Source organism: Rhizobium sp. AG855 (assembly GCF_003610655.1).
Lineage (GTDB): Bacteria > Pseudomonadota > Alphaproteobacteria > Rhizobiales > Rhizobiaceae > Allorhizobium > Allorhizobium wuzhouense.
This window is the reverse complement of the sequence record NZ_RAQG01000006.1, coordinates 1-56,905: the sequence shown is the minus strand read 5'-3', so window position 1 is coordinate 56,905 and position 56,905 is coordinate 1. Positions and strand designations below refer to the sequence as shown.

The 56,905-nt window shown below is 59.7% G+C and carries 54 protein-coding genes and 2 tRNA genes (1 of these 56 cut by a window edge); 30 read left to right on the top strand and 26 right to left on the bottom strand.

The annotated features are described in order from the left end of the window. The 4 genes from DFO46_RS21475 to DFO46_RS21460 all read right to left on the bottom strand — a co-directional run. On the bottom strand, positions 1–728 hold the 5' portion of the coding sequence (locus DFO46_RS21475; RefSeq protein WP_120279022.1) for a nitrilase family protein. Its footprint begins 118 nt before the window's first position; 728 of the gene's 846 nt are visible here — the first part of the coding sequence; its start codon is at positions 726–728; its stop codon lies off the left edge, out of view. Positions 729–948: 220 nt separating this feature from the next. After that, positions 949–1,587 carry an ANTAR domain-containing protein gene (locus DFO46_RS21470; RefSeq protein WP_120279021.1) on the bottom strand — a complete coding sequence of 213 codons (639 nt, stop codon included), beginning with the start codon at positions 1,585–1,587 and terminating at the stop codon, positions 949–951. Between the two features lies 1 nt (position 1,588). Further along, positions 1,589–2,722 carry a transporter substrate-binding domain-containing protein gene (locus DFO46_RS21465; protein WP_120279020.1) on the bottom strand — a complete coding sequence of 378 codons (1,134 nt, stop codon included), beginning with the start codon at positions 2,720–2,722 and terminating at the stop codon, positions 1,589–1,591. A gap of 659 nt (positions 2,723–3,381) precedes the next feature. Continuing rightward, positions 3,382–3,471: transfer RNA gene (locus DFO46_RS21460), tRNA-Ser, on the bottom strand. A 238-nt stretch (positions 3,472–3,709) separates the two neighbouring features. Between DFO46_RS21460 and DFO46_RS21455 the strand changes: the two genes are divergently transcribed. The 10 genes from DFO46_RS21455 (at position 3,710) to deoA (ending at position 12,975) form a co-directional block, all read left to right on the top strand. Further along, complete coding sequence (locus DFO46_RS21455) at positions 3,710–3,964, top strand: hypothetical protein (RefSeq protein ID WP_245422682.1); 255 nt, start codon at positions 3,710–3,712, stop codon at positions 3,962–3,964. A gap of 142 nt (positions 3,965–4,106) precedes the next feature. Continuing rightward, on the top strand, positions 4,107–4,766 hold the full coding sequence (gene msrA, locus DFO46_RS21450) for a peptide-methionine (S)-S-oxide reductase MsrA (RefSeq protein WP_110793745.1): 660 nt from the start codon (positions 4,107–4,109) through the stop codon (positions 4,764–4,766). Between the two features lie 256 nt (positions 4,767–5,022). Continuing rightward, positions 5,023–6,015, top strand: a complete 993-nt coding sequence (locus tag DFO46_RS21445; RefSeq protein WP_110793819.1) for a BMP family ABC transporter substrate-binding protein — start codon at positions 5,023–5,025, stop codon at positions 6,013–6,015. Positions 6,016–6,081: 66 nt separating this feature from the next. Then, complete coding sequence (locus tag DFO46_RS21440) at positions 6,082–7,602, top strand: ABC transporter ATP-binding protein (protein ID WP_120279019.1); 1,521 nt, start codon at positions 6,082–6,084, stop codon at positions 7,600–7,602. A 7-nt stretch (positions 7,603–7,609) separates the two neighbouring features. Continuing rightward, positions 7,610–8,713, top strand: a complete 1,104-nt coding sequence (locus tag DFO46_RS21435) for an ABC transporter permease (RefSeq protein WP_110793747.1) — start codon at positions 7,610–7,612, stop codon at positions 8,711–8,713. A gap of 10 nt (positions 8,714–8,723) precedes the next feature. Next, positions 8,724–9,695, top strand: coding sequence for an ABC transporter permease (locus DFO46_RS21430; RefSeq protein ID WP_110793748.1), 972 nt, complete (start codon positions 8,724–8,726; stop codon positions 9,693–9,695). 2 nt (positions 9,696–9,697) lie between these two features. Beyond that, positions 9,698–10,090, top strand: a complete 393-nt coding sequence (locus DFO46_RS21425) for a cytidine deaminase (protein WP_110793749.1) — start codon at positions 9,698–9,700, stop codon at positions 10,088–10,090. Further along, complete coding sequence (locus tag DFO46_RS21420) at positions 10,087–10,893, top strand: purine-nucleoside phosphorylase (protein ID WP_120279018.1); 807 nt, start codon at positions 10,087–10,089, stop codon at positions 10,891–10,893. Before DFO46_RS21425 ends, DFO46_RS21420 begins: the two co-directional genes overlap by 4 nt. Further along, the gene (deoC, locus tag DFO46_RS21415) at positions 10,886–11,656 is read left to right on the top strand and encodes a deoxyribose-phosphate aldolase (RefSeq protein ID WP_120279017.1); all 771 of its coding nucleotides are present in this window, start codon (positions 10,886–10,888) and stop codon (positions 11,654–11,656) included. The genes DFO46_RS21420 and deoC overlap by 8 nt, the downstream gene beginning before the upstream one ends. A 2-nt stretch (positions 11,657–11,658) precedes the next feature. Further along, positions 11,659–12,975, top strand: coding sequence for a thymidine phosphorylase (gene deoA, locus DFO46_RS21410; RefSeq protein WP_120279016.1), 1,317 nt, complete (start codon positions 11,659–11,661; stop codon positions 12,973–12,975). 13 nt (positions 12,976–12,988) lie between these two features. On the opposite strand, the gene DFO46_RS21405 is transcribed toward deoA, so the two are convergent. From DFO46_RS21405 to DFO46_RS21375, 7 genes are all read right to left on the bottom strand, one after another. Further along, positions 12,989–13,510: a TIGR02281 family clan AA aspartic protease gene (locus tag DFO46_RS21405; protein ID WP_120279015.1), complete on the bottom strand. Its 522-nt coding sequence runs from the start codon at positions 13,508–13,510 to the stop codon at positions 12,989–12,991. A gap of 125 nt (positions 13,511–13,635) precedes the next feature. Further along, positions 13,636–14,265 (bottom strand): uracil phosphoribosyltransferase, encoded by a 630-nt coding sequence (gene upp, locus DFO46_RS21400; RefSeq protein ID WP_062277615.1) that lies wholly within the window; start codon positions 14,263–14,265, stop codon positions 13,636–13,638. 108 nt (positions 14,266–14,373) lie between these two features. Continuing rightward, positions 14,374–15,342: an adenosine deaminase gene (locus DFO46_RS21395; RefSeq protein ID WP_110793754.1), complete on the bottom strand. Its 969-nt coding sequence runs from the start codon at positions 15,340–15,342 to the stop codon at positions 14,374–14,376. Beyond that, positions 15,339–16,559: a phosphopentomutase gene (locus tag DFO46_RS21390; RefSeq protein WP_120279114.1), complete on the bottom strand. Its 1,221-nt coding sequence runs from the start codon at positions 16,557–16,559 to the stop codon at positions 15,339–15,341. The genes DFO46_RS21395 and DFO46_RS21390 overlap by 4 nt, the downstream gene beginning before the upstream one ends. A gap of 89 nt (positions 16,560–16,648) precedes the next feature. Then, a complete protein-coding gene (locus tag DFO46_RS21385; RefSeq protein WP_120279014.1) occupies positions 16,649–17,266 on the bottom strand; it encodes a TadE/TadG family type IV pilus assembly protein in 618 nt (205 codons plus the stop codon). Further along, positions 17,263–17,853, bottom strand: coding sequence for a TadE/TadG family type IV pilus assembly protein (locus DFO46_RS21380; RefSeq protein ID WP_245422681.1), 591 nt, complete (start codon positions 17,851–17,853; stop codon positions 17,263–17,265). Before DFO46_RS21380 ends, DFO46_RS21385 begins: the two co-directional genes overlap by 4 nt. A gap of 154 nt (positions 17,854–18,007) precedes the next feature. Next, entirely contained in the window at positions 18,008–18,355 is a 348-nt protein-coding gene (locus tag DFO46_RS21375) for a pilus assembly protein N-terminal domain-containing protein (protein WP_120279113.1), read from the bottom strand. A 530-nt stretch (positions 18,356–18,885) separates the two neighbouring features. Here DFO46_RS21375 and DFO46_RS21365 point away from each other — a divergent pair. The 9 genes from DFO46_RS21365 (at position 18,886) to DFO46_RS21325 (ending at position 27,794) form a co-directional block, all read left to right on the top strand. After that, entirely contained in the window at positions 18,886–19,068 is a 183-nt protein-coding gene (locus tag DFO46_RS21365; RefSeq protein WP_110793758.1) for a Flp family type IVb pilin, read from the top strand. 128 nt (positions 19,069–19,196) lie between these two features. Continuing rightward, positions 19,197–19,709 (top strand): prepilin peptidase, encoded by a 513-nt coding sequence (locus DFO46_RS21360; protein ID WP_120279011.1) that lies wholly within the window; start codon positions 19,197–19,199, stop codon positions 19,707–19,709. Positions 19,710–19,822: 113 nt separating this feature from the next. Next, positions 19,823–20,638, top strand: coding sequence for a Flp pilus assembly protein CpaB (cpaB, locus tag DFO46_RS21355; RefSeq protein ID WP_110793760.1), 816 nt, complete (start codon positions 19,823–19,825; stop codon positions 20,636–20,638). A gap of 71 nt (positions 20,639–20,709) precedes the next feature. Next, positions 20,710–22,209 (top strand): type II and III secretion system protein family protein, encoded by a 1,500-nt coding sequence (locus DFO46_RS21350; protein ID WP_110793822.1) that lies wholly within the window; start codon positions 20,710–20,712, stop codon positions 22,207–22,209. A gap of 19 nt (positions 22,210–22,228) precedes the next feature. Continuing rightward, on the top strand, positions 22,229–22,951 hold the full coding sequence (locus DFO46_RS21345) for a CpaD family pilus assembly protein (RefSeq protein WP_120279010.1): 723 nt from the start codon (positions 22,229–22,231) through the stop codon (positions 22,949–22,951). Between the two features lie 34 nt (positions 22,952–22,985). After that, the gene (locus DFO46_RS21340) at positions 22,986–24,275 is read left to right on the top strand and encodes a CpaE family protein (protein ID WP_120279009.1); all 1,290 of its coding nucleotides are present in this window, start codon (positions 22,986–22,988) and stop codon (positions 24,273–24,275) included. A 26-nt stretch (positions 24,276–24,301) separates the two neighbouring features. Beyond that, entirely contained in the window at positions 24,302–25,786 is a 1,485-nt protein-coding gene (locus DFO46_RS21335) for a CpaF family protein (RefSeq protein WP_110793763.1), read from the top strand. A 4-nt stretch (positions 25,787–25,790) separates the two neighbouring features. Continuing rightward, positions 25,791–26,795, top strand: coding sequence for a type II secretion system F family protein (locus DFO46_RS21330; protein WP_110793764.1), 1,005 nt, complete (start codon positions 25,791–25,793; stop codon positions 26,793–26,795). Positions 26,796–26,807: 12 nt separating this feature from the next. After that, positions 26,808–27,794 (top strand): type II secretion system F family protein, encoded by a 987-nt coding sequence (locus tag DFO46_RS21325; protein ID WP_120279008.1) that lies wholly within the window; start codon positions 26,808–26,810, stop codon positions 27,792–27,794. 18 nt (positions 27,795–27,812) lie between these two features. On the opposite strand, the gene DFO46_RS23995 is transcribed toward DFO46_RS21325, so the two are convergent. The 9 genes from DFO46_RS23995 to DFO46_RS21285 form a co-directional block, all read right to left on the bottom strand. Next, positions 27,813–27,974, bottom strand: a complete 162-nt coding sequence (locus DFO46_RS23995; RefSeq protein ID WP_183041995.1) for a hypothetical protein — start codon at positions 27,972–27,974, stop codon at positions 27,813–27,815. 87 nt (positions 27,975–28,061) lie between these two features. Further along, entirely contained in the window at positions 28,062–28,532 is a 471-nt protein-coding gene (locus DFO46_RS21320; protein WP_165826417.1) for a carbon monoxide dehydrogenase subunit G, read from the bottom strand. A 93-nt stretch (positions 28,533–28,625) separates the two neighbouring features. Further along, positions 28,626–29,930 (bottom strand): nicotinate phosphoribosyltransferase, encoded by a 1,305-nt coding sequence (gene pncB, locus DFO46_RS21315; RefSeq protein ID WP_120279007.1) that lies wholly within the window; start codon positions 29,928–29,930, stop codon positions 28,626–28,628. Positions 29,931–30,046: 116 nt separating this feature from the next. Then, positions 30,047–30,343 (bottom strand): hypothetical protein, encoded by a 297-nt coding sequence (locus DFO46_RS21310; RefSeq protein ID WP_110793768.1) that lies wholly within the window; start codon positions 30,341–30,343, stop codon positions 30,047–30,049. Positions 30,344–30,438: 95 nt separating this feature from the next. After that, positions 30,439–31,401, bottom strand: coding sequence for a glyoxylate/hydroxypyruvate reductase A (locus tag DFO46_RS21305; protein ID WP_120279006.1), 963 nt, complete (start codon positions 31,399–31,401; stop codon positions 30,439–30,441). A gap of 12 nt (positions 31,402–31,413) precedes the next feature. Beyond that, positions 31,414–33,051: an ABC transporter ATP-binding protein gene (locus DFO46_RS21300; RefSeq protein WP_120279005.1), complete on the bottom strand. Its 1,638-nt coding sequence runs from the start codon at positions 33,049–33,051 to the stop codon at positions 31,414–31,416. Further along, the gene (locus tag DFO46_RS21295; protein WP_120279004.1) at positions 33,048–34,184 is read right to left on the bottom strand and encodes an ABC transporter permease; all 1,137 of its coding nucleotides are present in this window, start codon (positions 34,182–34,184) and stop codon (positions 33,048–33,050) included. The genes DFO46_RS21300 and DFO46_RS21295 overlap by 4 nt, the downstream gene beginning before the upstream one ends. After that, positions 34,184–35,278 (bottom strand): microcin C ABC transporter permease YejB, encoded by a 1,095-nt coding sequence (locus tag DFO46_RS21290; protein WP_120279003.1) that lies wholly within the window; start codon positions 35,276–35,278, stop codon positions 34,184–34,186. The genes DFO46_RS21295 and DFO46_RS21290 overlap by 1 nt, the downstream gene beginning before the upstream one ends. 133 nt (positions 35,279–35,411) lie before the next feature. Next, entirely contained in the window at positions 35,412–37,262 is a 1,851-nt protein-coding gene (locus DFO46_RS21285; protein WP_120279002.1) for an extracellular solute-binding protein, read from the bottom strand. A gap of 219 nt (positions 37,263–37,481) precedes the next feature. Between DFO46_RS21285 and mepA the strand changes: the two genes are divergently transcribed. From mepA to DFO46_RS21255, 6 genes are all read left to right on the top strand, one after another. Then, positions 37,482–38,501, top strand: a complete 1,020-nt coding sequence (gene mepA, locus DFO46_RS21280) for a penicillin-insensitive murein endopeptidase (RefSeq protein WP_245422693.1) — start codon at positions 37,482–37,484, stop codon at positions 38,499–38,501. Between the two features lie 85 nt (positions 38,502–38,586). Then, positions 38,587–38,967, top strand: coding sequence for a methylglyoxal synthase (locus DFO46_RS21275; protein ID WP_110793775.1), 381 nt, complete (start codon positions 38,587–38,589; stop codon positions 38,965–38,967). Between the two features lie 27 nt (positions 38,968–38,994). Beyond that, complete coding sequence (locus DFO46_RS21270; protein ID WP_110793776.1) at positions 38,995–40,038, top strand: glucokinase; 1,044 nt, start codon at positions 38,995–38,997, stop codon at positions 40,036–40,038. A 98-nt stretch (positions 40,039–40,136) separates the two neighbouring features. Continuing rightward, entirely contained in the window at positions 40,137–41,933 is a 1,797-nt protein-coding gene (locus tag DFO46_RS21265) for an ABC transporter ATP-binding protein (protein ID WP_120279000.1), read from the top strand. Continuing rightward, entirely contained in the window at positions 41,933–42,760 is an 828-nt protein-coding gene (dapB, locus tag DFO46_RS21260; RefSeq protein WP_120279112.1) for a 4-hydroxy-tetrahydrodipicolinate reductase, read from the top strand. Before DFO46_RS21265 ends, dapB begins: the two co-directional genes overlap by 1 nt. Before the next feature lie 21 nt (positions 42,761–42,781). Further along, positions 42,782–43,417, top strand: a complete 636-nt coding sequence (locus DFO46_RS21255; protein ID WP_120278999.1) for a 2,3-bisphosphoglycerate-dependent phosphoglycerate mutase — start codon at positions 42,782–42,784, stop codon at positions 43,415–43,417. 163 nt (positions 43,418–43,580) lie between these two features. On the opposite strand, the gene DFO46_RS21250 is transcribed toward DFO46_RS21255, so the two are convergent. Continuing rightward, the gene (locus DFO46_RS21250) at positions 43,581–44,492 is read right to left on the bottom strand and encodes a LysR family transcriptional regulator (RefSeq protein ID WP_120278998.1); all 912 of its coding nucleotides are present in this window, start codon (positions 44,490–44,492) and stop codon (positions 43,581–43,583) included. A 137-nt stretch (positions 44,493–44,629) separates the two neighbouring features. On the opposite strand from DFO46_RS21250, the gene DFO46_RS21245 reads away from it, so the two are divergent. The 3 genes from DFO46_RS21245 to DFO46_RS21235 all read left to right on the top strand — a co-directional run bounded on the left by DFO46_RS21245 (position 44,630) and on the right by DFO46_RS21235 (position 49,987). Then, entirely contained in the window at positions 44,630–45,427 is a 798-nt protein-coding gene (locus tag DFO46_RS21245; RefSeq protein WP_120278997.1) for an alpha/beta hydrolase, read from the top strand. A 50-nt stretch (positions 45,428–45,477) separates the two neighbouring features. Then, on the top strand, positions 45,478–46,671 hold the full coding sequence (locus DFO46_RS21240; RefSeq protein WP_120278996.1) for an efflux RND transporter periplasmic adaptor subunit: 1,194 nt from the start codon (positions 45,478–45,480) through the stop codon (positions 46,669–46,671). Positions 46,672–46,795: 124 nt separating this feature from the next. Further along, positions 46,796–49,987, top strand: a complete 3,192-nt coding sequence (locus DFO46_RS21235) for a multidrug efflux RND transporter permease subunit (RefSeq protein ID WP_120278995.1) — start codon at positions 46,796–46,798, stop codon at positions 49,985–49,987. 199 nt (positions 49,988–50,186) lie between these two features. Here the strand turns inward: DFO46_RS21235 and DFO46_RS21230 are convergent, their stop codons facing one another. The 4 genes from DFO46_RS21230 to DFO46_RS21215 are packed head-to-tail and all read right to left on the bottom strand — an operon-like array spanning position 50,187 to position 54,332. Further along, a complete protein-coding gene (locus tag DFO46_RS21230; protein ID WP_120278994.1) occupies positions 50,187–51,692 on the bottom strand; it encodes a tripartite tricarboxylate transporter permease in 1,506 nt (501 codons plus the stop codon). 1 nt (position 51,693) lies between these two features. Further along, positions 51,694–52,215 carry a tripartite tricarboxylate transporter TctB family protein gene (locus DFO46_RS21225; protein WP_110793784.1) on the bottom strand — a complete coding sequence of 174 codons (522 nt, stop codon included), beginning with the start codon at positions 52,213–52,215 and terminating at the stop codon, positions 51,694–51,696. Between the two features lies 1 nt (position 52,216). Further along, the gene (locus DFO46_RS21220) at positions 52,217–53,197 is read right to left on the bottom strand and encodes a tripartite tricarboxylate transporter substrate binding protein (RefSeq protein ID WP_120278993.1); all 981 of its coding nucleotides are present in this window, start codon (positions 53,195–53,197) and stop codon (positions 52,217–52,219) included. Between the two features lie 31 nt (positions 53,198–53,228). After that, positions 53,229–54,332, bottom strand: coding sequence for a 4-oxalomesaconate tautomerase (locus DFO46_RS21215; RefSeq protein ID WP_110793786.1), 1,104 nt, complete (start codon positions 54,330–54,332; stop codon positions 53,229–53,231). A 100-nt stretch (positions 54,333–54,432) separates the two neighbouring features. Between DFO46_RS21215 and DFO46_RS21210 the strand changes: the two genes are divergently transcribed. Then, positions 54,433–55,332: a LysR family transcriptional regulator gene (locus DFO46_RS21210; RefSeq protein ID WP_110793787.1), complete on the top strand. Its 900-nt coding sequence runs from the start codon at positions 54,433–54,435 to the stop codon at positions 55,330–55,332. Positions 55,333–55,458: 126 nt separating this feature from the next. Continuing rightward, a protein-coding gene (locus tag DFO46_RS21205; protein ID WP_120278992.1) for an IS3 family transposase occupies positions 55,459–56,648 on the top strand; the annotation gives its coding sequence in 2 pieces (ribosomal slippage) (positions 55,459–55,708 and positions 55,708–56,648; 1,191 coding nt in all). Positions 56,649–56,810: 162 nt separating this feature from the next. On the opposite strand, the gene DFO46_RS21200 is transcribed toward DFO46_RS21205, so the two are convergent. Continuing rightward, positions 56,811–56,887, bottom strand: a tRNA-Met gene (locus DFO46_RS21200). Between the last annotated feature and the right edge of the window lie 18 nt (positions 56,888–56,905).

The following is a 56,905-nucleotide window of genomic DNA, read 5'->3' as shown; positions in this document are numbered from 1 at the left end:
CTGGCGGGCCCGGCAAGCGGCCAGCCTTCGGGACCGACGATCAAGCTGCGACCAACGAAGGGTTGGCCCCGTTCGGTGCCGATCCGGTCGGCGCAGACAATGTGCACGCCGTTGGAATGCGCTGCCGCCTTGGTCAGGATGTTCGACATCGTATCGGCCTGGCTTTCCGATCCGGGCATAGGTACCCAGTTGGTGGGCACGCAAATGAGCTCGGCGCCGTCGAGGGCGAGTTGGCGAAACACTTCCGGGAACCAACCGTCGTAGCAGATCGCGATACCGATCTTGCCGGTGCCAATGTCGAAGACCGGCAGCCCCAGATTGCCCGGGGCGAAGTGGCGGTTCTCCTCGTTCCACAGATGGAGCTTACGATATTTGCCCAGATAGCCTTCCGGCCCGCAGAGGATGGCGGAATTGTAGAAGATGCCGTCGTCACTCTCTGCGACGCCACAAACCACGTGGATCGAAAGTTCATGGCAAAGAGCGGCAAGAAGACGCGTGCTTTCGCCATCCGGGACCGGCTGGGCCAGGCTGGACAGCTCGGTCGTATCGCGAAACACGTAACCTGAATCGGCGAGTTCTGGCAGCACAACGATATCGGCACCTTCTGCTGCCGCCTGCCGAACCAGCCTCTCGATGGCGGCGAGATTGGAGGCGCGATCGCCTATGCGTGGCTCGAATTGAGCTGCTGCAACCGTGAGATTTCGTGACGTCAGAACCGGATCGGTCAAGTCATTCTCCAAACGCAAAAAACCTCCGGCACGGAATTCAATCCGTGAACCAGAGGCTGCATAGCCATGATGTGAAAGCGGCAACCTTGCCGCAGAGCAATCCTGCTCGACGGCAAAGCTTCCATGGAACCTAACTCAAGTCAAGTCGCAAAATTGAGCAAATTTCAGCGCCGTCCAAAACTTGGGCAAAAGGGCCCTACGGGCCCTGAGTGCGACCGGGTTAAGTCTCGGTCGCCTTCTGCGCCGCCGAACCCGGCAAAGACAGGCCAAAGCTGCGCATGGTTTCATGGGCCGCAACAATCGATTCGGCGACTTGGGCCATCGGAACCCGCTTCGCCGTCGCCTGATCACGCAACAACTTGTAGGCGGTATCCTCATCAAGGCCGTTCATCGCGCGCAAGGCTGCAACGGCCTTCTCCACGAGCCGACGCCCCTTCAATGTCTCCTCGAGTTTCTGCACCTTTCCGACCAAGCGCTTTTCATAGCTGTGACGATAGCGGGCCAGAGCAAATTGGGTGAGGATACCTAGGGGTCGAAGAGGCTTGGAGATAACGCCATGGGCGTCCAGATCAATGATCGCCTGCAATGCTGTGGGACTTTCATAGGTCAGGATCGCGATGATGGCTGGCTGCTGGGCCTCGCTGATTTGGACCGCATGTTCGACAGACGTATCCTCTATGTGCAGGAACAGGGTATCGATGTCAGGCGGCAAGCTTGCGGGCAAGGGCCAGATTGCCCGCACCTCGCAACCGAGGCGGCGCAGATGCGACACCAAAACATCGCCGTCTTCATCACGCGGGTGAACAACCAGAACGCGAGCTCGCCGAAGGTCTTGAATGATCCTGTTTGGGCCTGCCATCTCAAGCCTCCAGCCATGCATCTTCGTAACGGGATGCCGTGAGATAAGGATCCGGCCTGATCGGTCCGGGTGCCTGCCAGGCGATATCGAACAAGCCGTCATCGCGGGCAATACCGATCCGAGGGTGGAGCCAGAGGTGACGCGTATCGCTGTCGAACGTCACCCGACCTTCAGGCGCCATGAAATCCTCCATCAGCACCTCTTCGGAAATACGGTGAGTCTCGAGCGAGCCGGCGCGTTCGAGCGCCCGCGCAAAAAGATGGACCTGCGTATAAGCCGGTTGGGACCAAACGCTGGTGGTCACGTCATTACCGAAGCGGCTCTTGTAGGCCTCGACAAATCGACTGTTCGCCGCACCTTCCACCGTCTGGAAGTAGGTCGCGGACAAAATGTGTCCGGAGCAGAGATTTGGACCAATTTCCCGGATTTCGGTTTCGGCCATGGTCAGACTGGCGATCGGTTTCCGACGACGGTCGAAGCCTGCTTCGGCATACATCCGGTAGAATTGCTGTGCCGGGCGGCCGATCGCGGTCGAAAAGATCGCATCCGGCTTCAGTCGGGTGATGTCCGAAAGCACCTGCTGCAGAACGTCGTCGCCGGCATGCAGCGGAATGTAGCGCTCGCCAACGACCTGCCCGCCCTTGGACTCGACGATGTCGCGCATCACCCGGTTGGATTCGCGCGGGTAGATGTAGTCGACACCGACGAAGTAGATGCGCGGGCCGTAATTACGCAAAAGGAATTCCGCGAGCGCGAAGGTATTCTGGTTCAATGTGGCGCCGGTGTAGATGACGTTTTCCGAATATTCGAAGCCCTCATACATCGAGGGATAGAAGAGCAGACCGTTATGACGTTCAACGATCGGGAGCACCGCCTTGCGGCTTGCCGAGGTTGAACAACCAAAGATGATGTTAACATCGTCCTCAGCCAAAAGGCGGCGAGCAAGACTTCGATAGGAACCGCTATCACCGCCGGGGTCATAGACGGTGGGCTGTATCGGCCGTCCCAGCACGCCCCCCGCAGCATTGATCTCCTCCACCGCCAAGGCAGTTCCCAGGAAATGCTCCGTCTCCGTCACCGTTGTGACGCCGCTGCGGGAAAAGAGAACGCCCACGCGCCATTCGCTGTTCGACATGTCCAAGCCCTGTTCTATCCACTGGTCGGGGCACCTATAGAGCGGAGCGCTCTCTCGATTTCAAGCAGCGGTATTGCTTCGGCGCGTTCGTAGGTCCTGCGAAGGTATTTCTCGCCTCAGAACCCTGGCCTCAGGTCGTGGATGCCGGACGGCGTCAACGTCTTGCGGGGCCATAACGCTGAGTACAGAACGAATACTGGATCGAAGGCCCTGCGAAACTGGCGCGGCACCGGAGCTGTGTCCGCTTTCGGGCGAAGGCGATAACCAATCTATGGCTGAGATTGGGGCGCGACGCGGTCATAGCTACGCCTTGAAAGGATACCAACCTAAGACCCTTAGTCTCGGCTTCGTGAAGATTACTTATCTATATGATTTTTATGAAGCAAAATTGTCTTTTCGCCTCTCACGCGGGAGTTGATGAAGCTTGACCATCAACTACACTGTTTCGCGTAGAGTGAGCCACTCCATCTACGAGTTGCTTACCTCAGCGACTCGTTCGCCCGCGAACAGTTCCACACAACCGCCGCGGCAACTTCTGCGGTGAATTTCCAGAGAGATTCAATTTTATGCTTCAAGTATATGGTTTGGCGGGCTGACTGGCGGGCCAGACGCAGATACTCAAAAATTCAACAACAACATCAGATAGTTATCTCAGGGAATGGCGGACAGGGTGGGATTCGAACCCACGGTACGCTTTCACGCACACACGCGTTCCAGGCGTGCGCCTTAAACCACTCGGCCACCTGTCCAGGGGGAACGCGGGAAAAACACCGCGGTTGGTCGGGCGCGATATATACCCATGAAATTCTGCCGATCAACCGAAATCTATCATTATTTTGACATTGGCCTGCAAATCCCTATCTATAACGCCAGACGGCAGTGGGACTGGAGACTGCCGGTCGAGTTCAGCCGGGGATGTTTATGGTGCGGCTTGCGTTGAGAATGATGAGTTTGCTCCTGCTATGCGCTGGGGTGGTTGCGGCGACTGTGGATACGATTGCGTCGGTCTCGGCCTCCCGCATGATCCTGACGCCGCTGTCATCGGTTTGGGCCGATGTCAGCCCGACATCGCTCTACAAACTGCAAGAAATCCTCGAAGTGCGTTTCGGCATGGGCACCTGGACTGCATTTCACGACACGCTTCTGCCCCAGCCTGCATTTGTCGTTCTGTTCGCGCTGTCGCTGGTCTTCTGGATGCTGGGATACAAGAAGCCATCGCTGGCAGGGCGATTTGCGGCCTGAGCGCTCGCTCACGCGTTGGCACCCATTGAATAGATCGCGGCGGCCGATACATCGGTCAAGAAACCCGGTCGCCGAATACAACATATATCCGAGCTTCCGCGTCCCGACGGCGGCATTCCACCTTTCCAGAAGGAGTATCGAGATGTTCCTGATCGACATGTTCAACAAGAAGACCGTGATGCCGACGTCCGAAAATGCGCTTCCCGGGCGAGCCGAGCCGCTGTCGACGGCCGAGACGCATTTCGTCTCCGGCCTGCCGCTCAAGGGTCCCTATCCCGAACAGATGCGGACGATCTATCTCGGGATGGGATGCTTCTGGGGCGCCGAGCGGCTTCTGTGGCAGACACCGGGTGTCTATGTGACCGCCGCCGGCTATCAGGGCGGGATCACGCCCAATCCGACCTATCAGGAAACCGTCACCGGGCTTACCGGCCACACGGAAGTGGTCAAGGTGGTCTATGATCCCGCAAAGATCGGCCTGGAGGAAATCCTCAAGATCTTCTTCGAGGCGCACGACCCGACCCAGGGCATGCGGCAGGGTAACGACATCGGCACCACCTATCGCTCGGCAATCTATGTCGAAACCGAAGAGGACATGGCGCTTGCGATTGCGGTGCGCGACAGGTTCCAACAGGCGCTGGTGGAGGCCGGGCGCAACAGCCGCGTGACGACCGAAATTGCTCATGCCGGCCCCTTCTACTATGCCGAGGACTATCACCAGCAGTATCTGGCCAAGAATCCGAACGGCTATTGCGGCCTGCGCGGGACGGGCGTTTCCTGCCCCATCTCCCCGGCTGCGTGAGGCGTGCTGCCCAAAGGGGCGGCACAAATCTCCTTGATCCGACTAGATTTTCACACACGGCGCTGAATTTTCGGCACACGTGTGAATCTTTACCAGATGAAAAAAATCTGGTGAATTTTTGCAAAAGCCATGCAAGGATGCGGGCCAGCCAGGACCTCTGGAAAAGGGGAGCGGCGGTTCCGCAGACATGTCTTTCCCAACGGAAAGGCTTGCGGGAGGACCCAACAAGATCAATAGCAACAAACAGGGCTGCACAATGAAGAAAACCCTCCTCAGTCTCTTTGCCTTGGCCGCGATGTCGGCAACCGCGCTTGCGGCCGACGTCAAGCCGGCGCTGGTGTATGGCACGGGCGGCAAATTCGACAAGTCGTTCAACGAAGCGGCCTATGGTGGCGCCGAGAAGTTCAAGGCCGAAACCGGCGTTGACTATCGTGACTTCGAACCGACCAGCGACACCCAGGGCGAACAGGCGATCCGCAACTTCGCCTCGAAGGGCTTCAACCCGATCGTTGCCGTTTCCTTCGCCTGGACGTCTGCCGTCGAAAAGGTTGCCGCAGAATTCCCTGACACCCAGTTCGTGATCGTCGATTCCGTCGTCGACAAGCCGAATGTCCGTTCGGTCGTCTACAAGGAAGAAGAAGGATCCTACCTCGTCGGCCTGCTCGCCGGCATGGCATCGACCACTGGCAAGGTCGGCTTCGTCGGCGGCATGGATATTCCGCTGATCCGCAAGTTCGAATGTGGCTACGAGCAGGGCGCGCGCGCTGCCAAGGCTGACATCGAAGTTCTGCAGAACATGATCGGCACCACCGGTGCTGCCTGGAACGACCCGGTCCGGGGCGGCGAGCTGGCCAAGAACCAGATCGACCAGGGTGCAGACGTGATCTACGCGGCAGCCGGCGCTTCCGGCCTCGGCGTTCTGCAGACGGCAGCCGACAACAAGAAGTTCTCGATCGGCGTCGATTCCAACCAGAACCACCTGCAGCCGGGCTCCGTTCTGACCTCGATGGTCAAGCGCGTCGACCTCGCCGTCTACAACGCCTATTCAGACGCGAAGAACGACAAGTTCACCCCGGGTCTGCTCGCGCTGGGCGTCAAGGAAGACGGCGTCGGCTATGCGCTCGATGACAACAATGCCAAGCTTATCACCGACGACATGAAGGCCGCCGTCGAAAAGGCGAAGGCCGACATCATCGCAGGGACCGTGAAGATCCACGACTACATGTCGGACAATTCCTGCCCGAAGTGATCTGAAATCCGGGCGCAGGACGGCTCCTATGTCGTCCTGCGCCCTTTTTATGTCTGGGGGACCGGAATGACTGCAACCAGCCAGGTACCGGCGATCGAACTGATCGGCATCGACAAGAAGTTCGGTGCGGTGCACGCCAACAAGAACATCAATCTCACGGTCGCCAAGGGGTCCATCCACGGCATCATCGGTGAGAATGGCGCAGGCAAGTCGACGCTGATGTCGATTCTCTACGGCTTCTACCAGGCCGACCAGGGATCCATCCAGATCGACGGCAAACCGATCACGATCCGCGACAGCCAGGCCGCCATCACCGCCGGCATCGGCATGGTGCATCAGCATTTCATGCTGGTCGAAAATTTTACGGTGCTCGAAAACCTGATGCTCGGCGCAGAAGGCGGCGCGACCTTGTCAAAGGGCGTCGACAGAGCGCGCTCAGCACTGAAGAAGCTGGAAGAGGATTACGAGCTTGAGGTCGATCCCGACGCCGTGGTCGAAGAACTTCCGGTCGGCCTGCAGCAGCGCGTGGAAATTCTGAAAGCGCTCTATCGTGGGGCCGAAATCCTGATCCTGGACGAGCCGACGGGCGTGTTGACGCCGGCCGAAGCCGATCACCTGTTCAAGATCCTCGGCGTGCTGCGCGACCAGGGCAAGACCGTCATCCTGATCACCCACAAGCTGCGCGAGATCATGGCGATCACCGACACGGTCTCGGTCATGCGGCGCGGCGAGATCGTTGCGACGCGCAAGACGGCTGAGACGACCGTCGAGGAGCTCGCAGAGCTGATGGTTGGCCGTCGCGTGCTGCTGCATGTCGACAAGCAGCCGGCCAATCCCGGCGACATCTACCTCTCGGTGCGCAACCTGACTGTCAAGGACAGCCGCGGCGTGGTCATGGTCGACAATGTTTCCTTCGACGTGCGCTCCGGCGAAATCGTCGGGATTGCCGGCGTCGCCGGCAACGGCCAGAGCGAACTGCTGGAAGCGATCACCGGCATCCGCAAGCCGACCTCTGGAGAGATCTGGATCGGTGGCCGCAACGTCGCCGGGCTTGATCCGGCCGAATTGCGCGGCATCGGCGTTGCGCATATTCCCGAAGACCGCCATCACATGGGTCTTGTTCTGCCCTTCGAGGAAAGCCAGAACGCCATTCTGGGCTATCATCGCGATGAGCGCTACGGAAAAGGCTTCTTTCTCGACCCGGATGCAATCCGCAAGGCCGCCGTGGCCGAGATCGAGAAATACGACATCCGACCGCCAAACCCGCGCCTCAAGACGGCGAACTTCTCCGGCGGCAATCAGCAGAAGATCGTTGTTGCCCGCGAAATCGAGCGTGATCCGAAGCTCCTGATCGTCGGCCAACCGACCCGCGGGGTCGATATCGGCGCGATCGAATTCATCCACAAGCGGATCGTCGAGACGCGCGATACGGGCAAGGCCGTGCTGCTCGTATCCGTCGAACTCGACGAGATCCGTTCGTTGTCCGACCGTATCCTGGTGATGTTCGCCGGCAAGGTGGTTGGCGAGAAGACACCGGATGCCGGTGAACAGACACTCGGCCTTATGATGGCCGGTATTGCCGCTTGAGGATTTGATGAGCACTGCATCCGTACCCCTTCCAAACTGGATCAATTATGCGCTGCTGCCGCTGATCAACCTGACGCTGGCCTTTCTGGTGTCCGGTCTCGTGGTCTGGATCATCGGGGAAAACCCGTGGGAGGCATTGAAGCTAATGCTGCAAGGCGCGCTTGGGCGCGGCGAGGGCATCGGCTTTACGCTGTTTTATGCGACTAACTTCATCTTTACCGGCCTATCGGTGGCGGTGGCCTACCATGCCGGGCTGTTCAACATCGGCTCTGAAGGCCAGGCCTATGTCGGCGGACTTGGGGCCGCACTGGCGGCGCTGGCTCTGGACCATTATGTGCCATGGTATGTGACGATGCCGTTCGCAATCATCGGCGCTGCTCTTTTTGGCGCCGCCTGGGCGCTGATCCCGGCTTTGCTGCAGGCCAAGCGTGGCAGCCACATCGTCATCACCACGATCATGTTCAACTTCATCGGCGCGGCGCTGATGGTTTATCTGCTCGTGAATGTGTTCATCGTGCCCGGCAAGATGGCGCCGGAAACGCGCACCTTCCTCGAAGGCGGCCAATTGCCCAAGCTCGACTGGCTGATCGCCATGTTCGGCGGCAAGCTGGGCCCTGCCCCGTTCAACGTCTCTTTCCTCATCGCACTCGCGATGTGCTTCGTGGTGTGGGTGTTGATCTGGCGGACGAAGCTCGGCTTCGAAATGCGGACCATGGGTCTCAGCCGGTCGGCTGCCGACTATGCCGGCATATCCTACACCAAGATCGTGGTCATCACGATGCTGATTTCCGGTGGTCTTGCGGGTATGATGGCTCTCAACCCCGTGCTCGGCGCCTCGGCCCGCCTGCAAGTCGAGTTCGTGGGCGGCGCAGGTTTCGTCGGCATCGCAGTCTCGCTGATGGGACGCAACCATCCGCTCGGCATCATCATCGCCGCCATCCTGTTCGGCGTACTTTATCAGGGCGGCGCCGAACTCTCCTTCGACATGCCGAACATCACCCGCGACATGATCGTGGTCATCCAGGGCCTCGTCATCCTGTTTGCCGGCGCGCTTGAATTCATGTGCAGGCCGATGATCGTTCGAGCTTACCAGACGTTCGTGAAGGGTTGAGGATCAGACCATGGATACTTTCGACATCCTCATCAGCATTCTCGGGTCGACCATCCGCCTGTCGATCCCGTTGATCTTCACGGCGCTCGCCGGGCTTTTTTCAGAACGCGCCGGTATTTTCGATATCGGGCTCGAGGGGAAGATGCTGGCTGCCGCCTTTGCAGCTGCCTGCACGGCCCATCTGACGGGTTCGGCCTGGGCAGGACTTGCCGCCGGGATCGGCATCTCGCTGTTTTTCTCGCTCATCCATGGGTTTGCCTCGATCACCAATCGTGGCAACCAGATCGTCTCGGGCGTGGCGCTGAATTTTGTTGCCGCCGGCCTCACAGTCGTGCTCGGGCAGGCCTGGTTCGGCCAGGGTGGGCGCACGCCACAGGTGACCAATGACGGACGCTTTTCGCCGATCATCCTGCCGGGTGCCGACGCGATGCGAGATGTGCCCTTTATTGGACCGATCTATGCGAACGTGATCTCGGGCAACAACATTCTTACCTATCTCGCCTTCCTCGCCGTTCCGCTGTCGTGGTGGGTGCTCTACCGCACACGCTTCGGCCTGCGTTTGCGCGCTGTGGGTGAGAACCCGGGCGCTGTGGATACGGCCGGCATCTCGGTGACTTATCTGCGCTACCGGGCCGTGCTGGTTGCCGGCTTCCTCTGCGGCTTTGCCGGCACTTATCTCGCGATCGCGCAGTCAGCGGCCTTCATCAAGGACATGTCAGCGGGCAAGGGCTATATCGCGCTGGCGGCGCTCATCTTCGCCAAGTGGAAGCCTGTGCCTGTCATGTTCGCCTGCCTTCTTTTCGGATTCCTCGACGCACTCGCCAACTTCATGCAGGGCAAGGCTGTTCCGGGAATCGGCGAAGTGCCGGTCCAGATCTTCCAGGCGCTGCCCTATATCCTGACCTGCGTTTTGCTGGCCGGTTTCATCGGTGCCGCCAACCCGCCCAAGGCCGGTGGCGTGCCCTACACAAAGGAGCGTTGATCATGGCTCACGATCTCTTCGAGGCCGCACGCGGCGCGATGGCGTTTGCGCATGCGCCCTACTCGAAATTCCCCGTGGGTGCTGCGATCCGCGCCGATGACGGGAAGATCTATACCGGCGCCAATATCGAGAACCTTTCGTTCCCGCAGGGATGGTGCGCGGAACCAACGGCCATCGGCTGCATGATCATGGGCGGAGGCAAGAAGATCGTCGAGATGGCCGTCATTGCCGAAAAGCTCGCGCTTTGCCCGCCCTGCGGCGGTTGCCGCCAGAAGATCTCGGAATTCGCCAGCGCCGAGACCAAGATCTATCTCTGCGACGAGGTTGGCGTGCAAAAGACCGTGACGATGGATGAGCTGTTGCCGCTGAGCTTCAAGACCGAGATCCTCGGATGAAGGCCGCGGTCGATCTTCTGGTCGAACGTCTGAACGGCCTCATGCCGCGTTATGGCATCGTTCTGGGTTCCGGCCTCGGTTCCCTGGTCGGTGAAGTCCGCGATGCCGTCCGCATCCCCTACTCCGAGCTGCCGGGCTTCCCCGTCAGCGCTGTTTCCGGCCATGCCGGTGAACTGGTAGCCGGTTATCTCGGCAAGACGCCTGTCATCATGCTGGCAGGCCGCGTTCACTATTACGAGCACGGCGACGCAAACGCGATGCGTGGGCCAATCGAAGTGCTGATGGGGCTCGGCGTCAGGTCGCTGATCCTGACCAATGCCGCCGGTTCGTTGCGCGAAGATATGCCGCCGGGCTCGGTGATGCAGATCAGCGATCACATCAATTATTCCGGCATGAACCCGCTGATTGGCGAGCCGAGCGATGGACGCTTCGTCGGCATGACGTCCGCCTACGACGCCGACCTGTCGGCCGCGATGCGCGAGGCCGCCGCCGCCGAGGCCATCGATCTCTCGCAGGGCGTCTACATGTGGTTTTCCGGGCCGAGCTTCGAGACGCCCGCAGAGATCCGGATGGCGCGCGTGCTGGGTGCTGACGCGGTCGGCATGTCGACGGTGCCGGAAGTGATCCTGGCACGTTTCTTTGGCCTTAGGGTTGCGGCAGCCTCCGTGATCACCAATTATGGGGCCGGCATGACCGGTGGCGAACTGAGCCACGAGGAAACCAAAGACATGGCGCCGATCGGCGGCAAACGTCTGGCCCGCATCCTGACGCGGATGATCGGCGGAGGAAACGATATTGGATAACCAGGAACTGCGCTTTGTCGCATCGCGAGCGCTTTCGCTGCTCGATCTCACAAACCTGAAGGACGACTGCACCCCGGAACAGATCGTGACGCTGTGCGGCAAAGCGCAGACCGCCTTTGGTCCGACGGCTGCGATCTGCATCTGGCCGCGCTTTGTCATGCAGGCTCGCACGCTTCTTGGTCCTGACAGTCCGATCCGGATCGCCACTGTTGTGAACTTTCCCTCTGGCGCGATGAAGATCGAGGACGTGCTGGCCGAGACGCGGGACGCGGTTGCGGACGGCGCAGACGATATCGATCTCGTCATTCCCTATCGCGCCTTGGCCAACGGCGACGAGAAGGCGGTCACGGACATGGTGACGGCGGTGAAGGCCGCCTGCGGCACCGCCATCCTGAAGACCATCCTGGAGACTGGCGAGCTCAAGGATATTTCGCTGATCCGCAAGGCGGCGGATCTGGCGATCGCGGCCGGTGCCGACTTCATCAAAACCTCGACCGGCAAGGTCGGCGTCAATGCGACGCTCGAAGCGGCGGACATCATGTTGCAGGCGATCCGCGACAGCCGCAAGAAGGTCGGTTTCAAGCCGGCCGGTGGAATTTCGACTGTCGCTGACGCCGCCCACTATCTGAAGCTCGCAGACACCATAATGGGCGAAGACTGGGTCATGCCATCAACATTCCGCTTTGGCGCATCCGGGTTGCTCGACAGCATTGTCGCTGTTCTCTCCGGCCAGCAGGCATCGGCCCCAACGTCAGGGTATTGACCATGCTTCCTCAGGAGATCATCCGGCGCAAGCGCGATGGCGGGACGCTGAGCGGGGAAGAAATCGCCGGCTTTATTGAGGGGCTGTCGAAGGAAACGATCTCAGAGGGGCAAGTTGCTGCCTTTGCCATGGCAGTCTTCTTCAAGGGTATGACGCCGGATGAAATCGTAGCGCTGACGCTTGCCATGCGCGATTCCGGCGACGTGCTCTCGTGGGCCGATGTTGGTAAGCCAGTTGCCGACAAGCATTCGACGGGCGGCGTGGGTGACAATGTGTCCCTGATGCTGGCACCGATCGTTGCCGCCTGCGGGCTTGCTGTGCCGATGATATCAGGGCGTGGACTTGGTCATACCGGCGGCACGCTGGACAAGCTACAGTCGATCCCCGGCTACAATGTGATGCCCGACAATGCTATTTTTCGCCGGACCGTGGATCGCGCCGGCTGTGCGATTATCGGCCAAACGGGAAATCTGGCACCGGCTGACAAGCGGCTCTATGCAATCCGCGACGTGACGGCAACGGTCGAATCCATTCCGCTGATCACCGCATCGATCCTGTCGAAGAAGCTTGCGGCCGGGCTTGAAAGCCTGGTTCTCGACGTGAAAGTCGGCAATGGCGCATTCATGGCGAAGGCAGAAGACGCCGAGGCCCTGGCACGTTCGCTGGTGCGGGTCGCCAACGGTGCAGGTGTAAAGACCACGGCGCTGTTGACCGACATGAACGAACCGCTGGCCGACTGCGCCGGGAACGCGATTGAAGTGCAGAACGCGGTCGATTTTCTAAAAGGCCGCAAAAGCGGCACGCGGCTCGAACAGGTAACTCTAGCACTGGCTGCAGAAATGCTGGTGAATGCCAGAGTCGAGAGCGATCAGGCAGCGGCCTTGGCGCGTTGCAGCGAGATGCTGACTTCCGGACGAGCCGCAGAGATCTTCGGGCAGATGGTGCACGAACTTGGCGGCCCCTTGGACTTCATGGAAAAGGCAGAGAATTATCTACCCCGCGGCAAGGTCGAGGTGGCCGTGCTCGCCGAGCGGGACGGTTATCTGAATGCCTGCGATACGCGTGAACTCGGCCTCGCGGTGGTATCGCTCGGCGGCGGTCGCCAACGTCCGAGTGACACGATCGACCATGGTGTCGGTCTTTCCGGCTTCAGCCCCTTGGGAACACGGATCACTAAAGGTGAACCGATCGCCTTCGTTCAAGCGAACGACGAGGCAGCCGCCGCTCAAGCCGCCAAGACTGTAGCAAAGTGTTATCAAATTTCCGAAACGAAGCCGATTGCCGTTCCGGCAATTGGGCTGAGGATCGGCCAAGAATGAAGGCAAAAGGATTCTATTGAAGCATCCGCAGGGCGCGGTTCTCGGCGGTATATGATCGGAGTTTTGTCAGGAAGCTCATGCCGACAAGTGTCGATGATAGTGCCTGATCGGAGAGAACAAAGGCATCGACCGCCCTTACCCTGATGGTGTCGATCTCGATGCGATCGAGAATGACATGGGCAGCTTTGATAGAGCCGTTGGCAGTGTTCACCTCGTAGCGAAAATCGAGCGCCGCCGGGCTGAAGCCCAGGCGACGGGCGGTTGATACATTGATCGCGACCGTTGAAGCACCGGTATCGACCATCGCCTCTATCGGCTTGCCGTTCATCTTGAAAGTGCCGATATAGTGGCCGCCCGGCCCCATAGGCAGCACCGTCTGGCCGGAAGGCCCCGTAGTGGCAGGCTTGGCTGCGACGTTATCGAGGGAGGCCGCCTTGCGATCGGCCAGCATGGCTTCGACCTTTACCGCGATCGTCGGCCACTGGCTGGCAGAGAGCGCGAGCATCATGACCGTGAACAACGTTCGAACAAACATCGGCTTGAACCCTTGAGCGATGTGTAGATCGTAGCAGCCAAGGCCAAGAGGCGGGATAACGCGCGAGACAAAACGGCCCGAAACCGGAGTTTCGGGCCGTCATAGTTTGCAATCTGGTTAAAAAGTCACTTCGTTCCGTACATGCGGTCGCCGGCGTCGCCCAAGCCCGGCATGATATAGCCCTTCTCGTTGAGGTGGCTGTCGATCGAAGCGGTGAAAATCGGCACGTCGGGATGGACGGCGTGGAAGTTCTTGATGCCTTCCGGTGCGGCCAGCAGGCAGAGGAAGCGGATGTTCTTGGCGCCGCGTTCCTTGAGTTTGTCGATGGCGGCGATCGAGGAATTGCCGGTGGCAAGCATCGGATCGACGACGATGATCAGACGCTCCGACAGAGCCTCCGGCGCCTTGAAGTAGTATTCGACAGCCTGCAGCGTTTCGTGATCCCGGTAGACGCCGACATGGGCGACGCGGGCGGCCGGCACGAGTTCCAGCATGCCTTCCAGGAGACCATTTCCGGCGCGCAGGATCGAGGCAAAGACCAGCTTCTTGCCCTCGAGGATCGGCGACTGCATTTCGGTCAGCGGTGTCTCGATCGTCTCCATGGTCAGTTCGAGATCGCGGGTGACCTCGTAGCAGAGCAGGGTCGAGATCTCGCGCAGCAGCCGGCGAAAGCTGGAGGTCGAGGTTTCCTTACGGCGCATGATCGTCAGCTTGTGCTGGACGAGGGGGTGGTTGATGACTGTTACGCCGTCCATGGATCGAGCCTTCTTTTCTTCTTTGTTTTCGGATGGGTCTATTTTCACGTTCTCTGGCAGGGCTGCAAGAGCGGGCGCAGAATTTGCCTAATCTTCAACAGGGCGGCGTCAGAGTTTTGCCAAAAGAGCTGCCCGTGTTTCCTCGTCGACGAAGGCGGCTTCGATAGCCGTGCGCGTCATGGCGTCGATCTCGGCATCGGAGAACCCGAATTCGGTTGCGGCAAGCTCGTATTCACGGGCCAGCGACGTGCGGAAGAAGGGCGGGTCGTCGGAGCTGATGCAGACGCGCACGCCGGCATCGCGGAGCTTGCGCAAGGGGTGGCTCTGGAAATCCGGATAGACCGAAAGCGCGATGTTCGATCCGGGGCAGACTTCGAGGACCGTGCCGAGATCGGCGAGGCGGCGGACGAGTTCCGCATCCTCGATGGCGCGCACGCCGTGGCCAATTCGAGCCGGCTTCACGAGATCAAGCGCATCGGCGACACTGAAGGCGCCGCAGACTTCTCCGGCATGGATGGTGAGCCCGAGACCCGCTTCGCGGGCGATATCGAACGCACGGGCATAGTCCGCAACGCGGCCCATACGCTCTTCACCGGCCATATTGAAGCCGGTGATCAGGGGATTGGAACTGCGGGCGGCATATTGCGCGGCGGCGATGACGCTTTCCGGACCGAAATGGCGCTCTCCCGTCACAATAATACGGGCTTCAATGCCTGTGGCGACCTTGGCCGCCTTGATGCCTGCCGTGACGCCGGCGAGATAATTATCGGCACCGAGGCCGATGCGATCCCCGTGATCGGGCGAGACGATCAACTCGCTGTAGATGGTGCCGACAGACGCCAGTTCGCGCAGATATGTCTCAGCCAGCAGTGCATAGTCCTCCTCCGTACGGAAGAGGCTCGCAACCTTGTCGTAGGCCTTGATGAATTCGGCGAAATCCGTCCAAGCGTAGCGGTCACCATCCATGAAGGTGGCAGGATCGACGCCATATTTGTGCGCCTGATCAAGGGTGAGTACCGGAGGCGCTGCACCCTCAAGATGGCAGTGCAGCTCTGCCTTTTTCAGCTTTGTTGTCACAGGAAACTCCGTCCGTGGCGGCCAGGGGTGATACCCAGATGTGCCGCAATGGTTTCGCCGATATCGGCATACGTGGAGCGAAGCCCGATGTTGCGCGAACGTATGCCTGGGCCGAAACACATGATCGGGACCCGTTCGCGCGTATGGTCGGTGCCGCGCCAGGTTGGATCGCAGCCATGGTCGGCTGTCATTAGCACCATATCGCCGGGCTTCAGCTTGCGATGCACCTCGGGTAGACGGCGATCGAAGGCTTCGAGCGCTGCGGCATAACCAGGCACGTCGCGGCGGTGACCATAAAGCATGTCGAAATCGACAAAATTGGTGAAGACGAGATCTCCGTCTGCGGCTTCGTCGATGGTTTTCAATGTCGCATCCATCAGCGCAGCGTTGCCGTTTGCCTTGATCATGCGAGTGACACCCTGATGGGCAAAGATGTCAGCGATCTTACCCACTGCATGCACTTTCCGTCCTTGGTCGATCAGTCGATCGAGCAGGGTGGGTTCTGGTGGCAGCACGGAATAGTCACGCCGGTTGCCGGTGCGCTCGAAGCTATGGACGGTTTCGCCGATGAAAGGACGCGCGATAACGCGGCCAATATTCAGCGGGTCGAGCAACTTGCGCACGATCTGACACAGCGACAAGAGGCGCTCAAGCCCGAAATGGGTCTCGTGGGCGGCGATCTGGAAGACGGAATCCGAGGAGGTATAGCAGATGGGCTTTCCGGTGCGGATATGCTCCTCACCGAAACGGGCGATGACTTCGGTGCCGGAGGCATGGCAGTTGCCGAGAATGCCCGGCAGGTTTGCCTCACGACAGATCGCTTCGACGAGAGTGGCCGGAAATGCTTCCTCCCCCGCAGGAAAATAACCCCAATCGAACATGACTGGGGTGCCGGCGATTTCCCAATGACCGGAGGGAGTGTCCTTGCCGTGAGACACCTCGCTTGCGGCGCCGTGCAGGCCAAAGACGCGATCGGGGATAGGCATGCCCGCCGGCAGGCGGCCCGTGGCCAGTTTGGCGGCCGTCAGGAGGCCGAGCGCCGACATGTTGGGCAGAACGAGAGGTCCCTGACGCAGACCCTTTCGATCACCGGCTCCTGCCGCACAGAATTCGGCTATATGCCCCAAGGTATCGGAACCATCGTCGCCATATCCGGGTGCGTCCGGTGCACCGCCAATGCCGAAGGAATCGAGAACGAATAGAAATGCGCGTGCCATGCCAAACCCAAGGCCGGTCCAGATGATGCGATGCCCGGCGTCAGCCTGCATCATTAGCGGCTGGGCTCAGGCTTGGCAAATGGGCGAGGTCAGCAGTCGCTGCAGGTAATTTGCGCGCCCAGTCGCTGGCGATAGTAGAATTCGCGGTACAGAGTGAGGCTTTTTGTGCCGCCACTGACCATACCCGGAAGATAGGTCATCATTTCGTGGGAAACGCTGAGCTCGCTGCGGATCAAGAAGGTATCCGCAATCAGGAGATTTGCCGGGACGGGAGCGGAGGTACCAACGGCATAAGGGGCGACACCGGTAGACGACCATGACCAGGCGACCTTGGCTGTCTTCGTACCGTCTATCTTGATCGCCGTGACCTTAATGAGGAGATCCGTTGGTGGATAAGGCACGAAAATCGCCTTTGCCACGTCGGACATCGTAACCAGATAGGCTTTGGTCACCTTTTCTTCGCGCGCGACGATGTCCGCGACCGCACTGCTGGCCATTGACGCCTTCTTGGCGGCACTGAAGCCCATCGTGAGCTCGAACGACATCAGATAGAGAACCAGAAGCATCGGGGCAACGAGAGCAAATTCGACACCACCCACACCCTGCTTGTCCGCTAAAATAGCACGCAGGCGAAGGATGATCCCTCGGTAGCGAGGGACGCCACGTGACGATGCGGGAGAAGCATTTTCGAGAATGGTCCTGTTCATGGATATTTCTCGTTCTTGAAAGCGGTCGTCGCCACGATCAGGAAGTCGCTTGGCATTGAACCGTCTGCCGGCCGTATGGTGGTGATGTACGGACGAATAAGATCGGTGATGACTTGCCAGCGGTAATAGGCGCGCAGCATGTTGATCGAGTCCGGACCGCCGGGCGTGAAGGCAAAACTCGCAGGATTGATATCGGAATAGTCCGCATTGCTCATGCGCGGGATCGTCTTGGGGATCGCTGCAAAGCTCGAGAATGTTCGGGCGTCGATATAGAGCTTTGCGGCCGTCGCAACTTCCGTTGCAGAACAGGTGATGAGAATACTGATCTCGTCACAGAACAACTGCCTGAACTCTTCCTTGGTCTTGTCCGTCGAACGGTTCAGACCATAGGTAATATGTCCCGTACGGATGTCCCGCCCGAGCTTGTTGACCGCATTCGTCACCAACTGCTCAGCCGAAAATGCAAGAAAGGTCTCAATGATTGCGAAGATGATGAGGAAGTACGGGACCGAGAGAATGGCGAACTCGATTGCAGCGGCTCCATCGCGCGAACGCGCCAGACGCTTCCAAAGGCGGCCCATCCGCATCCTGGGTGATCTCGCACCGCGCTGATCTTTTTCTTGGCCGCTCATAGCCCTACCCGTTCCAGACGTTGGTCAGAAGCTAAGCGGCAAGTATTGATTTTCCGTTTCCGAACTCTTTACACTTGATCCAATTGCAGAAACGCAAATTCATTTCCGACTATTGCGGCGAACCTGTCTGGGCATGCTGCTCGCAATTTGGCGTGCAAGACAGCACCGTGCGGTCTGTGGCCTTATAGACTCGCACTGTATTGGACTCATCGATCGAGACCAGGATCCGTTCATCGACGATCGCGTTGCCATCCGCATCAAGCAGAACGAGGTTCGTCGTGCCATAAGCGCGGCCGGTCAGCACTATCGTCTTCGAATCTGCCACCGTCGCATCCGCGACTTCGGAGTTGCCGACAATCACCTTGCTAACAGGGCGGTCAAGCTTCAGGATTCGCGCACTGTTCATATAGACACGAAGAATATCATCGGCCGCAGCAGCCGGCGCGGACACGACCATTGCCACGAGCAGGGCCAGCAAGGCAGCAAGGGCAGTGAAACGACGGTCGAACTTGGACATGCGTTATGTTCCGCGCGTGAGAGGGCTTGAGCGCGGAGTATGGAACGCCTTGGTGAATGAAGCGTTAAGCCGCAAAACCTGCCCCAGCTCTCTTATTTGGTCTGCAATTCTTGCGACACTTCGGCGGGGCCCAGAACGTGCGCTCCAATTTGATACAGATGACCGTGTTCGCGGCCTCTCGAGCTGGCACTTAACCACCCAATCCGACATCCAGATACCCGGAACCGAGGCGGAAAACTTGATCGCGATCACGCAGATGCCCCTATTCGCGCCCCAACGAGCCGTCATCGAACGCATTCAACTGAAAGCGCGAGACCTTTGTTTACCAAACTTCTTGCAAAGCCTCGTTCATGAGATGGTAACCGTCTTTCTTAAGTCGATGGCAAGGGGGTCGATTTAGGTTGAGGGCATCCGAGCAACGGAAACAGTTGCCGGCAGTGCTGATCAACCTCGCGGAGTAGGAGAATAACATGACCAAGCTTTTCGCACGTTTCGTCAAGGACGAGTCCGGCGCAACTGCCATCGAATACGGCCTCATCGCCGCCCTGATTTCTGTCGCCCTGATCACCGGCGCGACGACCCTCGGCAACGCTCTGAACACGCAGTTCCAGTCGCTGTCGACCAAGATGACCACCGCAAATTCCAAGAACTAATCGTTCTTTCACCTGCCTAAGAAAGCCGCCTCCGGGCGGCTTTCGTGTTCCACAGTACGAAGAGACAGGCGTGTTTCCGATTTCGCAAGGCTTGCGGGATAGTTTGTTTGGACACAGGAGATTTCAGGTTGATTACTGCAATTATCTTCGTCGTCCCGCCCCTCTGCTTGGCTATTGCGGCGCTGACTGACTTCTTGGAGATGACGATACCCAACCGCGTGTCGGCCGCGCTGCTCGGGTCGTTTTTGCTTGTTGCGCCGTTCTGCGGACTGACATTAACCGAGTTCGGCTTGCACTTGCTCGCATCTGTTGTTGTGTTCTGTGTTTGCTTCGCATTGTTCGCATTGAATGTCATGGGCGGAGGGGATGCAAAGCTATTGACCGCTGCTTCGCTCTGGTTTGGGTTCAACATATCCTTGTTCGAATTCTTAGCATTCACTGGCTATCTCGGTGGTCTCGTGACGTTAGCAATCGTACTGATGCGTTCGAATTGGGATAAGTTAGCTACACTGGGTGTTAGGTTGCCTCAGACACTCATGCACGAGAAGAAGGTTCCCTACGGAATCGCCATTGGAGCCGCCGGGCTGATGGCCTACCCCGATTCCCCGTTAATGGTTGCAGCGATCGCGAGTATCCGCTGACGCCAGCAGAAACTCTCCGTTAACCACAAAAGTAAGCAGCTCATTAACCATAAGTACACCAATTCCTGATCATTCTCTGGCCCAGAACCTATTGCGTCGCCCGAGGATCGATCATGAAACCCGCCCGTCTCATCATACTCGCTGTCGCCGTCGTGGCCGCCGGTATGGCCGGTCTCCTCGCCATGCGGCTGAGCGGCAACCAAACCGTGATCGTTCAGGACAATGCTGCGGTGGAGAAACAGCCCACCGTTGATGTTCTCGTCTCTGCGAAAAATCTCCCCGTCGGCGCCCGTCTCGACGAAAGCGCCATGCGTTGGATGCCTTGGCCCGCCGATAGCGTCGTTGATGGTTTCATCACCTCGTCGACCCGCGCCGATGCGATGACCGAACTGCAAGGCGCCGTGGTGCGCCTCCCCTTGTTCGAGGGCGAGCCGTTGCGGCGGGAAAAAATCGCCGATTCATCATCGCGAATCCTCTCTGCTCTTCTGCCTTCCGGCAAACGGGCCGTTTCGACCGAGATTTCGGTTGCCACGGGCGCCGGCGGCTTCATCCTGCCCAATGACCGGGTGGATGTGATCATGGTTCGCAAGGGTGACGAGAACAACTTCCTGACCGAAACCGTCCTGTCGAACGTCCGCGTGCTCGCCGTCGACCAGCAGATCGAAGAAGCGCCCGATGGCTCCAAGTCGGTTATCGGCACGACCGCAACGCTCGAACTGACCCCGGACCAGACAAAGGTGATGGCGGTTGCACAGCAGATGGCCGATCGTCTGTCGCTCGCCCTGCGCTCGGTCGCCGACGCGCAGGAAGAAGATACGAGCGCTGCCGACTATCTGCTGAGTGGCGGTGACGGCCAACCGACGATTCAGGTCATCAAGTCCGGCGAGGTGGTGAAATCGTCCGCCCCTGCCGCCGATTCCATGAAGTGAGTGGGGGACACATCGTGAAAATCTCGACCAACAAACTTCGTGTTTCCTTGACCGGGGGATTGGCCCTGGCCATGACCGTTTCCGGCATTCCATCGCCTCTCGGCTCCCAGATCCTAGGCATAGGCACCGTCAATGCGGCTCAGCAAAGCGTTCTGCGGATCACCGATGCCGGCCCTGGTACACGCCGCACCGTCAAGCTCGGTCTGAACAAGGCTCTCGTGGTTGATCTGCCGGCCGACGCACATGATATCCTGGTGGCGGATCCCAGCATGGCGGACGCAGTCACCCGTTCGTCGCGGCGCATCTATCTGTTCGGCAAGACCGTCGGACAGACCAATATCTTCATCTTCGGCGACAACGGCCAGGAAATCGTCAGCCTCGATATCGAAATCGAACGTGATATTGCGGGCCTTGAGGCCAATCTGCGCCGCTTCATTCCAGAATCCGACATCAAGGTCGAGATCGTATCCGACAACATCGTGTTGACCGGCAGTGTTCGCACGCCGCAGGACGCAGCTCGGGCACAGAGCCTCGCCAAGGCCTTCCTTCAAGGCGGTGAAGCAACGACGCGCAACACGACTGCTTCCAGCAGCCAGGAAGGTGGCGACGTCGCCATCTATGCAGAAGAGCGCCAGCAGTCACAGATCGTCAACCTGCTGCAAATCGAGGGTGAGGATCAGGTAACCCTGAAGGTCACGGTCGCCGAAGTCAGCCGCCAGGTGCTGAAGCAGCTCGGATTCTCCGGCAGCATTTCGGATGGAGCAAATGGCATCAGCTATGCCAATCCGTCGAACCTCGGCAACGCGATCGACCCGACGGGCACCGCCAAGATATCGAGCACGATCGGCAATGTCGGCATCAGTGCCTATGTGAACGCAATGGAACAGGCTGGTGTCATGCGCACCCTTGCCGAGCCCAGTCTGACCGCGATCTCCGGCGAACCGGCGAAATTCTATGTTGGCGGCGAATATCGTCTGGCGGCAGCTCAGGAAATCAATGTCGACGACAAGGGCCAGGCGACGTTGAGCCGCACGACCGACACTGTCGATTACGGGATTGCACTCAACTTCCGTCCCGTGGTTCTCGCTCCCGGCCGCATCAGCCTCAAGATCGAGACCAATGTTTCAGAACCGACCTGGGAAGGGAATGTGGTGACCGGGAACACGGCTCCGAGCATTCCCGGCTCCACCTATATGTCGATCCGCAAGCGCGAGGCTTCGACCACCGTGGAATTGCCCTCCGGCGGCTCCATCGTGATTGCGGGCCTGGTACAAGACAATATTCGACAGGCGATGAGCGGCTTGCCAGGTATCTCGAAGGTGCCGATCCTTGGCGCACTCTTCCGCAGCAAGGATTTCCAGCGCAACGAGACCGAACTCGTCATCATTGCCACACCCTATCTGGTGCGCCCGGTTGCCCGCAGCGCCCTGTCGCGACCCGACGACAACTTCAACCCCGAAGGGGATGGCGCAACCTTCTTCCTGAACAAGGTGAACAAGGTCTACGGCCGCCGTGAAAGCAATGCTCCTGCCGGCCAGTATCATGGCGCGGTCGGCTTCATCTACAAGTGAGCGAGGTTCAACGAGACACATGAAGACTCCGACGCTCAAGTCCACGGAAAGCCAGGAAACCATGGCCGCCTTCACCAGCACCCTGCCGCGTCTCGCTCTGGCAGCCGTGATCCTCGGCACGTCTTTCGTGCTTGCCGGATGCGGCAACCTCAACAAGGACGGGATGTCGACATCCGCCATTCCAGACGATTATCGGACCCGTCACCCCATCATGCTCAGCGAAGTCGAGCATTCGCTCGACGTGCCGGTTGCCAGCGGCGACCGAAAGCTGACCAACGGCCTTCGCGATTCGATCGGCGGCTTCGCCAACGAGTATCTGTCAACGTCCTCTGGCACGATCCAGATCATGCTGCCGCAAGGCTCTCCCAACGCGGGTGCAGCGTCGGTGCTTCGTAAGCAGATCCGCGACGTGTTGACCACGCGTGGCGTTGCATCGAGCAAAATCATCGAGACAAGCTACCAGGCGCAGGCCGGCGGTGACGTGGCACCCATTCGCCTGAGCTACGTGGCGATGACCGCGATGACAAATCCCTGCGGCGAATGGCCGGAAGACCTGACCAACAACACCATGGCCAACAAGAATTATCACAACTTCGGCTGCGCCACGCAAAGCAATCTCGCAGCGCAAATCGCCAATCCGATGGATCTGATGTCACCTCGCGCCATGGCCCCGATCGATGCGACTCGCCGGTCCACGGTAATCGGTCTCTATCGTCAAGGTAGCGACACGTCGACCAAGTGAGCGGCAACGCGTCCCTGAAGGACAGGAAAGCAGAATGAACGCGATCGACTACGAATTCGAGGATACCGCCAGCGGAGGCCACGCCACTGCCGAGCGATCTATCGCGGGCGATGTCGAGGCCCTTCGTCCCCTGCCCCGCATATCCGTTCACGCGTTCTGCATCACGGAGGGCGTGCATGAGGTGATGCAGCAATGCGCGGGCGACCGCCGCATGGCACGCGTGAGCCTGCGGGTCACCCGCGGCAACATCGCCGCAGCAGCGGTCATGTTCGCCTCAACGCCGACGCCGAACCTGATCATTCTCGAAACCGAGGCAGGCCCGCGCGAATTGATGGCCGAACTGGCACCGCTTGCCGAAGTCTGCGACCCGAGTTCCCGCGTCATTGTGATCGGCCGGCATAACGATATCTCGCTCTACCGCGAACTCATCCGGAGCGGCATCTCGGAATATATCGTCTCCCCGTTCTCCATGGCGGATATCATGGGCGCCATTTCCTCGATCTTCGTCGATCCAGAAGCAGAACCGCTTGGCCGCACCATCGCGTTCATCGGAGCCAAAGGCGGCGTCGGCTCTTCGACGATCGCTCACAACTGCGCATTCGACATTGCCTCCCTGTTCTCAACGGAAACCGTTCTGGCAGACCTCGACCTCCCCTTTGGCACGGCGAATATCGACTTCGATCAGGATCCGGCCCAGGGCATGGCGGAAGCCGTGTTTTCGCCAGAGCGGCTGGACGAAGTCTTCCTCGACCGCCTGCTGACCAATTGCGGACAAAACCTTTCGCTCCTGGCGGCACCATCGCTGCTGGACCGAGGCTACGACTACGAGCGCGGCGCCTTCCAGCCGATCCTCGACCTCCTTCAGCGCAGCGCGCCGATCAGCGTTCTCGACCTCCCGCATACCTGGGCCGACTGGACCCGGGCCGTGCTTGCGGATGTCGATGAAGTGGTGATCACCTGCGCGCCTGACCTCGCCAATCTTCGCAACATGAAGAACATGCTGGATGCGCTGAAAAAGCTTCGCCCGAACGACAAGCCGCCGCATCTGGTGCTGAACCAAGTCGGAATGCCCAAGCGTCCAGAGATCTCTCCGCAGGACTTCTTCGAACCGCTTGAGCTCCAACCGGTGGCCATCATCCCCTTTGATGCACAGCTGTTCGGCGGTGCCGCAAACAGCGGCCGCATGATCCCGGAAATGGATTCCAAATCGCCAACTGCGGAGACATTCAGCCAGCTTGCACATCTCGTCACGGGACGAGCTGCGATCAAGAAGCCAAAGCGGCCCGGCCTCGGATCGCTGCTTGAAAAGCTGCGGAAGAAATAGACCTCGGACAGGAATAGGTAGCGCTCATGTTTGGCAAACGCGGAAACGACGGTTTCGGCAAGGGAGGCTCGGTTACCGGTACGATACCGGCGCCTGCGGCTGCCGCGCCTGCGGCACGCTCAAACACGAGCCTGATCGAACCCGGTAGCCCCGAGGCCAGCACCCGTTTGCAGGTGACACCCCCGTCGATGCCGGGTGCTGCCCGCAAGAAGGCGCCCCGGACTGACGATTATTACGACACGAAGAGCAAGGTCTTCTCCGCGCTCATCGATACCATCGACCTGTCGCAGCTGGCAAAGCTCGACGGCGAAAGTGCGCGCGAAGAAATTCGCGACATCGTCAACGACATCATCACGATCAAGAACTTCGCGATGTCGATCTCCGAGCAGGAAGAGCTGCTCGATGATATCTGCAACGACGTTCTCGGCTATGGCCCGCTCGAGCCGTTGCTGGCGCGCGACGACATCGCCGACATCATGGTCAACGGTGCCGGCCAGACCTTCATCGAAGTCGGCGGCAAGACGATCGAGTCGGAAATCCGGTTTCGCGACAATTCCCAGCTTCTGTCGATCTGCCAGCGTATCGTCAGCCAGGTCGGCCGCCGCGTCGACGAATCCAGCCCGATCTGCGACGCTCGTCTGCCCGACGGCTCGCGTGTCAACGTCATCGCACCGCCGCTGGCGATCGACGGGCCAGCGCTCACCATCCGCAAGTTCAAGAAGGACAAGCTGAACCTCGCGCAGCTCGTCAAGTTCGGTGCGATTACGCCAGAGGGCGCGGAAGTCCTGCAGATCATCGGCCGCGTCCGCTGCAACGTCGTCATCTCCGGCGGTACCGGTTCGGGTAAGACGACGCTCCTCAACTGCCTGACAGGATTCATCGATTCAGACGAGCGCATCATCACCTGCGAAGATACGGCCGAACTGCAGCTGCAGCAGCCGCATGTGGTGCGTCTGGAAACACGCCCGCCGAACATCGAAGGTGAAGGCGAGATCACGATGCGCGATCTCGTCAAGAACTGCCTGCGTATGCGACCCGAACGCATCATCGTTGGTGAAGTGCGTGGACCGGAGGTTTTCGACCTTCTCCAGGCGATGAACACCGGTCACGACGGATCCATGGGCACGATCCACGCCAATACGCCACGCGAATGCCTGAGCCGTATGGAATCCATGATCGCCATGGGCGGCTTCTCGCTTCCGGCCAAGACCGTGCGTGAAATCATCTCCGGCTCGATCGACGTCATCATCCAGGCCGCCCGCCTGCGCGATGGTTCACGCCGCATCACCCACATCACCGAGGTGATCGGAATGGAAGGCGACGTGATCATCACGCAGGATCTGATGCGTTACGAAATGGACGGCGAAGACGCCAACGGCAAGATTATCGGCCGCCACATGTCGACCGGTATCGGCAAGCCACATTTCTGGGACCGCGCCCGTTATTACAACGAGGATCGTCGTCTGGCTGCCGCTCTTGACACCATGGAACAGAAGTCGAAGGGAATCTGAGCCAATGAACGCGACCATACTCGGCATCGTTCTGCTGGTCGCGGTTTCCACGGCAGCGGTCGCCTATGGTCTCCTCTACAACCGCATGGAGACCGAAAAGAAGACGGCAAACCGGATCAATCGGGTCAAGTCAGCCGAGACCGACATGGGTCAGATCAAGGCCGCCAGAGACCGGGTCCAGGAAATCTCGAAGCGCCGCAAGTCGGTCCAGGATTCGCTCAAGGAGCTCGAAAAGAAGCAGCAGGAGAAATCGAAGAAGGCAAACGAGACGAGCCTGAAATCGCGGATTGCCCAGACTGGACTGTCGATCACTCCGGTCCAGTTCTACATGTTCAGTGCAGCGCTCGGCGTCGTGGTGCTTTTGATGACCCTGATTGCGGGCATGCCACCTCTCGTCATGCTCGGACTGACCTTCGTGTCGGCGCTGGGCCTGCCCAGATGGATCATCAATTTCCTGGTCAAACGTCGCCAGAAGCAATTTCTGGAGGAGTTTCCAAACTCGCTCGACGTGATGGTCCGATCCATCCGATCGGGTCTTCCCCTCAATGATGCAATTCGCATGATTGCTTCGGATGGACAGGAACCGGTCAAGACCGAGTTCCGGCGCGTCGTCGAATCTCAGCAGCTCGGTTTGAGCGTGCCCGATTCGATCGCTCGCATGCACATGACCATGCCTTTGTCCGAAATCAGCTTCTTTGCGATCGTCATCGCGATCCAAGGACAAGCCGGCGGCAACCTGTCGGAGGCCCTGTCGAATCTGTCTCGCGTGTTGCGTGATCGCAAGAAGATGAAGGCCAAGGTGCAGGCGCTGTCCATGGAGGCAAAGGCCTCTGCGGCGATCATCGGCGCATTGCCCTTCATCGTCGCCTTTCTGGTTTATCTCACATCACCACAATACATCATGATCCTCTTCACCGACACCCGGGGACATCTGATCCTCGGCTGCTCGGCAGTCTGGATGAGCATCGGCCTCGTGGTGATGCGCAACATGATCAACTTCGACATTTAGGGACGGAACGGTATGACCGAAGACTGGGCTGCCCAATTCGTCAATCCCGCGCTGATCGTGGCGCTGCTGGTGGCGCTCGCCGTATTCGGCACCTTCTACACGCTGGTCATGCCCTATTTCGAGAAGGGCGACCTGAACAAGCGCATGCGCGCCGTATCAACCGAACGCGATCTGATCCGGGCACGCGAGCGCGCCAAAATGAACTCCGAGGCCGCTCAGAGCCGAACGAGCCTTCGAGCCAACAACAACCAGTCCGTTCGCCAGATCGTAGAGCGCTTCAACCTGCGAAAGGCACTGGTCGACGACAAGACAGTCGACAAGCTGAAAGCCGCCGGCCTGCGCTCACAGAATGCCTTGAACATCTTTCTCGTTGCCCGGTTCCTATTGCCCTTCGCAACGCTGCTCCTCACGGCATTCTGGATCTTCGTGCTCGGAAATCTTGCGGACAAGGGTTTGCCGATCCGGCTCTTCGCCACCATTGTCGGTGGCTATGTCGGCTTCTACCTACCGAATATCTACGTGTCGAACCGGATCTCGAAACGCCAGCACTCGATACGCCGGGCCTGGCCGGACGCACTGGACCTGATGCTCATCTGCGTCGAATCGGGGATTTCTCTCGAGGCGGCCATGCGCCGTGTGTCGGAAGAAATCGGCGATCAATCGCCGGAACTGGCTGAAGAAATGGTGCTGACGACCGCCGAGTTGTCATTCCTGCCGGATCGCCGACAGGCTCTGGAAAATCTCGGTACGCGAACACAGCTGGACAGCGTGAAGAATGTCGTGCAGGCCCTGATCCAGGCAGACCGTTACGGCACGCCGGTCGCGCAGGCTCTGCGTGTACTCGCCCAGGAAGGCCGCGACGAGCGCATGAACGAGGCTGAGAAAAAGGCCGCCGCACTGCCGCCGAAGCTGACTGTGCCAATGATCCTGTTCTTCCTGCCCGTGCTCGTAGCCGTCATCCTCGGCCCAGCCGGCATCCAGGTGTCCGACCGGTTCTGATAAACCGGTCGACAAAGATCAGTGGACGGTGGAGAATTCCTCGTCCAGCAGCTTGAGCGCATCCTGAAGTGCTTCCACCAGAATGTCGGTCAGTTCGTCGGACTTGTTCTCGATGAGCATCAGCTTCACGGCCATGTCCTGCTGATCAAAATATTGATCCGGTCCCTCGTTCATCATCATGTCCCCTTCTGGCCGAATCATTTCGGCTGGAACCAGAGTGAGGTGACATGCTTGCGCAAAACTGTCACGCGATGCCTGCAGCACGCATTATGCCGAGGCTTGTGAATTCTCTGCGCCGACTGCAGCGCTGAAATTGGAGAAGAACTCCGCCGCCAGCTTCTTCGACGTGGACTCAATCAGACGGCTGCCGAGTTGCGCAATCTTGCCGCCAACCTCGGCTTTCACGACGTAGGTCAGGACAGTGGCGGAGGGGCCGTCGCTTTCGAGCGAGACATCGGCACCTCCCTTGGCAAAACCGGCAAGACCGCCCTTACCTTCCCCCGAAATGGTATAGGACTGCGGCGGATTGAGGTTCTGCAGCTCCACCGCCCCTTCGAACTTCGCCTTGATCGGCCCGATCTTCAGGACCACCTTGGCCACCATCGTCGTATCCGAGGTCTTCTCAAGGCTCTCGCAGCCTGGAATTGCCTGTCGCAGGACGTCGGGATCGTTCAGCGCCTTCCATACGGCGTCGACGGGCGCTTCGATCCGCTCTGAGCCTTGCATGTCCATGGTCAATCCTCCCTTGCCAGACGGGCTCCCTCCCGCCGTCCCCAAGAGAGCATGGCGCAGGCCATAGATGCAAGCGCCCTAAAGGAGGATGGAGGGCGCCTAGACCAGAACAGCCTGTTCGATGCGGTCCTGCGATCCGAAGAAACGCAGATAGCGCTCGACTTCCGCTGGTTCGCCGGTTGCCTTTCGCGGATTATCAGACAGCTTCACCGCCGGCCGGCCATTAGCTTCCGAGACCTTGCAGACGATCGAGATCGGCTTCAGGCCATCGATCTCGACGGGTGCGCACCCAGCAAAGTCATTGGTGAGGTTGGTACCCCAGCCGAAACTCATGCGCACGCGGCCCGCAAAGTGGCGGTAGGTGTCAACGATCGCGTCAACGTCGAGTCCGTCCGAGAAGATCAGCAATTTCTTGCGGGGATCGCGGCCCATCTTCTGCCACCACTCGATGATCTTTTCGCCACCTTCAATTGGAGGAGCGCTATCCGGACGGAAACCGGTCCAGTCTGCCACCCATTCCGGGGCGTCCCGCAGAAATGCGGTCGTGCCGAAAGCGTCGGGCAAAACGATCAGGAGATTGCCGCCGTAGAGGCGGTTCCAGTCCTTGAGGACGCGATACGGTGCTGCGGCGAGTTCTTCGTCATTGCGGGCAAGGGCCGCGACCACCATCGGCAGTTCATGGGCATTGGTACCAACCGCTTCGAGATCAGAATCCATAGCGAGCAATACGTTGCTGGTACCCGTGAAGGCGGGGCCAATGCCTTCCTTCAGCGCTTCGACGCACCAGCGCTGCCACAGAAAGCTGTGACGCCGGCGGGTGCCGAAATCGGAAATTCGCAGGCCTGGGAGTTCCTTCAATCGCTCGACCTTGGACCACATCTTGGCCTTGGCGCGCGCATAGAGAACATCGAGGGTAAAGTAGCCGAGCGAACGCATAGCCGCGCGAGAACGCAGTTCATTGATGATGGCGAGTGCCGGAATTTCCCACAGTGTCGTCTCCATCCATGGACCATGGAAGGTCAGTTCGTACTGCCCATCACGTTTCGTCAGCTCGTATTCCGGGAGTTGAAGATTGCCGAGCCAGGCCAGGAATTCGGGTTCAAAGATCTGCGCCCGGCCGTAGAAGGTATTGCCGGCAAGCCAGATCATTTCCTTCTTGGTCAGACGCAGCGCCCGCACATGGTCGAGCTGGTCTCGCAATTCCTGCTCGTCAATTTCATCGGCGAGTCGGACGGACGTCGTGCGATTGATGAGCGTGAAAGTGGCGTGCACGTTGGGATAGAGCTTCCAGATCATCTGGAGCATCAGAAGCTTGTAAAAGTCCGTATCGATCAGGCTGCGAATGATTGGATCAAGCTTCCAGGCGTGATTGTAAACCCTGGTTGCAATGTCAGTCTTGGTCATTGGCCGCTGCCTTACCGATCAGCGGCACGTGGCCGCGATCAGCGGTCGCCACGTGCGACCGCTTCTGCTGCATGTTATCGGCAATCAAGAATGAGTTGTCCAGTCATGGGATCCCATCACTGGCCGGGTGTGGGATTTGACTGCGGCATATTCTGCGAGCCTGTCTCGCCAGCATTCGGCGCAGGCGCCGTCTCAGTCGTCGGCTCGTTTGCCGGATTGTTCGGAGCAATCGAATTGCCCCACCATTCAGCCGGGATCCAGACGAGCATAGCCAAGACGAGGCCTGCGAGAAGCACGATCAGGACCGGCTTGCCGCGGAAGCCCTGGCGCGCTTCGGTGGGGGTCAGGGGCTCGGGTTTAAGACCACGGGTCCGGCGGTCCGTGGCATCTGGAAGGTCGGTTCTGCTGCTCATGGCTCACTCCCTGCTGAATGGTCAGGGCGCCGTCGAGGCGCCCCGTTCTTTAGCAAACGGAAGGAGGCAACGATTGTTCCGACGGATCAGGCCCGTCAGTATCCAGAAGTCCTGTCAACGACGAACTGCAGGGGTTCTCCGCGTTCCAGCCTGCCTATCTGTTCCTCGACATGGCGAAAGAGAGCTCGAACGTCTGATGAAGCGGCCGCGTGAGGCGTCATCAGCACATTGGGCATGGCCCAGAGCGGGCTGTTGCGGTCCAGTGGCTCCTTCACGAAGACATCGAGCGACGCCGCCTTCAATGTTCCGTCGGCGAGGCAGGCGGCAAGCTCCTCTTCCTTCTGGCTTCCGCCGCGCCCGGCGTTGAGAAAAATGGGGCCACCCAGCACCCCGGTGCGCGACAGCTTGGAAAACAGAGGCCTGTCATAGATTCCCCGTGTATCCTCCGTCAGCGGCAAGAGGCCGACGAGGATATCGGTCTGTGCGAGAAACGCTTCCAGGCCGGAAGCGTCGAATGTCTCCACGCCAGCAATATCCTTTTTTCTGCGGGACCATCCGATGACCCTGAAGCCCATGACTTTCAGTTTTGCCGCAGCATCGGCACCGAGGACGCCGAGACCCATGATTCCCACTGTTACATCGCGGGCTTCGGGCTGCTCGGCGATTTCCCGCCAGATGCGAGATCGCTGCTGCTCCGTATAGATCGATCCGTTGCGGAGGTGGTACAGGCATTGCCAAACCACCCATTCGCTCATGCGGTCCGTCAGGCTGCGATCGACAAACCGAACAATCGGCAGATCCGGCAGTTGATAGTTTGAAAGAATGTGGTCAACGCCGGCGCCACCGGAAAAGATCGCCTTCAGACCGCTCGCACGCCTGAACAGATCCGGATCGGGCTTCCAGACTACGGCATAGGCCGCCTGCGACAAATCCCGGCTGCGATTTCCGGGATCACCCATGTCGATCACGGGACGACCGGGAAATGCATCAGGCAAAGCGCGCAGGACGCTGTCACGGTCAAACCGGAGATCGATGATGATGGGGCTTTTCTCTGTCATGTCTGTCTTCCGTTACTGACGGATGCCGCCGGCCTCGACGGCTTCCAGATTGAAGGCGGCGGCCATCAGGGCGCGCGTGTAATCGGCCTTGGGGGCGGCGAAGACTTCTGCGGCGGGGCCCTTTTCGACCACCTTGCCGCCGCGCATGACGATCAGTTCGTTGGCGAGTGCTTTTACCACTTTCAGATCGTGGCTGATGAAGAGATAGGCCAGATCATGCTTCGCCTGAAGATCACGCAGGAGGTCAACGACCTGGGCCTGAACGGTCATGTCGAGTGCGGAGGTCGGCTCGTCGAGCATCACAAATCGCGGCTTCAGCACCATGGCGCGGGCAATCGCGATGCGCTGGCGTTGGCCACCGGAGAATTCGTGCGGATAGCGCCAGCGGGTGGCGGGATCGAGTCCGACCTCTTCAAGCGCCCAAACGACGCGACTGTCACGCTCCTCCGATGACAGGTGCCGTTCGTGAACCTTGAGGCCCTCGGCGATGATTTCACCCACCGACATGCGGGGACTGAGGGAGCCAAAAGGATCCTGGAAAACGATCTGCAAGCGATCGCGCAGAGGCCGCATCTCGCGATAGGAGAAGGCGTGGATATCCTTGCCGATGAAGCTAATGCGGCCTTTCGACGAGATCAGCCGCGAGAGGGCGAGACCGAGCGTGGTCTTGCCGGAGCCGGATTCACCGACGACACCGAGCGTCTGGCCGGCCCTGAGCGTCAGATCGACGCCATCAACGGCCTTAACATGGTCGACGGTTCGACGCAGGAAGCCGGCCTTGATTGGGAACCAGACCCGGATATCTTTGCCCTGCATGACGACGGGCTTTGTCTCGTCCAGCGTTGGCGGTTCGCCGCGCGGCTCGGAAGCGAGCAACTTCTTCGTGTAGGCATGCTGCGGCCGCTCGAAGATATCTTCGACGGGACCCGCCTCGACGATCTTGCCCTTGGTCATTACACAGACGCGATCAGCAAATTTGCGGACGATGCCGAGATCATGGGTGATGAAGAGCATGGACATGCCGTGTTCGGACTTGAGGCGTCCGAGGAGTTCCAGGATCTGGGCCTGCACGGTGACGTCGAGGGCCGTCGTCGGCTCGTCGGCGATCAGGAGCTTGGGACGATTGGCGAGTGCCATGGCAATCATCACGCGCTGGCGTTGACCGCCCGAAAGCTCATGCGGAAAGGCGGAAAGGCGCTTTTCCGGTTCACGAATGCCGACCTGATGCAGGAGTTCCAGTACGCGGGCGCGGGCGACAGTTCCTGTCAGCCCCTGATGCAGACCGAGAATTTCGCTGACCTGCCGCTCAATCGTATGCAGCGGGTTGAGCGAGGTCATCGGCTCCTGGAAGATCATGGTGATGTCGTTGCCACGTACCGCACGCAGGTCCGCTTCGTTGGCCGTCATCAGGTCGCGGCCATCGAACAGGATTTCGCCCGAGGGATGGCTGGCGGAGGGATAAGGCAGCAGTTTCAGGATCGATGCTGCCGACACCGACTTGCCGGAACCGGATTCGCCAACCAGCGCGACGATCTCACCGCGTTTGATATCGAATGAGACCCGATCGACCGCCAGGCTCTCGCGACCGCCCTGGTGGAAAGCGACGGACAGATCGCGCACGGACAGGAGAGGCTTCATCTCACCGTTCATCGGAATGTCTTCCTCGGGTCAAACGCGTCACGAACAGCTTCGCCGACGAAGATCAACAACGAGAGCATGATCGACATGGTGAAGAAGGCCGTCAGCCCCAGCCAGGGGGCCTGCAGGTTGCGTTTGCCTTGCGCGATCAGTTCGCCAAGCGAGGGTGAACCCGGCGGCATGCCGAAGCCAAGGAAATCGAGCGAGGTGAGCGTGGTGATCGAGCCTGAGAGGATAAAGGGCAGGAAGGTCAAGGTGGCCACCATGGCGTTCGGCAGCAGATGGCGGAACATGATCGTGCCATTGCCGACGCCAAGCGCACGGGCGGCATTGACGTATTCAAAATTGCGGGCACGGAGGAATTCGGCGCGAACGATCCCGACGAAGCCGACCCAGGAGAACAGCAACATGATGCCCAGCAGGACAAAGAAGCCGGGCGGCAGGATCGCCGCGATGATGAGCAAAATGTAGAGCACCGGCATGGACGACCAGATCTCTATGAAGCGCTGCATCAGGAGGTCGGTCCAGCCGCCGAAATAGCCCTGCACGGCACCGGCAGTGACCCCGATCGCGGCTGAGGCGAGCGTAAGCGCGAGGCCAAAGAGGATCGAAATACGGAAACCGTAGATCATGCGCGCCATGACGTCGCGGGCCTGGTCGTCGGTGCCAAGCCAGTTCATGTTTCCGAGCACGCAGTTCGGATCCTCCGCCTTCAGCGGATAAGCGGCGCAGCGCTCTTCCTTGTCCATCAGCCAGAAGGGCGCGGTCGGGGCCGAGTGTGGAACCTCGGAATTGACCGTGCGATAAGAATAGCGGATCGGCGGCCAGATCATCCAGCCATTGGCGTTGATCTCATCGGCGATGAAGGGCGAGCGATAGTCGGTCACCGCAAGGAAGCCGCCAAACTTCTCCTCCGGGTAGTCGACGACCACGGGGAAGAGGATCTCGCCCTTGTAGGAGGCGATGATCGGCCTGTCATTGGCGATGAACTCGGCGAACATGCTGAGCACGAACAGGACCATGAAGATCCAGAAGGACCAGTATCCGCGGCGGTTCGCCTTGAAGTTTTCGAGGCGACGGCGGCTGGTGGGCGTGAGCCAAGTCTTTTTCGGCGGAACGACGGCCGTCGTTTCGACAGCGGACATCAGACGTCCCTCCTGTCGAAATCGATGCGCGGATCGATCCAGGTATAAATCAGGTCGGAGATCAGGCCGACGACGAGCCCCATCAGCGAAAAGATGTAGAGCGTGGCAAACACGATCGGATAGTCGCGGTTGACGACGGCGAGATAACCCAGGCGACCCAGACCATCGAGCGAGAAGATGTTCTCGATCAAGAGAGAGCCGGTAAAGAAGGCGGAGATGAAGGCGCCTGGCAGGCCGGCGATGACAATCAGCATGGCATTGCGGAACACGTGGCCGTAGAGAACCTGACGTTCAGCCAAGCCCTTGGCACGGGCAGTCACGACATACTGCTTCTTGATCTCGTCGATGAAGGAATTCTTCGTGAGCAGTGTCGTGGTGGCAAAAGCTGAGAGCAGGAGCGCGATCAGCGGCAGGGTGAGATGCCAGAAATAGTCGAGGATCTTCTGCCACCAGGAAAGCTGGGCGAAATTGTCCGAGGTAAGGCCCCGGAGCGGGAACCAGTCAAAGAAGGAGCCGCCGGCAAAGAGGACAATCAGCAGGATGCCGAAGAGGAAGCCCGGCACGGCATAACCGATGACGATGACACCAGAAGTCCAGACATCGAAGCGCGAGCCATCGGAGACCGCCTTCTTGATGCCAAGGGGGATGGAGATGGCATAGGAGATCAGGAGAACCCATACGCCCAATGAGATGGAGACCGGCATCTTCTCGATGATCAGATCGATCACCGAGGTGTTGCGGAAGAAACTCTCGCCGAAATCGAATCGGATGTAGTTCCACATCATCTCGACGAAGCGTTCGAGCGGCGGTTTATCGAAACCGAACTGCTTTTCGAGCTTGGCGATCAGCTCCGGATCCAGTCCCTGGGCGCCACGATAACGCGACCCGCCTTCCTCCGTGCCGACCTGCTGGTTCAGCATGTCTCCGCCGCCGGACAGCCGCGCATCGGCGCTGTCTCCCTGGCCGCTCAGCTGAGCAATGACCTGCTCAACCGGACCGCCGGGCGCAAACTGGATGACGATGAAAGAGATGCCCATGATGCCGATGATCGTCGGGATCATCAGCAGCAGCCGGCGGAAGATATATCCGGTCATGGAACGCCCATCGCGGACGCATCGCCGCGTTCAAACCACTGTTCCTGTCCGTCAGCCAATCCGTCGGCCCTCCTGCAAAGCGATTCGCCTATCGTTTCCTAAATAACCGGCTTCTCGACAGAAGTCCCCTCGATTAGTTTTGCACCTGCTTTGACCACCAGATGGATGGAAAGCCGATCCCATATGTCGGCAATTCGGCATGCTCGAACTTGTCCCAATAGGCGATCCGCGACGAGCGAAGCGCATAGCTCGGTACTGTATAGCTACCCGCCAGCAACAATCGATCCAGAGCCTTGACCGTGGGGATCAGCGTGTCGCGATCCTTGGCGAAAATGATCTGGTCAATCAGCTTGTCGATTGCGGGGTCGGAAATGCCGGCATAGTTGCGTGACCCCTGCTGATTGACCGACCGCGAACCCCAATAGTCCCGCTGTTCGTTGCCAGGATTGAGGCTCTGCGCCCATCCAAGATAGATCATGTCGTAGTCGAAGCTGCGGACGCGATTGGTATATTGGGCGGAATCCACCGTCCTGACGGAGACCTGTATGCCGATCTTCTTGAGATTGTCCGCGAAAGGGAGCGCGACACGCTCGATGGTCGGCCCATTCAGCAGAATTTCGAACTGCAGCGGTTTTCCCGTGGCAGCGGAGGTCATCTTTCCGCCGCGCAGTTCGTAACCGGCCTCCTTGAGAAGAGCGAGCGCAGCTCTGAGGTTCTCGCGCAGTTTGGTGCCGTCGCCTCCGACGGGGTTCCTGTATGGCTGTGTCAGAACTTCCGGCGCGACATCGGGGCCGAGCGACTTCAATATGTCGAGCTCCCTGCCCTCGGGCAAATCCTGCGATGCCAGCTCCGAGCCGTAGAAATAGCTGTCTATCCGTTTGTATTGATCGAAGAAGATCGTCCTGTTCAACTCTTCGAAGTCGAAGGCGTAATTCAGTGCCTTGCGGACGCGGGCGTCCTTGAACATCTCGCGGCGCATATTGGGGATGAAGCCGACGAGCACACCTGACGTCTTGTATTCGTTGTCAAGCACCTGCCGTTTCACACGGCCGTCGGTGACGGCGGGAAAATCATAAGACCGCGCCCAGCGCATCGCAGAATTCTCGGCCCAATAATCGATCGCTCCCGAGCGGAAGGCTTCAAACTCCACGTCCAGATCCGCGAAGTAGGTATAGGTCTGCGTTCTGAAATTGTTGTAGCCAATGTTGACGTTCAGGTTTTTGCCCCAGTAGTCATCTCGCAATTCATAGACGACCTTGGAGCCTGGGGTGAATGAGGCGATGCGGTATGGCCCGGACCCCATGATGGGCTCGAGCGTGGTTCGCGAAATGTCGCGTGGTTTTCCGTCGGACCCATTGGCAGTCCACCAGTGCTTGGGAACGATATCCAGCTCGCCGACAATGATCGGAAGTTCGCGGTTGTTCTTTTCGTCAAAGGTGAACGTGACGTCTCGGTCCCCCGTCTTTTCCGCTTTCAACACATGGGCGTAGTAGGTGGCATAAAGCGGCTTGAGGTCCTTAAACTTTTCGAAGCTGAAGATCACGTCTTCAGGTGTAACAGGCATGCCGTCCGCCCATTTGGCTTCGGCTCGCAGGCGGAATGTAGCAGTGGCATAGTCCGGTGGGTAAGACACCGCCTCGGCCAGAAGACCGTAGACCGCATCCACTTCGTCCATGGACGGTTTCAACAAGGTTTCTGTCACAAGCGACAATCTCGGAGCCAATCCGGCCGCCAGTTCGCCCTTGTCGAGAACAGGATTAAAACTGTCGAAGGTGCCGGATGCTGAGAGGTTGATGTCTCCTGCTTTGGGCGCTGCAGGGTTGACGTAGTCGAAATGGGCGAAGCCGGGCTGGTATTTGATATCGCCGACGATCGCGAGCGCATGCCGAAACGGCTCGGTCGGCTCCTGGGCGGTTGCGCTGCCGGTGAAGATCGCAACACCCGCAAGGATGAACCAATTCAGAAGTCGCCGTGAGAAAGCCATTCCAGATCCCCTGAGATTTTATTGGGCTAAGAATAGGACAAAACCCTCAGAAATACAGGCGTGGTTACACAGATTTGAATTGGGCACGTTCGCAGTTTCACCCGATTCCTGTTTCACGGTAGCATCTTCATGTGATTCATCCGGGCAGCCGGACCGTCAAACCGCTAGGAACTATCGCAGATGCCATTGCCCGAAGTCCGCCGCCTCGCCTCAGCCTTGATGTTCCTGGGAGCCATATCCGCTTCCGCCGTTGATGTCGTTCAGGCTCAGGACACGCCGGCCAAGGAATTGTTCGGCGGGGTAACATTGCCGACGCGGGCGGCGCCCTCCCCCTATGGCTCCTATGCCAAGGGCTGTATTGCGGGGGCCGTGGCCATTCCGACAGATGGCCCCACATGGCAGGCCATGCGGCTGTCGCGAAACAGGCGCTGGGGACATCCGCAGATGATTGCGCTCTTGGAGCGGTTTTCCCAGGATGCCGCCCAGTTGGGCTGGGGATCCGGCATCCTGATTGGCGATATCTCGCAGCCGCGCGGCGGACCGATGCTGTCGGGCCACGCCTCCCACCAGGTCGGGCTCGATGCCGATATCTGGTTTACGCCGAAACCGGCGCAGCCGCTGACGGCAAGCCAGCGTGAGGACATGCCGTTCACCTCGATGCTCGACAAGAGCAAGTTCCTGACGGTGGACAAGCGTCGCTGGACGAATGTGCATGCCCAGGTGGTTGTGAAGGCCGCGAGCTATCCGCAGGTGGAACGGATCTTCGTCAATCCCGCGATCAAGAAGAAGCTCTGCGAAACATGGACTGGCGATCGTGCGGTTCTCGGGAAGATCCGGCCCATTTACGGTCACGACGAGCATTTCCATATCCGCATACGCTGCCCGGAAGGGGCATCGGGCTGCAAACCGCAAGCGCCCGTTGCGCCAGGCGATGGCTGCGACCAGTCGCTGGCGTGGTGGTTCACGAAGGAGCCCTGGGCAGCGCCGAAGAAGGATCCGAACGCCAAGCCCGCACCGAAACCGCGGGCAACGCAGCTTGACGATCTGCCCAAGGCCTGTAGCGCGATCCTGCATGCTAAGGGACCCGGCAGCGAGTTGGAGGCCACCTACCAGCCGAGGGGCGGCGCCATGCCGGCCACCTCTGCATCGGCCTTTGTCGCCCCTGCCCAGGCTATTGCGACACCTTTCGAGCTTCCGGCGGAGGTTCCCGTTCCGCCCGCACGTCCGAGCGGGCTCTGAACTGCAAGTTACCGGGTGGCTTTTCAAGCGAAGGCCACTGCGGTAGAGGGTATCAAATCGATTTAAAAGAGCTGCCGATCCCGTCATGACCAGCACCCCTTGCATCGCCCTGATCGCCCACGACCAGAAAAAAGACGATATGGCGGAGTTTGCCCGCCGCCATCGGTCGAAGCTTCTGCAATGGCGGATCGTGGCGACCGGAACCACGGGCGGCCGCATCCAGGAGGCCGCGCCCGACCTCAATGTGACCCGCCTGAAAAGCGGTCCCCTCGGTGGAGACCAGCAGATCGGCGCCCTCATCGCCACCGGCGAGGTCGACATGCTGGTGTTCCTCGTCGACCCCTTGACTCCGATGCCGCATGATGTGGATGTGAAGGCACTGATGCGGCTCGCGACCGTTTACGACATCCCGATGGCGCTCAATCTCGCGACCGCCGACATCCTGATGCAGACCCTGGCTGCCTGAGCAGCGGGGGCCAAGACCGGACAGACCATGGCCAAGACACAGCGCGACGACACCCTTCCCTTTCCGATCCTGGTCGGCGACATCGGCGGCACGAATGCCCGGTTTTCGATCCTGCTCGATGACAGCGGCGACGCGATTGGTTTTCCGAATGTCGTCAACAAGGATTTCGCCACGATCGACGAGGCGATCCGGACCTGCGTGCTCGCCGAGACAAGCCATAAGCCGCGGTCGCTGATCCTCGCGCTGGCTGGTCCGATCAAGGGTGACGAGGTGCCTTTGACCAACTGCCCGTGGGTGGTCAGGCCGAAGGTACTGATGGCGGAACTGGGTTTTGACGAAGTGCTGCTGCTGAACGATTTCGAGGCACAAGCGCTCGCGGCAGCGACGCTAGGTGAAGCCGACCGGCAGCCGCTCGGCTCTCTGAGCGAGGCGCCTCTCGGCTCGCGCGTCGTGCTGGGGCCAGGAACGGGGCTTGGTGTCGCGGGGCTGGTGCGGGCACGAGACACCTGGTTTCCGGTGCCAGGCGAAGGCGGACATGTCGATGTCGGGCCTCGCACGGAACGCGACTACGCCATTTGGCCCCATCTGACGCCGGTCCATGATCCGAATGTTGCGCTCGGGCGGATTTCGGCCGAAGAACTGCTTTCGGGCCGTGGGCTCATGAACATCTATCGGGCCTTGTGCAAGGCCGAGGGAAATCGCACGCCGCGCTATGAAGAGCCGGCGGAAGTCTCTGCGGCCGGAATATCCGGCGCTGATGCGCTGGCTGGCGAGGCACTCAGCCTGTTTGCCACCTATCTCGGCCGCGTTGCGGGCGATCTGGCCCTGATTTTCATGGCAAAGGGCGGAGTCTTCCTTGCCGGGGGCATCTCGCCGAAAATCCTGCCCGCACTTCAGAGCGGCGAATTTCGTGCGGCCTTCGAGGACAAGGCGCCACATCAGGGCCTGCTGCACGCAATCCCGACCTTCGTGGTGACACATCCGCAGGCGGCCCTACATGGGCTGGCGGCATTTGCGAGGGCTCCGTCCGATTTCGGACTGGCGACCGAGGGCCGGCACTGGCGCCGATAGGCTGCTCTGCGGGCACTATGGTCAAATGTGCTGCAACTGGCTATAGAGCGGCGGCCCTATAAGGGCTTTGCCCGGAGCAACAGCACAGGACACCTCTCTTGACAGGCACTTCCAACGAAACGCTGGACAATGACAGCATCACTGCCGTCTTGCGCCGTGTCGTGGCAGAAAATGGCCGTGAGCATTTGGGCGCCTATGCCTTTGCCATCGCCTGCCTTCTGACCGTGGCCATGACAACCGCCTTTACGGCGTGGATCATGGAATCGGTCATCAACGAGGCCTTTGCCAACCGTCGTGCTGACCTGATCTGGAGCATCTGCGGCTCCATCTTTGCCGCCTTCGTCATTCGCGGCTTTGCCGGTTACGGCCAGGCCGTCACGCTCGCCAAAATTGGCAACAACATCGTTGCCAGCTACCAGCGGCGCCTGTTTGCGCATCTGATGACGCTGTCGGTGGGCTATTTCAACGAAGCGCGTTCGGCGCGTCTTTCGGCGCAGATCAACCAGAACATCAACGGCGTTCGCGACGTGCTCAATCTGACCGTGACATCCCTTGCTCGCGATCTGGTGACACTGGTGTCGCTGATCGGGGTGATGTTCGTCCAGGATGTGGTGCTTTCACTTATCGTGTTCACGGTAGCGCCGCCCCTGCTCTTCGGACTGCGCTATCTGTCCAAGCGGTTGCGCAGCGCCACACGCGAAGCGGTTATCCTGAACTCGCATGTGCTTGGCGCCATGCAGGAGACCGTGCAGGGTATTGCCATCGTCAAGGCCTTCACGATGGAGGCGCAGCTCGAGGAAAAGATCCAGTCGACAATTGATGCGGCCGAGCGACGCTCAAACCGGATCGCCCGCCTCAGCGAGCGCAATGGGCCGCTGACGGAATCGCTGGCCGGCCTCTCCGTTGCCGGTGTCATGGCCTATGCGGCCTTCCAGGCCATTTATGGCGGCGTGCTGCCAGGCGCATTCTTCTCGTTCATTACCGCTCTCCTCCTGGCTTATGAGCCGGCTAAGCGACTGGCCAAGCTGCAGGTGCAGATGGAACGCGCCGCAGTCAACGCCAAGATGATCTACGAGATCCTCGACATGCAGACGCATCAGCGCGACAAAGCAGGTGCTGGCGAGCTGGTTGTTCGGGAGGCCAAGATCGAGTTCCGCAACGTCAACTTTGCCTACACCGGCAGCGGACCGGTTCTGCACAACCTCAGCTTCGTTGCCGAAGGTGGAAAGACCACGGCGCTTGTCGGGCCTTCCGGCGCCGGCAAATCAACCGTTATCACGCTCGTCCCGCGCTTTTACGATCCGGCCGACGGCGAGATCCTGATCGACGGGCAGAACATTGCCGATGTCACCAAATCCTCGCTGCGCCACCATTTGGCTTATGTCTCACAACAGCCCTACCTCTTCGAGGGTACGATCCGCGACAATATCCGCTACGGCCGTCCGGACGCGACGGATAGCGAGATCGAGGATGCGGCAAGGCTTGCGAACGCGCACGACTTCATCCTATCCCAACCGATGGGTTATGACACGCCGGTTGGCGAGAACGGGCTGACGCTCTCCGGCGGTCAGCGGCAGCGGCTGTCGATCGCGCGTGCCCTGGTTCGGAATGCACCCATTCTGCTTCTCGACGAGGCAACCTCGGCTCTCGATACGGAATCGGAAGCTGCCGTGCAGCAGGCGCTGGAGGCGGCCATGGTCGGGCGCACTGTGATCGTCATCGCGCATCGGCTTTCGACCGTTATCAAGGCCGACAAGATCATTGTGATGCAGGCCGGCCAAGTGGTCGAAGAAGGCACACATGAGAGCCTTGCACAGCGGCCAAGCGGACTTTACGCTCGCCTGAACAATCTCCAGGCCGTTCCCAACGGTCGCGACACTTTGCAGGACCTATGATCATGAATGCCCCAATAAAGCTCGTCGTCGTCGGTGCCGCCGGGCGCATGGGGCGTACACTCATCAATCTGATCAGCCAGACGCCAGGCGTGGTGCTTCATGCTGCCGTCGAGCGTGCGGGTTCAGCAGCGCTGGGCAAGGATGCCGGCGATCTTGCTGGGGCTGGCACTCTCGGCGTTACTATCACCGATGACCCGCTGGCCGCTTTCCTGCATGCCGATGGTGTTATCGACTTTACCTCGCCCACTTCGACCGTGGAATTTGCCGCGCTCGCCGCGCAGGCACGGATTGTGCACGTCATCGGCACGACGGGTTGCCTGCCGGAGCACGAAGACAAGATCGATGCGGCAGCGCGTCATGCACGTGTGGTGAAATCCGGCAATATGAGCCTCGGCGTGAACCTTTTGTCTGTCTTGATCAAGCAGGCTGCGCGAGCGCTCGAAGCCGCCGACTGGGACATCGAAGTCCTGGAGATGCACCACAAACACAAGGTCGACGCACCCTCAGGTACGGCGCTCCTGCTGGGGCAGGCGGCAGCGGAGGGACGTGGCGTCGATTTGACCAGCCACTCCGTTCGGGTACGCGATGGCCATACCGGTGCACGCGAAGAGGGCTCGATCGGTTTTGCAACGCTGCGTGGCGGCTCCGTAATCGGCGAACACTCCGTGCTGTTTGCGGGCGAAGGTGAGATCATCACGCTTTCTCACAGTGCCGGCGACCGTTCGCTGTTTGCCCGCGGCGCCCTGAAGGCCGCCGTCTGGGCCTTCGACAAGAAGCCCGGCCGTTACACCATGCTCGACGTGCTCGGGCTCAACTCCACCCCCTGATCGTCAAGAGAGGAATTGTCGATGACCGGTACCCTCGTGCTCGTGCGCCATGGCCAGAGCGACTGGAACCTGAAAAACCTGTTTACCGGCTGGCGTGATCCGGATCTCACCGAGCTCGGTGTGCAGGAAGCCAATGCCGGCGGCAGGGCGCTCGCCGACTACGGCATGAAGTTCGACGTGGCCTTCACGTCGGTCCTCACGCGTGCGCAGAAAACCTGCAACATCATTCTGGAAAACGTCGGCCAGACCGGTCTTGAGACGATCAAGGACCAGGCGCTGAATGAGCGCGACTATGGTGATCTTTCCGGCCTGAACAAGGACGATGCCCGGGCCAAGTGGGGCGAAGAACAGGTGCATATCTGGCGCCGTTCCTATGACATCCCGCCGCCGGGTGGCGAAAGCCTGCGCGACACCGGTGCGCGCGTCTGGCCCTATTACCTGACCGAAATCCTGCCACGCGTGCTGCGTGGCGAAAAGGTGCTTGTCGCCGCGCACGGCAATTCGCTGCGCTCGCTGGTGATGGTGCTCGACAAGCTGACCAAGGAGCAGATCCTCGGCGTCAACCTCGCGACCGGGGTGCCGATGGTCTACAAGTTGAACGCGGACTCGACCGTGGCTTCGAAGGAAGTGCTGGGCGACATGTCTGCCGCCCATTGAGTTAATTGCTTGCGCCTGGGCAACAGGCCATGCGCCTTTTCTGACAGCTACTTAGTCAGCTAAACTGTGGCCGGGCCGAGGTAATCCTCTCCCGGCCATTTTTGCATGCTATCGCTTTATGTTGCTCAGGAAATCAGGGCTCCAACGGACATGCGGTAGCATCTCAGTCGAGCTTCAGTTGCGATCTTGCGAGAAGCTGAACCATCCAATCGACAAAGATTCGGACCTTGTTGCTGAGATGCCTGTTCGGCGGATAGACAATATAGAGGGGTATCGGTTCTATGTGCCATTCAGGCAGGACCCTGACCAGCTGCCCCTGTTTCAAAGCATCCATCGCCATGAAGTGGGCAAGTGGAGCAACGCCGAGTCCAGATAACGCTGCGGCGAGATAGGTACGGGCGTCGTTGACCGAGACAATGTAGCGGGTGTTAACCTCAATCCGCTCCCCCTCGCGTATGAAATCGAATGGGATCGTCCGGTTGGTCGTTGCAAGGAAGTAGTTAACGCAGTGATGCCGGTCGGCGAGTTCCCTTGGATGAGTGGGCATGCCGAAGTCTTCAAGATAACGAGGGGCCGCACAAGCGATCAGGGCCATCTCGCCAACTTTGCGGGCAATCAGTGACTGGTCGCGAAGCACCCCGGCCCGCAAGGCGCAATCGACGTTCTCCGCTAGGTAGTCCACGGTGCGGTCCCCGACGCCCAGATCGATCTGGATGTCGGGGTACTGGGTGTGAAACTGCGCCAGGGCCGGGATGACAAGGAGATCCGCAAATGCGCCTGCCATCTCGACACGAAGACGACCGGCGGGATTGGTGCGCGAACGCGACAGACTGCCGTCCAGTTCGTCGATTTCTGCAACGATCTGAACCGCTCTCTCGTAGTAGAGGGCGCCGTCTGTTGTGACCATCACACGGCGTGTGGTCCTGTTCAGCAGTTTTGTCTGAAGATGTGCTTCGAGATTCTGAATGAGGTTGCTGACCGTGGCTTTCGGTGTACCCATTGCTGTGGAGGCGCGCGTGAAGCTGCCCGTCTCCACCACTCTCACGAACGCACGCATGGCTGATAACTGATCCATGTATACCTCGTGGTAAAAATTGATTATTGTTCGAATTTCTGGACAGTGAAGCTCACATTGTCATACTTCTCATCAACTGTCGATCAATGATAGAGATTTCTGTGTCTCTCGATGGTTCGGGAGAATCAGGTGGCGAGATGACGGTCGAAACAAAAGATATGATGCTCGAAAAGGTGGCCATCGGCCCCGTTTCGGCGCGTGTCTACCAAGGTGCAGATTACGCCAAGGGGCCGCCCGTCGTTCTCTACTTTCATGGTGGTGCATTTCGGCAGTCGGGTCCGCAGGAATGCCCCGTTGCAAGATGCATTGCCCAAACAGGTGCCATTGTTGTCGTCCCTGACTACAACGGGCCATTGGGCGGCGTCTTTCCCCATCCACTCGAAGTTGGATTTTCGATCTTCTCCTACCTAGCCAAGAAGCGTGCAGGGCTTGGCGACAGAAAATCGCAGCTCTTCGTTGGTGGTGAGGAATCGGGAGGGAGTGTCGCGGCCGGCGTCGCGCTGAAGGCACGCGATCACTTTGCCGAGGAACTGGATGGACAGGTGCTGTTCTCTCCGCTTCTGGATCCCTTTATGGGGACAGCGTCTTTTCAGATGGCCGATGGGATCGGTATGCGGCAGCGCTGGTCTGAGGGGTGGAACCACTATCTGAGCGGCGGCGTGTGCCACCCGTATGCCGCGCCTCGGCTATGCTCGCGCCTGTCGGGAATGGCTCCTGCACTCATCGTGTCGGCGAAAGACGATCCTCTCGCCGACGAAGCGCTGGCCTATGCGGATTGCCTACAGCGGTCGGGCGTGATGGTTCGCAGCCATCTCCTTGCCGCCGGAACAGGTTGGCCTTCGATCTATGGTGGGGCGGTGGACCAAGCACCATCCTACGAGGACAGCATTTGCCGCTATTTCTCGGATTTCATCCGAGACTTGCGCGTTCAATGATTTTGGGAACACATCACTAGCCCTTTGATCGGGCATCAAGGAGTATAACCATGACATCGACATGGAAGCGCTGGGCCCTTATGGGCACCGGCCTGGGACTTGCTGCGTCCATTTCTGTCGCAGCGCTCGTTTATCAACTGCCGGGCACGTTCGCAGCGGCCGAAACGGATACAGTGGCGACCCCACCTTCCGCGATTCCGGTCACAGTCGCCGTGCTGGAAAATCGCGAGATCCGCTCCTGGGAGGAGTTTTCCGGCCGGCTGGAAGCGATCGAACGTGTGCAGATCCGCTCTCGCGTTGCGGGTGCAATTCAGGGCGTCCATTTTCGCGAGGGCGCACTGGTCAAGGCGGGTGATCTTTTGTTCACGATCGATGCGGAACCCTTCAAGGCAGCCGTGACCCGAGCACAGGGCCAACGCGCGTCGGCACAGGCCAGACTTCAGCTCACGTCGACGGAATTCGAGCGAGGGCGGAAGCTGTCGGCCGGCAACAGCATTTCAAAGAGCGAGTTTGACCAGCGCAGCAACGCGCTGGCGGAAGCCCAGGCTGCGGTGACGACCGCCGAAGCTGCGTTGCGGGCCGCTCAGCTTGAGCTGGACTACACCAATGTCCGTGCACCGGTCTCCGGTCGAGTTGGAAAGGTGGAGATGACGGTGGGCAACCTCGTCGCCGCCGGTTCGACATCCCCTGCGCTGACGACCCTGGTATCAGTCGATCCGATCTATGCAGCGTTCAGTGTCAGTGAAGAGACGGTTGCCAAGGCACTGGCAGAATTGCCGAGCTCCGGAGATGCACTGCCGCCGATCGAACAGATACCAGTCGAAATGGGAACGCTTACTGATCAGGGCACACCGATCAAAGGCACACTTCAACTGATCTCGAACGAGGTGGAACTCGCCAGCGGTACGGTTGCCGTGCGCGCGGTGTTCGACAATCCGGGGGGGCGGCTGATGCCTGGCCAATTCGTTCGTGTGCGTCTGGGGCAGCCTCGTGCTGCGAACAAGATCCTTGTCAGCGAGCGTGCCATCGGCACCGACCAGGACAAGAAATTCGTCTTCGTCGTCGGCGATGACAACAAGGTGGCCTATCGACCCATCGTGGTCGGGAGCATCTCCGAGGGTGGACGCATCGTCGAAAGCGGTCTGGAAGCCGGCGAACGCGTGGTCGTCAATGGCCTGCAGCGCATCGCCCCCGGCGCGTTGGTCGATCCGCAGAAAACGGACGATGTTGCCATCGCCAAATAAATGATCCCGACGCGGCGTGCCACGGCACACCGCGCCTCCCCTTCATCAAAGAACCGTCTCGGTGCGCACCCGCCCGCCGGATGAGTCCGTCTGTCCTGTTTTTCATCCCGGAGAGGGTGCTGACATGAATATTTCCCGCTTTTTCGTCGACCGCCCGGTGTTTGCCGGTGTGCTGTCGATCCTGATCGTCGTCGCAGGCTTGATCGGCATGCGCGCCTTGCCGATCTCCGAATATCCGGAGGTCGTGCCGCCTTCGATCGTCGTGCGTGCCGTCTATCCCGGCGCGAACCCGGTGGTCATCTCCGAAACAGTGGCGACGCCGCTTGAGGAGCAGATCAACGGTGTCGAGGACATGCTCTACATGAACAGCCAGGCGACGTCTGACGGCGTTCTGACGCTGACCGTGACCTTCAAGCTTGGCACGGATCCGGACAAGGCACAGCAACTGGTCCAAAACCGCGTATCCCAGGCCGAGCCACGCCTGCCTGCGGAAGTGCGGGCGATCGGGGTGACCACCGTCAAGAGTTCGCCGGACTTCATCATGGTGGTGAACCTGGTCTCGACCACCGACCGCTATGACGTGACCTATCTACGCAACTACGCGACGCTCAACATCAAGGACCGGCTGACCCGCATCGAAGGCGTGGGTCAGGTGCAGGTGTTTGGCGCCGGCGATTATGCCATGCGGGTGTGGATCGATCCACAGAAAGCGGCTCAACATGGGCTTGCCGCCAGCGACATCACCAATGCCATCCGGGAACAGAACGTGCAGGCCGCCGCCGGGATTATCGGTGCGTCTCCGACGCCTGGCGATGTCAGCCTGCAGCTCAATGTCAATGCGCAGGGGCGGCTTCGGACGCCTGAGGAATTCGGCAATATCATTGTGAAGACCGGGACACAGGGCGAAATCACCCGTCTTCGGGATGTTGCCCGTATCGAAATGGGGGCGGCGGACTACACGCTGCGCTCGCTGCTCGATGGTCAACCGGCCGTCGCTGTGGCCGTGCTGCAGGCGCCTGGATCCAACGCAATCGAGATCGCCGACAATGTCCATGCCACGATGGACCAATTGCAGCTGGCCATGCCGGAAGGCGTCAAATACGAGATCGTCTATGACACGACCAAGTTCGTCCGTGCGTCGATCGAAAAGGTTGTAGACACCCTGCTTGAGGCCATCGCGCTGGTCGTACTCGTCGTCATCGTCTTCCTGCAGACATGGCGCGCTTCGATCATCCCGCTGCTCGCCGTGCCTGTGTCGATCATCGGGACCTTCGCAGTGATGTATGCCTTTGGCTTTTCCATCAATGCGCTCACCCTCTTTGGTCTGGTGCTCGCAATCGGCATCGTGGTCGATGACGCGATTGTCGTTGTCGAAAACGTCGAGCGCAACATCGAGAAGGGGCTCAGTCCCCGTGAGGCGACCTACCAGGCCATGCGCGAGGTGTCGGGCCCTATTATCGCCATTGCCCTGGTCCTGGTCGCGGTCTTCGTGCCACTCGCCTTCATCAGCGGACTTTCTGGCCAGTTCTACCGGCAGTTTGCACTGACCATCGCAATCTCGACCGTGATTTCGGCGATCAATTCACTGACCTTGTCGCCGGCACTTGCTGCGCTTCTTCTCAAGGGGCACGACGCTCCGAAGGATTGGCTGACGCGCGTGATGGACGGGCTGTTCGGCTGGTTCTTCCGAGGTTTCAACCGATTCTTCGGTGCCGCCTCGCGCGGTTACGGCCGCAGCGTCGGGGGGCTCGTCTCGCGCAAGTCGCTGGTCGTCGGTGTGTATCTGCTGCTCGTCGGCGCGACATATGCGGTATTCAATGCCGTGCCCGGCGGCTTCGTGCCGGCGCAGGACAAACAATATCTGATCGGCTTTGCACAGCTGCCTGACGGTGCCACGCTCGACCGCACCGAGTCCGTCATCAAGCGGATGAGCGCGATCGCCATGGAGCAGCCGGGCGTTGCCCATGCCATCGCCTTCCCCGGACTGTCCATCAATGGCTTCACCATCGGTTCGAATTCCGGGATCGTGTTTGCCGTACTGGACGACTTCGAGGAGCGCACCACGCCGGAACTGTCCGGCGGCGCGATCGCCATGCAGCTGAACCAGAAGTTCGCCGGGATCCAGGACGCCTTCATCGCGATGTTTCCGCCACCGCCGGTCAACGGGTTGGGGTCGACAGGCGGCTTCAAGCTTCAACTGGAAGATCGGGCAGGCCTTGGTTATGCCGCACTCGATGAAGCGACAAAAGCCTTCCTCAGAAAGGCCTATCAGACACCGGAACTCGCGGGGCTGTTTTCGAGCTTCCAGGTAAACGTGCCGCAGCTCTATGCCGATCTCGACAGATCTCGGGCACAGCAACTGGGCGTCAGCGTGACTGACGTCTTCGAGACGCTGCAGATCTATCTGGGCTCGCTCTATGTGAACGACTTCAACTCGTTCGGTCGGACCTACAGCGTGCGTGTCCAGGCCGATTCTGTCTTCCGCGCCAAGCCGGAGGATATCGGCCAGTTGCAGGTTCGTTCACGGACGGGGGAAATGATCCCGCTTTCCGCCTTGCTCAAGGTGGACGGGACGACCGGGCCAGAACGCACGACGCGCTACAATGGCTTTCTCGCCGCAGATATCAATGGCGGCCCGGCGCCCGGCTTCTCGTCCGGCCAGGCCCAGGCCGCGATTGACCGAATCGCGGCGGAAACGCTGCCAACTGGCATCGCTTACGAATGGACGGACCTGACCTACCAGCAGATCCTGGCCGGCAATTCGACCATCGTGGTCTTTCCGCTCGCGCTCTTGCTCGTCTTTCTCGTGCTGGCTGCCCAGTATGAGAGCCTGACGCTGCCGATCGCGATCATCATGATTGTCCCGATGGGCGTGTTGGCAGCTCTTGCCGGAGTCTGGTGGACAGGCGGCGACAACAACATCTTCACCCAGATCGGTCTTGTCGTCCTTGTCGGGCTCTCGGCGAAAAATGCCATCCTGATCGTGGAGTTCGCCCGCGAACTCGAATTCGAGGGACGAACCCCGGTTCAGGCGGCCATTGAGGCAAGTCGTCTGCGCCTGCGCCCCATCCTGATGACATCCATGGCCTTCATCATGGGCGTGGTTCCGCTCGTTCTGTCGACGGGAGCCGGATCGGAGATGCGTGCGGCCATGGGCCTGGCCGTATTTTCCGGCATGATCGGGGTGACGTTCTTCGGCATCTTCATGACACCGGTTTTCTACGTGGTGCTGAGAAGGTTGGCGGGCAACCGCCCACTTGTTCAGCACGACGCGATGCCTGCTCTACAGCCGGTAGCGCCTGATGCTCGTCTCTAGATTGAGAAACGACTGACTGATGGGGCGCCCCAAAGGACTGGCAAGACCAGAGCCGGCGCATACAGCACAGGGTACGGATGGTTTTTCGTTCTTGCTTTTGTGACGGTAAAGATGTTGCGAAGCCGTTCGTTTGTCGTCGCACCATCACCACGTCGATGAAGACCGCAGCGGACCATTCGGCCCGCTGCGGTCATTTTCGTCATGCGTCCTTGAAGACGTCCTCTCGGCCGCGTCTCATGGAAGGTGAAACGGCAACGATCAAGGCCATCATGCCGACTGCCAGAAGGGTGGCGGAAAGTGGCGACTGGACAAAGGCCAGCGGATTGCCATCCGAGATGATCAGCGACTGCCGAAGCTTTTCTTCGAGCAACCGTCCGAGCACGAAGCCAAGTGCAAGCGGCGCGGCTTCAAAGTCGAGCTTGTAAAGTGCATAGCCGATGAAGCCGAAGAAGGCGGCCATCATCACCTGGGCAGCATCGTTTGCGATCGAGTACAGGCCAATGCAGCAGAAGCAGACGATGGCGGGGAAGAGCAGGCGATAGGGAACACGCAACAGCTTCACCCAGAGGCCAATGAGTGGCAGGTTGATGATGACAAGCATCAGGTTGCCGATCCACATTGAGGCGACCAGGCCCCAGAAGAGTTCCGGATTGCGCTCGATCACCTGCGGACCCGGGACGATGCCCTGGATCATCATCGCACCGACCATCAGCGCCATTACCGCATTGGGCGGCAGGCCGAGGGTGAGCAGAGGTATGAAGGAGGTCTGCGCGCCGGCATTGTTGGCGCTTTCCGGACCGGCGACTGCGGCCGGTGCCCCGTGGCCGAAATCCTGCGGCCGCTTGGAAAGACGCTTCTCGACGGCATAACTGGCAAAGGGGCCAAGAATTGCGCCGTTGCCCGGCAAAACGCCCAGCACGGAGCCAAGGACCGTGCCGCGCATGATGGGGGCGAGATTTTCGCGCAGTTCACCGAGTGTCGGCCAGAGCCGACCGATCTGGTTCCTCACGACATCCCGCGTTTCCGGATCTGCCAGGTTCTTGAAGATCTCGCCGAAGCCGAAGATCCCCATGGCAAGGACCACAAATTCGATGCCGTCGTGCAGCATGTCGAGATCAAAGGTCAGGCGCTCGCGCCCCGTCTCCATATCTGCCCCGACACACGACAGAAGGATGCCGACGACGATCATCGCAATCGCCTTGACCAGCGAACCGCGCGCCAAGACGACGGCAAAGACGAGGCCCATGATCATCAGCGAGAAATACTCCGCCGGACCGAAGAGCAGTCCCATTCGGGTCATCGGGACGCCGAGAGCGGCAATTACAATGGTGGCAATAGTTCCGGCGATGAAGGAACCGATGGCGGCGAGGCCAAGTGCAAGGCCCGCCTGGCCCTTTTGCGCCATCTTGTGACCGTCGATCGCGGTCACGACAGCGGTTGCTTCTCCGGGAATGTTGACCAGGATTGCAGTCGTTGAGCCACCGTATTGCGCACCGTAATAGATACCGGCGAGCATGATGAGGGAGCCGGTCGGATCGAGTGACAGGGTCACCGGTAGAAGGATCGCGATCGTTGCCACCGGGCCAACCCCGGGCAGCACGCCGACCAGAGTACCGATCAAACACCCGATGAAGCACAGCGCCACATTGTTGAGCGTCAGCGCGACGGAAAGGCCGAGGCCCAGGTTTGTAAAAACGTCGAACATCTCAGTATCCTAGCAACCAGGGCGCAACGGGAACCGAAAGGCCGAGCGCATAGCGGAACAGCCCTATGCAGAAGGCCGTCAGCACGGCGGAGAAAACGAGCAGCTCGGGAAGGCGGGAATCGCGGGCGGCAAGGCCAGAGGCGATGATCGCCAGCGGGCAGGCCACCGCCATCCCGAGGCTCGGGATGGCGACTGGACCGAGGTGATAACCACGGATCGTGATGGCGAACAGGATGACGCCGAGGACCACGGGAATGGTCTCCCGTATTGCCCAGTGACCCGTCGACGGACCAGGATCCTTGATGCTGAGAGCGACCTGGACAATTCCGAGCCCGACGATCATGAGCGAGAGGACGCGGGGCATAAGGCCTGATCCGACGCCATCGCTGGTCATGAAGGGCAGGTCAGCCCCACCCCACAGGCCAAGGCCGCCGAGAGCCAGAAGGACAAGCCCGGCAATCCTTTCCCGCCCCTGCCAGCCGTTTTTGGCTGGCAGGTCAGTGTGTGTCGAGATGTCCTGCATGTTATTCGACCTTGATGCCGGCGGCCTTCACCACCTCACCCCAACGGGTGCGCTCCTTGGCCATAAAATCGGCAAAGGCCTGAGCACCCATGCTGGATGGGACAGCGCCGTCATTCTTCAGCTTGCCAAGTACCTCGGCATCGCCGAGCGTCTCTGCGGTTGCCGCTTCGAGCTTTGCCTTGACCTCCGCCGGCATGCCCTTGGGACCGACAAGGCCATACCAGGCGGACGCTGTATAGCCAGCAAGCCCGGCCTCGATCGCAGTCGGAACATCAGGCAGCGTTTCGAACCGCTTGTCGCCGGTCACAGCAAGCGCCTTCAGCGTGCCGCTTTCGATGAGGCCGACGGCGGAGGGGATCGTGGTGACCATGAAATCGATGTGGCCGCCAACGAGGTCGTTCACGGCCGGGCCCGCACCCTTATAGGGAACATGCTTGACCTTGATGCCGGCCGTCTGGCCGAGCAAAAGGGCCCCGAGATGGCTGGCCGACGCATTTCCGGCGGAACCGTATACCAGTTCCTTGGTTTTTGCGGCTTCGATCAGTTCGCCGAGCGAATTGACCGGAAGACGCGGACCGACAACGACGACGAGAGAGGCATCAGCGATCATGGCGATCGGGTCGAGCGCTTCTGCCGGATCTGCCTTCAGATTGAAGATGTGGGGGTTTACCACCATCGGTCCCTGGTTTCCGATGAGGAGCGTATAGCCGTCCGGGTCGGCGGAGGCGGTCACCTCCGTGCCGATATTGGCCGCCGCACCTGGCCGGTTCTCGACGATGACGCGGCCGTCAAGCGCCTTTTCGAGGCGAGCGGCAAAGACGCGTGCGATTGCATCGGTCCCGCCGCCGGCGGCATAGGATACGACCAGCGTGATCGGTTTGGATGGATAGGCGTCCTGGGCCAGGCCGGGGCTGGCGACGGACAGTGCAAGGGCCGTGCTGCACAGAGAAAGCACGAGGCGGCGTGTGATTGTGATAGGCATTTCTGATCTCCTCCCGAGTCAAGTATGGCATTCACTTCGAAACGACGCGATGGTCTACCCCCATCGGATCGCGTTTGCGGACAAGCGCCGCACCTTCAAACAGCCGTCGGCTGGTTCTCATCACAGAGACCGTTGGACTGTTGTCTCCCTGGGCCTTCTCTATGCGGATGCGCAGAAGGCCAGTCGGATGCTCCCAAGCCAGAGATATCGGCAAGGTCATGTTGGGAAAGTGCTGCCCGACGAGGCTCGTCGGGATGGTGGCGGCAAGTCCGAGGCTGACCGCGCCTGTGGTCGCGAGTGCCGTGTGGCAGCTCGCAGGCGTGAAGTAGCGGACGGCAAGGTCGCCCTCACCCCGCGGGGCGCCGATCAGGAGCGGCTTTGGCAGGACGGACTGGCTCACATCGCCAAGGCCCATCATGCGGCCCGCTTCACGTCTGATACTTTCGAGCCTCGTCATAAAATCACTGTTTTGATCTAGAACGGCGGCCGGTTCGGACCCGGTAAGACCAAAATCCGAAGCGCGCAGCACCACCAGTGGCGTCGCGCCGTCTACGAGGGTCGCATCGACACCCAGCACGCTGTCGACGGCGTTACCAGTCGGCAAGAGCTTGCCCGTCTTGGCGCCGATGGCATTGCGGAAAGCGAGGTAAACGGGCGCTGCAGTACCGGGAACACCGTCGATCTGCGCTTCGCCCTGATAGACCATCCTGCCCTCTGGCGTGCGCACCCGCGCATCGATGATCTTGCCTGTGTTGACATTATGGACCCGGATAAGGGTCTCCCCCATTTCGGCCGAAACGAGCCCGGCCTCGATCGCGAATGGAGCCACGGCCGAGAGCATGTTGCCGCAGTTCGGCGCCGTGTCGACGGTCATTTCCAGGACCTTCACCTGCGCGAACAGATAATCCACGTCGGCATCCGGACGGGACGGCGGACCCACGATCGCGACCTTGCTGCTCAGAGGATTGCCGCCGCCGATCCCGTCGATCTGCAACGGGTGGCCAGAGCCCATGATCTCCAGCAGAAGACGATCGCGTTCCACCGCATCCACCGGAAGATCGCGGGACAGAAAAAAGGGGCCCTTCGACGTTCCGCCGCGCATCATTACGCAGGGTATCCTGATCAAATCGTTCATTCCGTATCTTCCTCCAGGCCGGTCTTGGCCAGCCGCGAGAGGAGAGTTGTCACGTCACAAATCAGTTGTGAAATGCAAAGAATTGCGCGATTATTCCACTATGCGGAATAATTTCGAATTTCTTGACCTCAAGGCATTTCTCGCCGTGCTGGACCTCGGCTCGTTCAACGAAGCCGCCCGACAGCTCAATCTATCACAACCTGCGCTTTCAAGACGCATCAAGGGGCTAGAAGAGGCGGTGGGTACACAGCTCATCGAGAGGACGACACGGCATGTCGCGCCGACGCAGGTCGGACGCGAACTTTTACCCCTTGTGCGCCGCCTTGTGGACGAATTCGAGGATTCCATCCTTTCGATCAGCGATCTTGGCGGACGTCACCGCGCGCAGGTGACCATCGCATCAGTCCCGACAGCGGCGTTTTATTTTCTGCCCAGGGTTGTGCAATCCTTCAACGAGAAATTCCCGGGAATTCGGTTCCGCATTCTCGATCTGTCAGCAAACGAGGGGCTCGATGCGGTGGCGAACGGCGAGGTGGAGTTCGGCATCAACATCACTGGTGCCGCCCGCGCAGATCTGAATTTCACCCCATTGATCGAAGACCCGTTCGTCCTGGCATGCCGCCGCGACCACCCACTCGCCACTGCGAAATCGCTCACCTGGGCAGATCTCGCCGGACATCCGCTGATTGGCGTCAGCAAGACCAGCGGCAATCGAGCCGTCCTCGACCGAGCGCTGACCACCGCCCAGGTGCAGCTCAACTGGTTCTATGAGGTCAACCATCTCTCGACTTCTCTTGGTCTGGTGGAGGCCGGACTTGGCATATCAGTGATGCCGAAGCTCGCCACACCGCAGGTGGAGCACCCGGTGATTGCCACGGTGCCGCTGACAGGTCCCCTGGTTAGCCGCACGATCGGCCTCGTCGAACGCCGTGGCGGCCGCCTATCGCCGGCCGCAATCCGTTTTCGCGAGATGCTGATCCAGGAATGGACGGATTGTTGACGCCAATGGACACTTTGACCTGCGCCCCGTTCTCACTCCAATTTTCATGGATCAGGTTACAGGTGACCTTGCCCCGTTAAAGTAATCCATTTTGAAGTAAGCTCTGGCCATTGAGAGGACCAGAGAATGAAGCGCAACCGTTTCACCGAGGAACAGATCATCGGCATTCTGAAGGAGCACGAGGCGGGCACGCCGGTCTCGGAGCTTTGCCGCAAGCACGGCGTCAGCGATGCCAGCATCTATAAATGGAAAGCGAAGTTCGGCGGCATGCACGTGTCCGAAGCCAAGCGGCTGAAGACGCTGGAAGACGAGAACGCGAAGCTGAAGCGGCTCCTGGCGGACGCGATGCTCGACAATGCGGCTTTGAAAGACCTTCTGGGAAAGAAGTGGTGACGCCCGCAGCAAGGCGGAAAGCTGTCGTTCATCTGATGGGTCATCATGAGATGAGCGAACTGCGGGCGTGTAAAGCCATGGGCTTTTGCCGAATGACAATTCGTTACGAAAGCAGGCGCAGTGACGATGATCGTCTTCGCGAGCGAATGAAAGCATTGGCGCATGAGCGCCGCCGCTTTGGTTATCGACGCATCCACGTGCTGCTCAAGCGCGAAGGGCACCGTGTGAACCACAAGAAGCTCTTCCGGCTGTATCGGGAGGAGAAGCTGACGGTGCGCAAGCGCGGCGGCCGGAAACGAGCGATCGGCACACGTGCGCCGATGCTGGTCCCGATGACGGCCCATGATCGCTGGTCGCTGGACTTCGTGTCGGATCAACTCACCGATGGCCGCAGGTTCCGCGTGCTGACGATCGTCGATGATTGTACCAGGGAATGCCTGGGCCTCGTCGCCGATACATCGCTCTCTGGCCTTCGGGTTGCCCTTGAGCTGGATCGGATCATCGAGAAACGTGGCAAGCCTAAGATGATCGTCAGTGACAACGGCAGTGAGTTCACCAGCAACGCGATCCTGCAATGGACGGACCAGGCTAAGGTGGAATGGCACTACATCGCGCCGGGCAAGCCGATCCAGAACGCCTTCATCGAAAGCTTCAATGGACGACTGCGGGATGAACTCCTGAACGAGACGCTCTTCTCGTCACTGAGCCATGCCCGATCAGCGCTCTCAAGCTGGCGTAGCGACTACAACGATCATCGACCACATTCCGGCCTCGGCTGGCTGACACTGGCCGAGTTCGCTCAGACCATCAACCCGCGACGTGATGCGGTGGTGCGCAGCCGGAATGGCTCCGCACCGCAACCCGCCGCTACCGCCCCGAATACAGCAACACAAAACCGCTGGAGCGAACTCAAAACTGGATAAAACTTGGGGCAAGGTCATCAGCACTCTTCCTGAATCTGAAGGGGATCAGGTCAACACAAGCAGTGGTATGAACTGGCCGGCTTGCGGTGGCGCCGATTTGCATGCCGCATAAACGCAAAAACCGCCTGTTATATTGGTGTGATGAGCGATTTATGTTTGAACTGGTTGCGGGGGCAGGATTTGAACCTGCGGCCTTCAGGTTATGAGCCTGACGAGCTACCGGGCTGCTCCACCCCGCGTTACCAGGTATTTGCATT

Excerpts from the sequence above, each read along its gene's own strand:
- DFO46_RS21470 (WP_120279021.1), bottom strand. The coding sequence starts at position 1,587 with ATGGCAGGCCCAAACAGGATCATTCAAGACCTTCGGCGAGCTCGCGTT.
- DFO46_RS21465 (WP_120279020.1), bottom strand. The coding sequence starts at position 2,722 with ATGTCGAACAGCGAATGGCGCGTGGGCGTTCTCTTTTCCCGCAGCGGC.
- msrA (WP_110793745.1), top strand. The coding sequence starts at position 4,107 with ATGTTCCTGATCGACATGTTCAACAAGAAGACCGTGATGCCGACGTCC.
- DFO46_RS21445 (WP_110793819.1), top strand. The coding sequence starts at position 5,023 with ATGAAGAAAACCCTCCTCAGTCTCTTTGCCTTGGCCGCGATGTCGGCA.
- DFO46_RS21440 (WP_120279019.1), top strand. The coding sequence starts at position 6,082 with ATGACTGCAACCAGCCAGGTACCGGCGATCGAACTGATCGGCATCGAC.
- DFO46_RS21435 (WP_110793747.1), top strand. The coding sequence starts at position 7,610 with ATGAGCACTGCATCCGTACCCCTTCCAAACTGGATCAATTATGCGCTG.
- DFO46_RS21430 (WP_110793748.1), top strand. The coding sequence starts at position 8,724 with ATGGATACTTTCGACATCCTCATCAGCATTCTCGGGTCGACCATCCGC.
- DFO46_RS21425 (WP_110793749.1), top strand. The coding sequence starts at position 9,698 with ATGGCTCACGATCTCTTCGAGGCCGCACGCGGCGCGATGGCGTTTGCG.
- DFO46_RS21420 (WP_120279018.1), top strand. The coding sequence starts at position 10,087 with ATGAAGGCCGCGGTCGATCTTCTGGTCGAACGTCTGAACGGCCTCATG.
- deoA (WP_120279016.1), top strand. The coding sequence starts at position 11,659 with ATGCTTCCTCAGGAGATCATCCGGCGCAAGCGCGATGGCGGGACGCTG.
- DFO46_RS21405 (WP_120279015.1), bottom strand. The coding sequence starts at position 13,510 with ATGTTTGTTCGAACGTTGTTCACGGTCATGATGCTCGCGCTCTCTGCC.
- upp (WP_062277615.1), bottom strand. The coding sequence starts at position 14,265 with ATGGACGGCGTAACAGTCATCAACCACCCCCTCGTCCAGCACAAGCTG.
- DFO46_RS21390 (WP_120279114.1), bottom strand. The coding sequence starts at position 16,559 with ATGGCACGCGCATTTCTATTCGTTCTCGATTCCTTCGGCATTGGCGGT.
- DFO46_RS21385 (WP_120279014.1), bottom strand. The coding sequence starts at position 17,266 with ATGAACAGGACCATTCTCGAAAATGCTTCTCCCGCATCGTCACGTGGC.
- DFO46_RS21380 (WP_245422681.1), bottom strand. The coding sequence starts at position 17,853 with ATGCGGATGGGCCGCCTTTGGAAGCGTCTGGCGCGTTCGCGCGATGGA.
- DFO46_RS21375 (WP_120279113.1), bottom strand. The coding sequence starts at position 18,355 with ATGGTCGTGTCCGCGCCGGCTGCTGCGGCCGATGATATTCTTCGTGTC.
- DFO46_RS21365 (WP_110793758.1), top strand. The coding sequence starts at position 18,886 with ATGACCAAGCTTTTCGCACGTTTCGTCAAGGACGAGTCCGGCGCAACT.
- cpaB (WP_110793760.1), top strand. The coding sequence starts at position 19,823 with ATGAAACCCGCCCGTCTCATCATACTCGCTGTCGCCGTCGTGGCCGCC.
- DFO46_RS21350 (WP_110793822.1), top strand. The coding sequence starts at position 20,710 with ATGACCGTTTCCGGCATTCCATCGCCTCTCGGCTCCCAGATCCTAGGC.
- DFO46_RS21345 (WP_120279010.1), top strand. The coding sequence starts at position 22,229 with ATGAAGACTCCGACGCTCAAGTCCACGGAAAGCCAGGAAACCATGGCC.
- DFO46_RS21340 (WP_120279009.1), top strand. The coding sequence starts at position 22,986 with ATGAACGCGATCGACTACGAATTCGAGGATACCGCCAGCGGAGGCCAC.
- DFO46_RS21335 (WP_110793763.1), top strand. The coding sequence starts at position 24,302 with ATGTTTGGCAAACGCGGAAACGACGGTTTCGGCAAGGGAGGCTCGGTT.
- DFO46_RS21330 (WP_110793764.1), top strand. The coding sequence starts at position 25,791 with ATGAACGCGACCATACTCGGCATCGTTCTGCTGGTCGCGGTTTCCACG.
- DFO46_RS21325 (WP_120279008.1), top strand. The coding sequence starts at position 26,808 with ATGACCGAAGACTGGGCTGCCCAATTCGTCAATCCCGCGCTGATCGTG.
- DFO46_RS23995 (WP_183041995.1), bottom strand. The coding sequence starts at position 27,974 with ATGATGATGAACGAGGGACCGGATCAATATTTTGATCAGCAGGACATG.
- pncB (WP_120279007.1), bottom strand. The coding sequence starts at position 29,930 with ATGACCAAGACTGACATTGCAACCAGGGTTTACAATCACGCCTGGAAG.
- DFO46_RS21310 (WP_110793768.1), bottom strand. The coding sequence starts at position 30,343 with ATGAGCAGCAGAACCGACCTTCCAGATGCCACGGACCGCCGGACCCGT.
- DFO46_RS21305 (WP_120279006.1), bottom strand. The coding sequence starts at position 31,401 with ATGACAGAGAAAAGCCCCATCATCATCGATCTCCGGTTTGACCGTGAC.
- DFO46_RS21300 (WP_120279005.1), bottom strand. The coding sequence starts at position 33,051 with ATGAACGGTGAGATGAAGCCTCTCCTGTCCGTGCGCGATCTGTCCGTC.
- DFO46_RS21295 (WP_120279004.1), bottom strand. The coding sequence starts at position 34,184 with ATGTCCGCTGTCGAAACGACGGCCGTCGTTCCGCCGAAAAAGACTTGG.
- DFO46_RS21290 (WP_120279003.1), bottom strand. The coding sequence starts at position 35,278 with ATGACCGGATATATCTTCCGCCGGCTGCTGCTGATGATCCCGACGATC.
- DFO46_RS21285 (WP_120279002.1), bottom strand. The coding sequence starts at position 37,262 with ATGGCTTTCTCACGGCGACTTCTGAATTGGTTCATCCTTGCGGGTGTT.
- mepA (WP_245422693.1), top strand. The coding sequence starts at position 37,482 with ATGTTCCTGGGAGCCATATCCGCTTCCGCCGTTGATGTCGTTCAGGCT.
- DFO46_RS21275 (WP_110793775.1), top strand. The coding sequence starts at position 38,587 with ATGACCAGCACCCCTTGCATCGCCCTGATCGCCCACGACCAGAAAAAA.
- DFO46_RS21270 (WP_110793776.1), top strand. The coding sequence starts at position 38,995 with ATGGCCAAGACACAGCGCGACGACACCCTTCCCTTTCCGATCCTGGTC.
- DFO46_RS21255 (WP_120278999.1), top strand. The coding sequence starts at position 42,782 with ATGACCGGTACCCTCGTGCTCGTGCGCCATGGCCAGAGCGACTGGAAC.
- DFO46_RS21250 (WP_120278998.1), bottom strand. The coding sequence starts at position 44,492 with ATGGATCAGTTATCAGCCATGCGTGCGTTCGTGAGAGTGGTGGAGACG.
- DFO46_RS21245 (WP_120278997.1), top strand. The coding sequence starts at position 44,630 with ATGACGGTCGAAACAAAAGATATGATGCTCGAAAAGGTGGCCATCGGC.
- DFO46_RS21240 (WP_120278996.1), top strand. The coding sequence starts at position 45,478 with ATGACATCGACATGGAAGCGCTGGGCCCTTATGGGCACCGGCCTGGGA.
- DFO46_RS21235 (WP_120278995.1), top strand. The coding sequence starts at position 46,796 with ATGAATATTTCCCGCTTTTTCGTCGACCGCCCGGTGTTTGCCGGTGTG.
- DFO46_RS21230 (WP_120278994.1), bottom strand. The coding sequence starts at position 51,692 with ATGTTCGACGTTTTTACAAACCTGGGCCTCGGCCTTTCCGTCGCGCTG.
- DFO46_RS21225 (WP_110793784.1), bottom strand. The coding sequence starts at position 52,215 with ATGCAGGACATCTCGACACACACTGACCTGCCAGCCAAAAACGGCTGG.
- DFO46_RS21220 (WP_120278993.1), bottom strand. The coding sequence starts at position 53,197 with ATGCCTATCACAATCACACGCCGCCTCGTGCTTTCTCTGTGCAGCACG.
- DFO46_RS21215 (WP_110793786.1), bottom strand. The coding sequence starts at position 54,332 with ATGAACGATTTGATCAGGATACCCTGCGTAATGATGCGCGGCGGAACG.
- DFO46_RS21210 (WP_110793787.1), top strand. The coding sequence starts at position 54,433 with ATGCGGAATAATTTCGAATTTCTTGACCTCAAGGCATTTCTCGCCGTG.